Source organism: Rhodococcus sp. IEGM 1307 (assembly GCF_030056915.1).
Classification (GTDB): domain Bacteria; phylum Actinomycetota; class Actinomycetes; order Mycobacteriales; family Mycobacteriaceae; genus Rhodococcus_F; species Rhodococcus_F opacus_D.
Genome location: NZ_JASHKW010000030.1, coordinates 1 through 57,671, shown reverse-complemented (window position 1 = coordinate 57,671; position 57,671 = coordinate 1). Strand labels below are relative to the sequence as shown.

Here is a 57,671-nt window from a genome sequence, read left to right as displayed (position 1 = left end):
GCGAGCGCAGTTCCCACCCGCGATGCCAGAAGTGGCAACCGATTCTGAGGAGCACATCCCGCCGCTGGTGTTTACCTTGCGATTTCCCCGTGACCCCGACTTCAATGTCGACCTCAGTACCGAATCGTGCCCGAGATTGGCACGTCACCTTGCGGCCGCGCTACGTCAGATGGCGCAGGTCGGCGGGCGCGTTGCAACCCGGGCCACGGCGTACACCTACGTCGGCGGAATACGGAAGCTGGCGGCGTTCCTCGGCGCTCACCTCCACGATGCCGGCCAGATGACCCTGGATGCCTTCACGCCACAACTACTCGACACGTTCGAGTCCCAGCTGTACGCAACCATGGCGGTACCACGCACGGCGTATGGGCAACTGGCTGTCGTCGTTGCGATGCTGCGACACCTGCGCAACACCACGCCGCAGCTGCTGCATCCGGACATGCCCGCGCGGCTACGGTTCCTCGGGCGTCATCCCTATCCGCATCCCGTACAGAAGGTCGATGCGTATGCGCCGGAGACCGCCGCCCAGTTGCGTGCCGCATGCCGCGAGCACCTGCGCGGCACCGTGCGGCGGATCACCGTCGACGGCGAGGAGGTTCTCACCGCCGGTGTCGATCCCCGGCACGGCGGCTGGACCTTCCAGGCGAATCTGCTCTGGGAAATCGACCGACGCGGCACCGTGCATGAACCCGACGTACTGATCGGGCTTGGCCTGACCAAGCGCCCGCCCGGGGGGTTTCGTCTCAAGGAATTGCACCAGCTGGTCTATCCGACCGAAGTCGACCTCGCCGCAATCGCGATCCTGCTCATTCTCGACACCGGCCTCGAACCGGAAGCAGTGCGCGGTCTTCGCGTGGACTGCCTGCGCAACCCGTCCGCGGGGCATGTCGAGATCGATTACCTCAAGCGCCGCCGCCACGGTGAGGAACACGGCCGGCTCCGGGTTCGTGACGGCAACTCGGCGACACCCGGCGGGCTGATCCGTCTCGCACTGCGCCTCACCCGTCGAGCGCGGGGACACCTCGGTGACAGCGCATCACTGTGGGTGTGCGTTCAGAACGACGTCATCCGGTTGGCACCGAGCAGACTGGGCACGCACCCAACCTCCGGCGCGGCGGCTCTGGTCGCGCGCTATGGGCTGACCGATATCGACGGTGATCCGTTGAACGTGAACCTGCAGCGGCTACGCAAGACGTACAAGGCCGAGTTCTATCGCGCCACCGGCGGTCAGTTGCCACTGCTGGCCCGTGGACACTCCAGCGAGGTCGCGGCCGACCGCTACGCCGACATTCCGGCGCTGCGTGGTCTCCACGAAACCGCAATCACCGACGGGCTGACCGAGGCGTTGACCGAAGTGGTGCAACTGCGCGTACTGACCGCGACGGACGAACACCAGATTGCGACTCACCCGGAACGCGCCGCAGAGGTGGCCGGGGTGAATCCCGAGCAGGTGCAGCCCCTGCTGTCCGGCGAGATGGACATGTGGCTGTCAGCGTGCCGGGACTTCACTGACTCACCCTTCGGCACAAAGGGCCAACCCTGTCCGGTGCCGTTCTGGAACTGCCTCGACTGCACCAACGCGATTGTCACCAGCCGCAAGCTACCTTCCGTCCTGAGTTTCCTCAATCACCTCGCAGCCCAACGGGAGGAAATGCCTGCACACAGTTGGGCCGCGCTACACGGACCGACCTGGAAACGGATCCTCACGCAGATCCTCCCCGCCTTCCCCACCGATGTCGTCGAAACCGCCAAGGCCATCGCCGAAGCCGAGGCGCCTCTACGGCACCTACCGCCACAGGTCGGTGGGATCGGAGCCCGCGCATGACCCTCTCCCCCACGGGAAACGACAAGTCACCGTTGCGGTCGGCGCACGTCGCGCCCGACACCCTTGTACTGGCTGGGCGGCGCCTCCGATCCGACGCCGGCCACCTACCTGCACCCCGGTTCGCCGACGAGGTGTGGGACCTGCGCGCAGCCCACCACACACCGAACGCATCCATCAGCGAACTTCGGCTCCGGTTCGACGTGATCGAAGATCCAGTTTGGCGGTTGACGGCCAAGGAGTACGCCTACGCCCGACTGACCAACACGAATCTCGCGGAGGGTCGGCTACCCGCGGTGCCGACCGTCAAGCGTGAAATTTCCGGCCTGCGTTACTTCTTCGCTCACCTCACATCGCACCACCCCGAGATGCGGCTGTCCGACATCGACAGCGACGTGATCTTGGAGAACTTCCTCACTGCCCGCACAGCGCGCATCAGCGCCCGGTGGAAACCGCACGAGCGCGCCCGCTACGCCTGGCTGCTCACGCTCGTGCACCGGGCAGCCGGACACCTTACCCACGACCAGTTGACCCACCTTCCGTTCCGGGGCCGGACCGCCAGGCAGGTCGCCGGCACCCGCGGCGACGTCGAGAACCGCACTCCCCGCATCCCACCGCAGGTATTGTCGCCGTACCTGCGCGGAGCGCTGTTCTACGTGCAGGTCGCCGCGCAGGACATCCTCGAAGCGGAGAGGGAGCTGCAGCGCCTCACGGAGTCGGTGAGCACGGTTCCGATCGCGGAAGCGGTACGGCGGCTGGATACCTTCTGCCGGGACCGCGCCGCCGCCGGGCGCGGACTACCAGCACGGCCGGACGGGGCCCACAACCGCAGCACTCTCTGTGTGAACGTGAACCTACTCACCGCGCTGCTGGGGATCCACCGACAATCGGCCCGCACTCGCACCTTTCGCCGCGCCCTCGAGCACGCCGTCACCGAACTCGGCCTCGAACCGGGGGGCATGGACACCCCGATCAACGCCGATCCGGACACCGGCGAGCCGTGGCGGAACCGATTCGACCCCAAGTCCGTCACCAATGAGCGCCGCCTGTTGATGACCGCCTGCTACATCGTCATCGGATACCTGTCCGGGGCCCGGGACTCCGAAGTCCAATCGCTGCGCCGTGGATGCTATCTACGCGGGATCAGCGAAGACGGCATCGTGGCCCGCCACAAAATCCGTGGCACAGTCCACAAAGGACGCGGCAACGGGGGCGACGAGGCCACCTGGATCGTGATCGAACCCGTAGCCGATGCCGTCCGCATTCTCGAACGCCTCGTTCCCGACGACCGACTGTTCACCAGGGTCTCGCACCGCCAGCACCAACACCTCGTGGCATCCGATATCAATCTGCGGCTCAACGAGTTCCGCGATCACCTGAACCGGATTCGCTCGCACGATCCGATCTCCGATGTGGACTATAGGCCGTGGCGTTTCACCACCCGCCAGTTCCGCCGCACCGTGGCCTGGCACATCGCCCGTCAACCGTTCGGCGTCGTGGCAGGCAAGATCCAGTACAAACACGTGCGCGTAGCGATGTTCGAGGGCTACGCCGGCACGTCGGCATCCGGGTTCCGCTCCGAGGTCGACGACGAACGCGCACTCGCCCAGATGGACTCGTTCCTCGAGCAATACGAAGACTTCAAAGCCGGCGTCCGCACCCCGGCGAGGCTGGTCGAGCAGTTCGACCAGATCCGGACCGAACTCGACGACTTTCCCGGTCGGGTCGTGGACCACGCCCGGGTGCGCGCGATGCTCGCCAACACCGCCCGCACCTACTTTCCGGGCGTGCTTAACGATTGCTACTTCGACTCCAAGACCGCACTCTGCCTATCCCAACCCTCGACTGCCGCCACACCGGTGACCAATCACTGCCGCCCGGAGCTGTGCCGCAACTCCTGCGTCACCACCGCCCATGCCCCCGCCATCCGCACCGTCATCGCCGACGCCACCGAACTGATGGCAGTTCAACGACTCTCCGCACCCCAGCGGGACGCCCTGAAGAAGGGAATCTCCACGATGACCAGCCTCCTCGCACCGATCGACGGGGAGAGCCCAGCGTGACGGGCGTCAGCGCGGCGACCGAACACGCGTTGGAGACCGCTCTCGATCGGCTGCTGTCGGGGCAACCGCTACGGACCGACGGGGCCTTGACCGTCGCGGGCCTCGCCCGCGAGGCGGGTGTTTCCCGGGCCACGGCCAACCGCGCCGGCCGTACCATCGAACGCTTGCGCGCCGCAACTACGACAAGCGAGACCCACAGCGGCACGAACCCCGAGGCTCTGCGACAACGGATCCGCACACTGGAAAACGAACTCGCGGCCCGAACGCGCCGCGAAAGCAGAGAAGTCGGCGCACTTCGCCAACGGGCACATATCCTCGCCCAATACGTCCAAGCTCTCACCTTGGACAACGAAGCCCTGCGTAAGACACTGGCCGACCACGACCTCCTGCACCAACTCCCCCACGCGGCCCCCGTGGATTGACCTCCACGGGTCTCGCTCAGGATGCCGCTTTCGGGGGTTGAGGGATGTTGTGCTTGTGAATAAGGCGCATCGCCCCGGTGCGATCACGCGTATCGAGGGCGTCGACGAGATCGACGTCGAGTTGGTGGAGCTCAGCGAGATACTCCGCCAGTGGTTTCCGGCCGACCGGCTGATCGGAAGCGGTAGGCGACTCGACCACCTCCAGCAGACTGAGGTAGATCGACTTCAGGATCGCGTTGGGGCTCACCCGGGCGATCGCGGCGTGCAGTTCCCCGTGCGCTCGGACGAAGGCGGTTGCGTCGCCGTCGTCGGCGGACTGCCGCATGGCGCCGAGGGCAGTGCGCATGCGGGCGATGTCGACGGCGGAACTGTGATCGAGTGCGTACTCGATCAAAAGCGGGTCGAGTGCGTCCCTTACGCGGACGACGTCGGCGAAATTTCCTTCCGCCGCACCGCGGGAGAGGATGGAGTCGCCAAGACGAGCAATGGGGGTCCGTGCGGCTGCGAACAGCCCCCCGCCGGGACCTGACCGGACGGTGATGACCCCACGGGACTGCAGGATGCGGAGGGCCTCGTTGAAAGTACTCTTGGCCACGCCACACTGCTCCTGAAGTTCCTTCTTCGTACCCAGCCGCGCCCCCTGAGGTGCCCGTTCCGCGAGTTGACCGATCGCCAGCGCAGCCTGCTCGGGACGGCTCAGCGCCGCATCCTTCAGCATTCGCTGCGCAAGATCGGTCATCGTGCCTCCGCTTATCGTGTGGTTCCATCTTTCCGCACCAATCATGCTCGACAGCGATCGAAACGACTCGGATCGTGACGGTGAGGTCGGGTTACAGGATCGTGCACATATTGACGATGCTCAATACTCAAAACCGGAGGAACGGCCGACAACATGCAGGAGGCAACTCGCGATGTCGTGACGTCGATGCTCGTTGGAACCGATGCCACCCAGTCGGGCGATAAACTCCCGGCCGTGTCGTAGGCGTCGGGAACATCGACAAATGGGCGGTCACGGCCGAGTCGCGTAAGCGAGTGCCACCGCCACCCACTATGGATGGATGGCTCGTTCGGCTTCCACTTCGGACAGTCCGACCCACCCCGGCACTCTTACCGGCCCACGCGCGACTTCGTACGACGCGCCCACCTGGAGCAAGGTGGCCTCGGCCAGCGGCCGGCCGATGAGTTGCATTCCGATCGGCAGCCCGTCGGACGACATGCGGACCGGCACGGACAACGCCGGCAGGCCGGTGAGGTTCGCCGGGGACGAGAGACGGACGTAGGTGTCACTGATACCTTCACTGCTCCCGTCGGGCCAGTCGATGGTCTCCTGACCCGCCCGCGCGGCTACCGATGTCACGGTCGGTGCGGCAAGCACGTCGATGTCATCGAACAGATCCGCCCAAGCCTGACGGATCAACGCGCGGGATCGTTGCGCCCGGAGGTAGTCGGTCGCGAGGAGGTGTTGCCCGGCTTCGAGGAGGATACGGACGTCGTCCGAATACAGTTCAGGGTGGCGGTTCAGTGAATCCTGATGGTAGGTCGCCGCTTCGGAAACCATCAGACCCCATTGTGTGGCTTGCACGAGGTGGGTGAGCGGCAGTTCCACCTCGACGAGGGTGGCACCGAGCCCGGCGAGTGTGTCGATCGCTTCCAGGACGTGCGCCTGCACATCGGGTTCGACGTTGTCGAAGTAGTAGTTCGTGGGGACACCTATTCGGACGTCCGTCAGGTCCCTCCCCGAATCGGGAACATAGCTACCCTCGGTGTGCCGCAGGCTGGCGGGATCGCGGTCGTCGTATCCGGCGAGGGCGTCGAGGGCCACCGCCGCATCACGCACGGTGCGGGCGATCGGGCCGACGTGATCCAACGACCACGAAAGTGGGGCGACGCCGGTGCGGGAGACCAGCCCGAAGGTGGGCTTGAGTCCGACGACACCGCAGAGCGCGGACGGAATTCGGATCGAGCCTCCGGTGTCGCTGCCGAGGGCGATCCCCGCGATCCCTGCGCTGACCGCAATGGCCGATCCTCCGCTCGAGCCACCGGGCACGCGGTCGACGGCCCACGGGTTCCGGCTCTGCGGGGTGATAGTTCCGAAAGCGAATTCGTGCGTGTGGGTTTTGCCCAGTGAGATCGCGCCCGCCGTCTGCATCTTGCGCACGGTGGTGGCGTCGCGGTCGGGAACGTGGTGTGCCCGTACCGCGGAACTGGACGTGGTGAGCACGCCGGCGGTGTCGAAGAGATCTTTGATCGCGATCGGAATGCCGTGCAGCGGTCCGCGATATCGGCCTGCGGCGATGTCCGATTCGGCGATCGCCGCCTCCTCCCGCGCCGCGTCGGCCGTCACCGTGACGAAGGCGGACAGGTGTGGGTCGACGCGGTCGAGGTGATCGAGCGCGGAGTCGATCAGTTCGATCGGTGACAACTCTCGGCTGGAGATGGCGTCGGCAGCGGCGGTGAGGTCCAGCTCATGCGGTTGCATCGGGTGTTCCGTTCTGCGGGTGGGTGAGCGCGACGAAGGAGAACGCCGGCGGAGTCTCCGCGTATTCGACGTCGTCGAGAGCGCTCAGGACACCGCGGATCCCCATGACGGTGGCCGCCACGGCTTCGGCGTGCTCTCGATTTCGGTGTTCGGAATGTGTGGTCACGGGGAAGTCCTTGGTTGTGGGTGAAATGCCTACGGGATCGCGGCGGCCGAAACGAGCACGAATCCTGTTGCGGTGCTGCGCACGCGTCCGCCGGTGGGGTGAGTGAAATGGCTACCGAGCAAGAGAATTTCGGTGTCGGCGATAGTCGACAGGATCGTCTCTCGTGTGCGTTCCGACAGAGCCGGGTCGACGTCCACTCCGCAGCACAGGCGCGGGTGGGCGAGCTGGATGGGGTGGTGGAGGAAGTCCCCGGTCACCAGTGCGGTCTCGCCGGCGGAGCTGATCCGGACCGACACGTGCCCCGGAGTGTGTCCGGGAGTGGGGATCAGTTCGACTCCGTCGGCGACCTCGACAGGTGTCTCGGCGTCGACGAGTTCGTATTGACCGGCCCGGCGGACCGGGGTGATCGAATCGGCGAACATTCGCTGCTGGTCTTCGCTCAGCGCTGCCGCCGACCAGTAGTCCCATTCGGTGCGAGCGACGAGGTAGCGGGCATTCGGGAAGGTCGGCTCCCACTGCCCGTCGCGCAAGGTGGTGTTCCACCCGACATGATCGCGGTGGATGTGCGTGTTGATCACGAGGTCGACCGAATCCGGATCGAAACCGGCGTCGCCCAGTCGCGGCAGGTAGTCGCCGTCGAGGTTGTTCCACGCCGGGTTGTCCCGGACCTTGCCGTTACCGACACCGGTATCGATGACGATGCGGGTACCGCCGATGTCCACGACGAAACTGTGCACCGACAGGCGGATGTCGCCGCCGTCGTCGGTGGCCGACGGGTCCAGCCACGGCTGGCCGGCAACGAGTTCGGCCGTCGCATCGGGCAGGAGCCAACTGCCCTGCCCCTCGAGTACGACTTCGTCGACGCGACCGATGGTCGCGTCCCCTACCGTCCAGTGCGCTGATGTTCCGGACACGATCAGCTCCCCACGCCCGCGGCGGCGGCCTGCCGGTCAATGGTGGCGTTTCGGTGCCAAGTGTCCGGTGCCGCGAGCAGGTCCGCCAGCCGGTGTGCGCACACAGCCAACAGTTTCTCGCCCTTGTCGGCGGTGGCGAGTCGTGCGTCGCCGGCCACGCCGGATTCGGTGATCTCCTCGAAGGAGCGCCAGAGGTAGACGGGGACGTTGTCGGATTGCAGGCCGCATTCGGGGCCGTGTGCGTCGGAGAGGCGGCCCAGGACCACGAGTTCGGGGTGCGCGGCGAGCATCATCGACGTCTCCCCCTCACACGCGTGCATCACACCGCTCTGCCCCTCCAGGATGTCCGCGACGTCGTCCGCCGCCGCGGTCAGGTACGTCGTCACGGCGATGGTGACGGGCAGTTCCGCGGTCAGTTCGTTGACGATGGCATTGAGCGCCGAGATGTTCCCGCCGTGCCCGTTCACTATCGCGATCCGGGTGAATCCGGCGCGCATGATCGACCGGCAGACGTCCCGGAGCACCGCGTGGTAGGTGGGCAGGCTCAGGGTCAGAGTGCCGCCGAAACGCATGTGGTGTTCCGCTAGTCCCCACCACAGTGTCGGTGCGACGACGACGGAAAGGCTCTCCGCCAGTTGGGCGGCGACTCTGTTCGCCGCCTCGGTGGCGAGCAGCGCGTCCACCCCGGTGGGCAGGTGCGGGCCGTGTTGTTCGATCGATCCGACCGGGAGCAGTACCAGCCCGTCGCGTCCCGCCCGCTCTCGCAGTTGCTCCGCGGTCATCTTCTCCCAGGAGTGCTCCATGTCGCCCTCGTCCTCCGTAACGCTGTCAAGCCTCGACCAAAATTAGATTGGACTGTACAGTACACCGCTATCGGTAGTGGCTGCCAGAGCCTGCCGTGCCCGGCGACGACCATTCGCTGTCGTTTCGCACGAACCTCATCGAGGAGCCCCATGGATACACACGCCACCCGCCCCGGCGTTCCCTTGACCATCGCCGCCCGGCTGAATCGCCTCCCGGTCACCCGGCGGCACAAGAAAATCATCGCCATCATTGCGTTGGGCAACTTCTTCGAGATCTACGAACTGTTCCTCGCCGGTGTACTGGCGGCCACCTTGAAGACCAAGTTCGCGCTCACCGGCTTCGACCTGTCGCTGGTGCTGGCCTCGGCGTTCGTCGGCGCCTTCGTCGGCGCCGTCCTGATCGGCCGGATCGCCGATCGTCTCGGCCGCCGGCGCGCGTACATGATCACCCTGGGCCTGTACTCGGTGTTCACGCTATTGGCCGCCTTCTCCACCGATCTGTGGATGCTGGTGCTGTGTCGCTTCATCGCGGGCGTCGGGCTCGGCGGCGAGCTGCCCGTCACCGACTCCTTCCTCGGCGACATCCTGCCGTCGAAACGCCGCGGCTACTTCGTGGCGTGGGCCTTCACGCTCTCGTACACCGCGGTCCCCGTCGTCGGGTTCGTCGGCATGATCGTGGTCGACGCCAGCCCACTCGGGATCGACGGCTGGCGATGGATGTTCGCCCTGGGTGCGCTCGGCGCCGTGATCACCTTCGTCCTGCGGCGGCACCTACCGGAGTCGCCGCGCTGGCTCGAATCCGTGGGCCGGACAGACGAAGCCGAAGCCGTCACCCGCGAACTCGAGGATGCCGCACGTACGGAGGGCTGGGCCGCCCCGGCCGAGGACGAGGCAATCTCTCCCGTGAGCACCGGACCGGTGAGCGCGTCCGCGATGCTGCGGAAGCCGCTGTTGCGCCGCACCATCACGATGGCGATCGTCTGGATTCTGGCCGTCGTCGGGTACCACGGATTCAGTAGCGTTGCGACGCTCGTATTGACGGGGAAGGGAATCAGTGTCACCAATTCCCTGCTGTATGTCTCGCTTGCCTTCGTCGGATACCCGGTCGGCTCACTGTTGTCGATGCTCGTCATGGACAGGTTCGAACGGAAGTGGCTTCTCGGTGGCTCGCTGGTCGCGATGGCCGCGCTCGGCCTGGCCTACGGAAATGCCGTCACGCCGGTGTGGATCGTGCTGTGGGGTTTCACGTTCACGGTGATCGCGAACCTGATGTCGAATGTCACCCACGTGTATCAGCTCGAGCAATACCCGACCGCCATCCGGACCACCGCCACAGGCCGACTCTATTCACTGGGACGCCTGTCGACCGCCGCCGCGCCGCTATACCTGATCCCCATGCTCGAACACAGCGGCGCCGGAGCGGTATTCACCCTCGTCGCCGCAGCCCTGGCCGTTGCGGCGGTCGTCACCGTCGGGTTCGGTGTTGCCACCACCGGGCGGACCCTCGAGGAGATCTCGCCCGGCGACGCACCGACGGCAGTGGTCAACCCGCGAACGGCGCGTACCGCGCCATGAACGTGGCGACGGACTCCTCGACGATCTCGTCGGCGGGCGGGAGGTTGGTGACGAATTCGCCGACGCCCATAACCTGAGGCCACAACGTCACTTCCTGGAGCAAACCGAAAAACTGGTGGGCGGCCAACTCGGTCGAGCGGCATTCGATGAGGCCGTCGGCGGCCAATCGATCGAGTTGGCCGACCAGCGCTTTCAGCAGAGGCTCCTTACCTGCCCGGTAGAACTCCTCCGCAATCCACGGCAGCCGCCGCGACTCGGCCACCACCAGGCGGATGAATCCCACCTGGTCGGTCTCGCCGACGAACGCGAGGATCGCCTGGGCGAAGCGCCTCAACACAGCTTCCGCCGACCGAGGTACGCCATCCACCAGATCGTCGACGCGCCCGGTCTGCAACTTCGACCAGTGCCGATCCACCATCGACCGGAACACCGATTCCTTGCTGCCGAATCGGTTGTATAACGTCTGCCGCGCCACTCCCGCCGACTTCGCGATCCGATCAAGGTTGACCCCCGCGTATCCGTCACGCAAGAAGAGCGCCTGCGCGGCGTCGAGAATCTTGCCCGTCGTCTCGGCCGAAGTAGCCGCGCCTTCTGCCGGTTTTGCCACGCCAAGCCTCCCTACTGCAATGCGAGCTTCATACTCGTCCCCCGCTTCGCGGGTACTGTACTGGACAGTACAGTACAGGGTCAATGGCGGATAGCGGCAGAAGAAAGCCCGGCATGCGGGTCCGTACGCTCTGCGTGCAACACGGTTAGGGGCGCTGACTCTTCCCCTGCTCGACTACCCAAGCAGCAATCTGGGCGCGGGAGGTGAAGCCTAGCTTGGCAAGAACGTGTTCGACATGCCCCTGCGCTGTGCGTTGTGCGATCACAAGCTCGCCAGCGATCGCCTTGTTGGTGAGACCCTGAGCGATGAGACCGGCAACCTCGCGTTCTCGTTTCGTCAGGCTGATCCGGTTGCGAGGTGAATCAGTGGGCGCATGCACGTGTTCGTCGATGGCATAGGTGACGGCGTCCGCGCATAGTGCACGTGCTCCGCGGCGGAAGGATGCTGCGAAGGCTCGGTCGCCGAGGGCGGAGCGGCTCTGTCGTTCGCACTGCTGGTGAAAAACGACCATTCCTGGAAGGTGGACGGTGGGGCTACCGACCGCATTCCATCGTGAGTGGGCAGCCCCCATCAATACTGCCGCGCGCTGCGTCCGACGTTCGCCGGCGGCGATCCAGGCCAACCCTTCTAGGCACCAAGCGGACGCAAGTGGGTCATCGACGACACGAAGACTTCGCAGGCTCTGTTTGAGGAGATCCGCCGCTCGAGCCGTTTCCCCCGACCGCCACCGGGCCAAACCGAGAGCCCACAGGGCGTAGATCCGGTAGACCTGCTCTTGGCGTGGTTCGGTCACAGCAAGTATTTCTGCGTGGCAGGCAACGGCGCGGGTGAAGTCTCCGAGCAGGCAACGTGCGAGCCCGAGTCCTTGCAACGCACCAATTCTGAAGAGGAGACCATTGTGATCCGCGTGGAATGCCGCGAGAGCGTTCTCGAAGGCCGCGACTGCTTGACGGTGATCACTCTGGTGAAGAGCCAACTGCCCGGCGGTGTACGCGACAAACCCGTAGATGTCGGTATCACCGGTGCCCTCGGCAATACCGCGGAGTGAGTCGAGCAGGGAGGCGGCTTTCGGCAGGTTCCCTTGCCTGTCAGCGAGGACACTGTCCGCGCAGAGGGCTTTCGCCAGATCTACCGTGGGCTTTCCATCGTGCAGGTTCAGCGATTGGTCCAGCCATCGTTGCCCCTCGGTGAGGAGTCCACGGCAGAACCAGAATGGGTACAAGGCGGCACTGATCTCGAGTGCCGCAGTTTCCTCACCCCGGACAGCGAGACAGAAGCTGATCGCGTCGCGTAGGTTGGGCAGTTCCCGAGTCAGCCGTGCAATCCACTCCCCTTGCTGAGGGCCAATCCATTCGGCCTCCGCACGCAGCACCAGCTGCCGGTACCAATCTCGATGTTTGCGCTGAAGGGGCTCGTGGTCGGCGGCCTTCTGCAGCTTCTCCCGCCCGTAGTCCCGAAGTGTGTCGAGCAGCCGATACCGCACACTGTGACCGGGTTCCTCCCGAATCAGTATCGACTTGTCGATCAGCGAAGCAACGACGTCCAACGTGGTCTCTGGAGCCGTTTCGCTGGCGCAAATACTTTCTGCCGCATCCAGTTCGAAACTACCGGCGAATACCGAGAGTCGGCCCCACATGTCACGTTCTGCTACCGAGCACAGGGCGTAACTCCAGTCGATGCACAACCGCAGCGTCTGCTGTCGTGTGGGAGCCCTACGGGTTCCTGCTGTCAGCATCTGGTAGCCGTCGGAGAGTCGCTGGAGGATCTGTTCAGCAGACATCACACGCATTCGTGCCGCCGCCAGTTCGATCGGCAATGGAAGGCCGTCCAACCGCTGACAGATCTGCGTAATTGCAACCCGGTTCTGCTCGGTGAAGCCGAATTCGGGCACTTCGGCGACTGCTCGCTCCGCGAACAGCGTTATGGCGTCGTATCCGGGGAGCCCTTGAAGGGACGGAGCGTGGCCGGTTCCGGGAACTGCCAGCGGTGGAATCCGCAATACGACCTCACCGCCGATCCCGAGTGGTTCACGACTCGTTGCAAGGATTCGAAGTTCGGCGCAATTTCGCAGAAGAGTCTCCGCGAACTCTGCGGCCGCATCGACTAGGTGTTCACAGTTATCGAGAACCAGCAGAAACCGCTGATCCGCGAGATGCTTTATGAGAAGCGGGAGGGCGGCGGTCGGTGATTGCTCATACAGTCCCAGGTCCGCCGCCGCCGCGTCTGCGATCATTGCTGAATTCTGCAGCTCGCCCAGTTCGATCAACCAGAGTCCGTCGAACGCCCGCCGCGCAGCCGCAGCAACTCGCAGAGCCGTCCGTGTCTTACCGACCCCACCGATCCCAGTCAGGGTCACCAACCGCGACTTCGCCAACTGTTGTTTGGCATCGGCAATTTCGCGGCGGCGTCCCACGAAACTCGTGAGTTCGAAGGGCAAATTTCCAGTCTTGCAACGAACGGCGGGGGGCATCACATGCTCACTCTCAAACAATCCCCCGTCGAATTTCGGCACCCCGGGACTGCCGCACTCAGCCGATCATCACCACCTTCCTGTGTCGGCTTCGTTGCCAGCGCAATTACACGCTGAGACCGGACAGCGTCCAGGCTGGTTTATCTTGCTGCCTGGACATTCGGCGCTATAGGTCCGAATGCACCATCCGGTTGTCTTCGTCGGTCGTGTCAGTCAGGTCAGAGTTCGAACTGTGCCGCGGAGCGAGTGACGAGGTACGGGCGCGCGAACTCGGTGATGATCGCTTGATGCTGCGGATGGCTCGTATAGGCCTCGAGCGCGGTCGTCGAGTCGAAGGTGGCGGATATGGCGAAGTCCGCGTTCGACTCGTGCAGCCCGAGATCGATGCCGCAGGTGTACGACACTATCCCGGCGCGGCCATCGACGAACTCGGTGAGGCGTTGTTCGAGTTGCGGCATCACCTCTTCGGGGAGGTCGGCGGTGAAGCTCAGCGTGACGATGTGGCAGATCGGCATCTGCGGTCCTTTCTATTTCACGATCGAGAGGCCGGCGCGTTCGATGAGCATCGGTGCGACGTCCGGTCCTGCGGTGAGGGTGCCGTGCTCGACGGCTTCGGCGATGTCGACCACGGCGCTGTTGACGGGTGCTGTGCCACCGAGTCGGAGTTGTTCACGTACGACGTGACCGTTGATCTCGTGGACCTCGCTGCGGCGGCCCTTGAGCCAGTCCTGGAGGACGGTGGTCTTCTGGCCCGGGATCGAGTACACGTCGTGCACCACATCGAGCAATGCTGCGGCGAACCGGTCGGGTTCGGTGAGGTCGGCTTCGGTCATCCCGATGATCGGCCGCAACGTGTGCCCGAGTTGCAGGGCTGTTCGCACTGCTTCGTTTCCGGCTTCGATCATGAGGTCGTGCATGCCCGGGACCTGAATAGCTTCCATGACGGTCATGTTCAGGACTGCGGAGGTGACCAGTTCGGTGCTGTTGGCGACCAGCTTCATCCATTTGGAGGAGCGGATGTCGTCGGATACTTCGACGCGCCCGGCGTGGGCCAAGATTGCGGCGATGTCGGTGGCGCGTGCGTGGGCGCGTTCTTCGATGCCCCCGACCGCGAACCAGGACTGTTCGCGGGGGGTGTCCCGGTTGACGATGCCGGGCTCGAACATGTTGGAGGCTATTTCGATGACGCTACCGAGGGTGCGGTGGGCGCCGAGGACGTCGGCCATCGGGTCGATGGTCATGCCGTTCTGGATGCCGACGACTATTCCGTCGTCGGCGAGGACGGGTTTGACGAGTTCACTGGCCCAGCGGGTGTCGTAGGCCTTCATCAGGATCAGGACGACGTCGAATTTGTCGCGGAAGGTGGCGACGTCGCAGAGGTTGAACGCTCGGACCGGGGTGCGTTCGGTGCAGTGGGGCATCCGCACTTCGACGCCTCGGGTGCGCATCGCCTCGACGTGTTCGGGCCATTGCTCGATCAGGGTGACGTCGAGTCCGGCTCGGGTGAGGTCGGCGCCGATGGAGGCGCCGTTGGCTCCGCTGCCGAGTACGGCGATTTTGGTGTCGCCCATTGCTATCTGCCTTTTCTGGTCACTGGGTCATCGAGTGGGTGCCGGCCATCAGTCCGGCGAGGTCGTCCGGGTTGATGAACGACGGTGGCGGCGGTGGTCCCCAGTTGAATAGGCCCTTGGCTCCCTCAAGAATTTCGGGTGTCCATAGCTGGTCGTCGACAATGCAGTCCATGTCGGAGAAGTACTCGCTGAAGTTTCCGGCCGGGTCTTTGAGGTACCAGAAGAAGTTGCTGCCGGCGTGGTGGCGGCCGAGTCCCCAGACGTGCCGTTCGGGGTGGTCTTCGAGCATGCGCTGGGCGCCGCGACCGATGTCGTCGATGTCGTCGACCTGCCAGGAAGTGTGGTGCAGATACGTCACCGGCGATTCGAGGACCAGCAGATTGTGGTGATCGTTCGAACAACGCAGGAACGCGCCTTTGCCCTTGATGAAGTCACTCGCGCGGAATCCGAGTCCGTCGACGAAGAATCGGGTCGAGGCGGCCAGATTGGTTGTGCCGACGACGGCGTGGCCGAGCTTGCGTGGATGGACTCGGTCGGTTCGCAAAATGCCTGGGGCCCGGCCGGTGCGATCGATCCGGCCGGGACCGTTGTATGCGGTGGCGGGCACGGTGGGCTGGGTTCGGCGTGGCGCCACCTGCAGCGTTGCCGTCACCCCTGTCGTGAGGTCGACCGAGGTCAATGCGTGGGCAGTCCGTTCGAACTCGATGTCGAGCCGGTGCAGGTTGTGGGCCACACGATCGAGGTCCTCCTCGTCGTCGACATCGACTCCGAGCTCGATCAGCCGGCGGGTCGGTGCGCCGGTCACCTGGAGCTGCCGACCCCCGTCGGTGGTGCGGAACCATCCGTCCGAGTCGGGGGTGAGGCCGAATTCCTCGTAGTAGCTCCGTGTTTCATTCACGTTGGGCACGCCAATGATCACGGATGCAAGTCGATGCAGTGACATCAGTTCTCCTCGTCGATGCCGACGTACCGTGCGGTGGTGGCGTCGGATTGCTGGTGGTGGAGTGTTACTCGGACACTCCGTGCTTGGCGCACAGTTCGGCGGACCATCCCTCGACCGGGCTCACCTGGAAGCGCTCGAGCAGCGCTGCGCGTGCCTGGGCGTCTCCGGAGGCGGTGACTTCGGCCATGCCGGCGAGGTATTGGTCGAAGTTCCCTGGGCTGGTGATCTCGAGCATTTCGACGTCCACCGCACCGGAGTTCCACACCGCGTGGGGTAATCCTTTGGGACGGTAGACCGTCTCACCGGCGGAGGCGGTCCATTCCTCGTCTCCGACGCGCACGCCCAGTTCTCCGCTGAGAACCACGATGACCTGGTCTTCGTTGACGTGGATGTGTGGCCAGAACAGGCTGCCTGCTTTCACGGTCTGCCGGACCACGCAGTACGCACCGCCGACCATGTCGCCGGTGATCTCGAAGGTGGTTTCCAGCGGGCCGGCCAGCACGGTGGTTCCTCGAACGATGTCGCTCACGTCGAACTCCTCGAAGTCTCGTCTCGTCGTGACAGTTCACTGCCATTGACTATGTTCGAAGCCTATTGCTATTTTCGAAACATGGCAAGCATTACGTTCGACGGTTCGAGTGCGCCATCCCGCCCAGACGGCGACCGGGACCCCGGCCTCCGTTCCTCGACATCCAGGAGAAATTCATGAAGATCGCCAGCATCGGCGGACGCCTGTCACTGGTGACCGGACCGAGCACCGCCGTCGACGTCAACAAGGCCAGTGGAGGCGTCTTCGATGCCGACCCACAGTCGATCTACGAGCGGTGGGACGAGTTCACGACATGGGCAGCGACCACGGAGCTGTCCGAGTCGATCGAGTTCGCCCCCACCGACCTGCAGGCCCCGGTGCCGACGCCGCGCCAGATCTTCGCGATCGGTCTCAACTACCGCGACCACGCCGACGAGTCCGGTTTCACCGTCCCGGAAGCGCCCACGGTGTTCACCAAGTTCGTCTCGTCTGTGACGGGGCCGAACACCACCGTGACCCTGCCTGCCGATGGCAACACCGACTGGGAGGTGGAGCTGGTCGCCGTGGTCGGCCGCACCGCCCACAACGTCCCTGAAGCGGAGGCGTGGTCCCATGTCGCAGGGCTGACGGTGGGACAGGACCTGTCCGAGCGCAAGGCACAGTTCGTCGGCCCGGTGCCCCAGTTCAGCCTTGGCAAGTCCTTTCCCGGCTTCAGCCCGACCGGGCCGTGGGTAATCACGCTCGACGAGGTCGACGACCCCGCCGACCTCGAGCTCGGGTGCACGATCAACGGTGAGCAGATGCAGCTCGGTCGCACCCGCGATTTGCTCTTCTCGGTGCCGAGCCTGATCGCGAAGCTCTCGGCGATCGTGACCCTGCTTCCCGGCGACCTGATCTTCACCGGAACCCCGGCCGGCGTGGGCATCGGCCGGGACCCGAAGGTGTTCCTCCAGCCCGGCGACACCTTGGTGAGCTGGGTAGACGGCATCGGCACACTCACACAAACGATGACATCCGCCTGATCCACACGGCGCAGATCGCCCACATCACTACGAGCACAAGGAGTTTGGCCATGCACATTTGGTCCATCGATATGGAGTCTGTTCCCGAACACCGCGGGACCGCGACCACCAAATACATGATCCCGAAAGAAGCGCAGGAGTCGGAGACTACCGGCACGTACATGGCCCTGGCCGGGGTTTTCCAGGTGCAGGCCGGCGAGGAACTCAAGGCGCACCAGCACCCGACTCACGAGTACTGGTTCGTCATCCAAGGTAAGGGCGTGATGCAAATCGCCGACGAAGCCCGCGTCATCACGGTCGGCGACCTGATCTACACCCCGCCAAACACCCCGCATCAGGTAATCGCGGACCCATCCGGCGACTTCCGCGCCTTCGTATACGCGCTCGGCTACCCCGGCCAGGGATCGCAGCACATCGACGTCGACCTCACCCCGGTCGCGCTCACCGAGTGATCCGGCGGGCTCGCATCGGCTGACATCCACCGCGAGCCAGCCCAGGACACTGCCCGATGGCCACCACACCGAAGTGGCCATCGGGCATTCTTATTCGAAAATGCTAGTAATGTTCGATTGTGATAGGGTGTCGCGATGAGCGAGAAACGTACGCGGCAGCAGGTCGCCTACGACGCTCTGCGCGCGGACGTTCTCTCGGGCCGCCTCGAACCCGGCCAGAAACTTCCGTTCGCAGAGATGTGCGAGAGGTATGGCACCAGCGTCGGCGTGATACGAGAGGCACTGACCCGCTTGGTGGGCGAGGGCCTGGTACAGAGCGTCCCGCAGATCGGGTTCACCGTGACGCCGCTCTCGCGCAGCGACCTGCTGTGGCTGACCGACGCGCGGTGTGAGATCGAGATCCTCACACTCCGGCGGGCGATCCGCGACGGCGACGTGACGTGGGAATCGTCGGTTCTCGCCATCCACCATCAGCTCGAGCGGTGTCCTCAGATGGATCCCGACGATCCTGCACGTTTCAACGAGCGGTGGGCACAGTTGCATGCCTCGTTTCACGAGACCCTGCTCGCCGGCTGTGAGAATCCGCGGCTTCGCCGGACCGCGTACGATTTGCGTGCCGCCGCCGAGTTGTACCGGCGCTGGTCGGTGCCGCTCGGGCATTCTTCCGATCGCGACATCGCGAAGGAGCATCGCGACATCGTCGAGGCAGTCCTCGCCCGGGACACGGAGTTGGCAGCGGCATTGCTGCACCGCCATATCTCCTTGACCACGGAATTCCTTCTGTCGACGGACAGCTCGATCGCCGACTGACCGCTTCCTCCGACAACGAACATACGAGAGGGCCCGTCCGGTGCGGACGGGCCCTCTCGTATGTTCGTTGTCGGTCAGGTCCGCATAGCCGCGACCGCCGGGGTCCAGCTCGCCAATTCTCCGAGCATGGCGTCGGCAGACGCAATGAGAGCCTCGGTCGGTTCGAACCCGCCCTCATCGGTGATGAGCTTGCCGACGAAGGCGATGTTCACCGAAGAGAACACCGGCACCATGCTCAGCGTGGTGAGGACTTGTTTGAGCATCTGAACCGCCCGGGTTCCGCCGGCGATCCCACCGTAACTGACGAAACCCGCTGCCTTGTACTGCCATTCGCTGTAGAGGTAATCGATGGCGTTCTTCAGGGCGGCGTTGAATCCGTAGTTGTACTCCGGGGTGACGAAAACGAACGCGTCACCGCGGGCTATCACTTCGCTCCATCGTTTGGTGTGGGCATGCGCGTATTGCCCGAGCCTGGGATGCGCCGGCTCGTTGAACATGGGCAGGTCGATCTCGGCGAGGTCGACGATCTCGACCTCGAAGCCGCCGTGGTCGGTGGCATGGCGAGCGAACCACTGCGCGACCGGAAGTCCGACGCGGCCCGGCCGGGTGCTGGCAACGATGATCTGAAGAACGGGCAAGGACACGGGATCTCTTCCTGGATATGGTCGTTCCGCGGAGGCAGGTGCCCAGGCGGAGTCGGGGTGAAGGCCGGGGCCAGCTAGCTGGCCGGGGTGCCGGCGTGGTCGGAGAGGAAATCCATGAGCGCGGCGGTGGTCTCCGCGGGACTTTCCTCGGGGTTGAAATGGCCGCCGGGTACCTCGACACCGACGATGTGCGGAGCGAAGGTGCGGCGCCAGACATCGACAGTGGATTCCGGTGCCTTACCGAGGAACGCCTCGCCCCAGATCACCAGCGCCGGGCACGTCACGGCCCTGCCCGCAGCGAGGTCTGCGCGGTCGAGTTGCGGGTCGATTCCGGCGCCGGCGCGGTAGTCCTCGCAGTAGGCGTGGATCCGTGCAGGATCACGCCAGTCGCTCCGATACTCGTTCATCACGTCGTCGCCCAGTTCGTCGACCGTTCCGGAGGCGGTGTGGGCGGCGACCAATTTTTCGAGCAGGTCGGGAGCCATCGCGTCCTCAGCGTCGGTCCCCTCGGCGGCGAACACCCGCCAGTGCGGGGTGAAGTTCGGGTCCACCGCCATGTTCTCCCAGATCACCGGGGTCGGATAGTTGTCGCAGATGACGAGCGCGTCCACCGCCTCCGGGGTGTCGAGGGCCAGCCGGTATCCGACGAGGGCGCCGCGGTCGTGGCCGACCACCGAAAATCGGTCGTGCCCGAGCGCTGCCATGAACGCAACGACCTCAGCGGCCATCGTGCGTTTGGAGTACCCCACATGCTCGGGGTCGCCGGGAGCTGCCTGCGACCGCCCATACCCCTTGAGGTCGAGGCAGACGACCCGAAATCGGGTAGCTAGGGTCGGGGCCACCATGTGCCAGCACAGGTGTGATTGCGGGAATCCGTGCAGCAGCACGACAGCGGCGCCGTCTGCGGGGCCGCCGACCCGGGCGAACAGCTCGACGCCGTCCACCGTGGAAGTCACGGAGTCGAATCCGGGAAAGAAGTCGGTCATTGCATGCTTCCTGTCAGCTCTCGAGCAGGTCATGTTGTTGGTGGTCGACGAACGAGGCCAGGTGATCGAACGCCGGCCGGGTGTTGCCCGCGGGACGGAGCGGGTCGACGGTCCATCCGGTGCGGTCCGCGAGGTGGTCGCGTGAGGTGGTCAGGCGCCGCCGGATCGCGTCGATGTCCGCGCCGACGAGATCCCGCCGCCATTTGCGCAGCCGCCCGGCGATGAACACGGTGTCGACGTGACTGGCGTCGACACCCTGCACGATCGTCCCGATCGCATTGTTGAGGGGCATGTTGGTGATGTCCTCGGCCCGCAGCGCGACGATGTCCGCGGCACGTCCCGGTGTCAGTGAGCCGGTCACCGCGCCGAGGCCGTTGTCGCGGGCCCCTTGGACGGTGGCGAACTCGAGGACATCCCGGTTGGTGAGCATCTCCGGGCAGTCGGTGTCCCCGCGGTAGCGGCGCATCGCGGTCCCCATCCGCTGGGTCATCAGGGTCGAGCGCATCTGGGTGAACATGTCTCCAGCGAGGGAGATTTCGACGTCGACGCTCAGGCTGGGGCGGATACCGTGGTCGAGGGCGGTCTGGATCGGAGGCAACCCGGTCGCGATGCCGATCTGCTCGTCCGAGGTCGTCGCCAGCGTGACGTGGGTGCCGCTGGCGGCGAGCATCCTCCACACCTCGTCCGGAAGGTCGGTGCAATGAATCAGGGTGACATCCGGGCCTAGCAGGCCCTCGCGGGCGAGTTCGCCGATCTCGGGCGCGGCACCGGCTCCCAGCACTCCGTCGAAGGTGATGCCCAGGCCCTCGCTCCGGGCGATCGACAGCAACTCCCGCACCGGACGGACCCGGCTGATGTCCAGGCCCATACGGATACTGTGGCGTGAATCCGCTGCGCCGCAGTGCCGCTCACGGATCCTGGTGAGGTCGGCCGGCCACTGCTCCTCCCACGCGCCGGCGTTGGGGGCGGCCGAGGCGTGCACCGCGCGGATGCCCGACTCACGGTAGGCGTCGAACACCGCATCCGAGTGCGCGCCGCTACGCGAATTGTGTGAGAAGTCGACCACGGTGGTCACGCCCTGGTCGATCGCGCCGAGGGTGGTGGCCAGAACACTGATGTGCATGTCCTCGGGCCGGTAGTGCATGGCCATACCGCCGTGCGTGGTGGCGACGTAGGTGTCGAGATCGGCGTCGGCGATCAGCCGACGGAACGCGTTCTGCCAGCAGTGCCGGTGATTGTCGATCAATCCGGGCATCACGATCATCCCGGCCATGTCCACGATGACGGCGTCGGGACCGGCGACGTCGAGCAGGTCGGGGCCGATCCCGGCGATCTGCTCGCCCTTGATCAGCACGTCGCCGGGGTGCAGGTCACCGATCTCCGGGTCCATGGTGATCACGGTGGCGCCGCGCAACAGGACGGGGCGACCGGCTCCGGTATCGCTGCGTTCGCCGGCGAGGATGCGCGTGCGCAGATGCGCGGCCTCGGAGTCGGTGATGTCGTAGTACGCCCGCGGCGCCGGTCGCTCGGTGATCATTCAGACTGTCCCGTCCACATCGAGGTGTAGATGTTCTTGAAGTCGAAACTCGGTTCCCAGTTTCCTTCGGCCGGAAGGTTGTGGTCCTTGTCGAGGAAGACCCAGCCGCCGCCCTCGCTGGGCAGTGACTTGGGATCCTCGCCGGCAAAAACGCGGTTCAGGGTGTTCGCCAACCCCCACGAGGCGAGCTCGTACGGTACGGGGGTCTCTGAAGTCTGCCGCCCTTCTCGCACCAAGTCGAGGTTCAGACCTTCACCACCGGCCGTGATGCCGCGGAAACCGGACTGTTGCAGTGCGCTCTGCAGGCCCAGGCCCATCAGCGAATCGATGCTGAAGGAGACCGCGGCCGCGTCCTTGTTCTGCAGCAGCGCCGAGTTCCAGACCGCGGTCGCTTCCTTCGGCACCTGCGAAAAGGTGAACGGAACGTCGACGATCTCGCAGGCGGGGCAGGAGATCTTCATCTGGTCGATGAAGCCCTCGTGCGAGTAGGCGTGCGGGCGCTGCGAGGTCTCGTGGATCTCGAGCACCTTGCCCTGGCCACCGAGCAGCGCCGCGAGATACTCGGCGCGTGCACCGCCCCAGGCCCGGTAGTAATCGGCGACTTTGGTCGAACCCATGACGTTCAGGCTCGCGGTGAACAACTCCTCACCACCGCCGAAGGCGGGATCGTCACAGTCGATGGAGGTGTATTGCACCACGGGGATCCCCGCGGCCCGCGCCTCTTTCAACCCGGAGTTAATGCCGGGACAGTCGAGCGAGAACAACGCGATCCCATCCACGCGTGCCGCGACCGCCTGCTTGATCAGGGAGGTGGCCACCGACGGGTCAGCCTTGCTGTCGACCAGGTTGGTGTTCCAGCCGAGCTGTTTCGCGGCATCGGTGAAGCTGGAGGCCAGGATGGAACAGGCCTGGTAGGACTGCCCGCAGGAGATCACCCAGACGTTCTTTCCGGGCTGGGCCACCGGCCCGGTGCGGGTCGGTTCCTGCATCGCGGTGCCGTCGTATCCCGCCTGCAGAGCCTTGGCCTGCTCGGGGGTGAGGTCGGCGTTGACTGTCGAAGTGTCCGGTGTATCCGAACCGACGGTGGTGCAGCCGGATACGAGAGCGAGCGCCGCGGCACCCGCGGCGAGGGCGCGCCCCGCGGCGAGGAGCCGGCGGGACCGGCCCGTACGCGGCGCCGTCCCGGCTCGTGAGAAGTACTTCATGGGGGTCTCCATCGACAGCGCTGCGGCAGATCCGCGCGCGGGCAAGACAGGGAGCTTCGCACCCTGTGCTGGATTGAGTCCGACCGCACTGTGGCCGGACTCACTTTCTAGCACGTCATTTTGATAACAACAAGTACTTTCGAAATCTTGACTTACCTTCGATTCTGTTTAAACTCGTTGGTGAGGCGCGTCACTGCTATCGCCAGGCGCGGCCCAGAACACAGACTGCTCCGCTTCGAAAGTTCCTCTACCTACCTGGAGTACGGCACCATGACTGCACCCCCTGCCGCCACGGAGAACAGGCGAGTCGCCGTCTCCGTCGAGAATGTGTCGAAGACCTTCCCCGGCGGACGAGCCCTCGACCAGGCGACGTTCGACATCCGCGCCGGCGCAGTCCACGGACTGGTGGGCGGTAACGGCAGCGGCAAATCGACCCTGGTCAAGTGCCTCGCCGGTGTCCAACCCGCCGATCCGAACGGTGGCACCATCACCGTCGGCACCACCACCGTCGCCGCATCGGAGGTGACCCCGTCCTGGTCGCGTCACGCGGGCCTGCGTTTCGTCCACCAGAATCCCGCGGTGTTCGCCACCCTCGATGTCGCCGAGAACCTCGCCGCAGGTGAACCACTGCCGCTCCGCTACGGCCGAGTCGACCGAGCCGCGCTGCACTCGCGTGCGCGGACGCTGCTCGACTACTTCGACATCGACATCGCGACCACCGCGACGGTCGGCGATCTGCGTCTGGCCGATCAGACGATGATCGCGATAGCCCGGGCACTGCAGGATCACGTCACCGGGCGGGCACCGGTGTCCGCCATCGTGCTCGACGAGCCGACGGCCGCACTGCCCGAGGAGGAAGTCGCCGTGCTGCTCGACGCGGTCCGCAGGGTCGCGGCCGCCGGCGTCGCCGTCGTCTACATCAGCCACCGTCTCGACGAAATCCTGACCCTGTGCACCGACCTGACCGTGCTACGCGATGGTCAGCACATCACCACCACGACCACCGACGGTCTCACCGAAAAGACACTGATCTCCCACATCGTCGGTCGCCCCCTCGACGAGGTCTTCCCCAAGTCCAAGACCCGCAGCGCTCTCGGCCCGGTCGTCGCCTCCCTCCGAAATGTGTGCGCCCCCGGTGTGCGCGGCGTCGACCTCGATGTCCACGGCGGCGAGATCCTCGGGATCGCCGGCCTTCTCGGGTCCGGCCGCTCGGAACTATTGCAAGTTCTGTTCGGCAGCAATCCCGCGTCAGCCGGGACCGTCACCGTCGACGGCGACACCGTTGCCATCCCCTCCCCGCGCCGCGCGATGGACCTCGGGATCGCGTACGTGCCCGAGCACCGCGACCTGGAAGCAGCGTTCCCCGATCAGACCGTGGCGCAGAATATCTCGGCGGCCAGCCTCTCCGCGGTCAGCACCCTCAACCGACTCAGCCGACGACGCGAACGCACCTTGGCTCGACGGTCGATCACCGATTACGCCATCCGCACCCGCAACGACAGCGCGTTGATGTCGTCCCTGTCCGGCGGCAATCAACAGAAGGTGATCCTGGCCCGCTGGATGAGCCGATCCCCGCGCCTACTGCTTCTCGACGAACCCACCCAGGGCGTCGACGTCGGCGCCCGCACCGACGCCTACGCCCTGATCCGCCGCGCGGTCACCGCCGGCGCCGCGGCCATCCTCGTCAGCTCCGATTTCGAGGAACTCGCCGATATGTCCGATCGCGTCCTGGTCCTCGACAACGGACGCATCACCGCCGAGGTCTCCGGACACGACCTCGACCGACACACCCTCACCGAACTCGTTTTCACCACCAAGGAGCAGTCAGCATGACCACCGTCGAGCCGACCCTCGAACACCCCTCCCCCACCGAACCGCGGCCGACGACGACACCGACCACTGCCCGCTCCGCGCTGTCGAGCACACTCGAAACGTTCGGGCTGCCACTGCTGTTCATCCTCGTCGTCATCGTCTTCACGATCCTGCTACCGCAGACATTCGCCTCCAGCGGCAACTGGCGGACCATCGCCACCTCACAGTCGGTCCTCGCCGTCGTCGCCATGGCTCTGCTCTTCCCCCTGGTGACCGGCCGGTTCGACATCTCCGTCGGCGCCAACACCGGACTGTGCTCGATCGTCGCCGCCGCCATCATGGCCGACTTCGACCTCCCCGTGATCGTGGCCATCGCCGCGGCCGTCCTGGTCGGCAGCACCATCGGAGTGATCAACGGCCTGCTGGTCGCCTACCTGGGCATCAACTCGATCATCACCACCCTCGGCGTGTCCACCGTGATCGGCGGCATCGTCCAGGCCTACACCAAAGGCATCCCCATCAGCGCCGGCCTCTCCCCCTCGCTGACCGGGCTGAGCAACCAACTGTTCATCGGCATCCCCGTGCTCTTCGTGCTCATGCTGATCATCGCCGCCGTCGTGTGGTTCGTCCTCGAACAATCCGTCCCCGGGCGCAACCTCGCTTCGGTCGGCTCGAGCGAAAAGGCAGCCGCACTGATCGGACTCCCGGTCCGGCGGACGGTCCTGCTGAGCTTCGTCGCCGCGGGCCTGCTCGCCGGAATCGCCGGCGTCCTCCAGATCGCCAGCCAAGGCAACGGCAACCCACAGGTCGGCGGCATCGGCTTCATGCTGCCCGCGCTGGCGGCGGTCTTCTTGGGCGCAACCACCATCAAACCGGGCACCTACAACCTGATCGGGACCGTGATCGGACTCTTCTTCGTCGGCACCGCCATCAGCGGACTGTCCCTCATGGGCGTCGAACCGTGGATCACGGACGTCTTCAACGGCATGGCAGTCATCATCGCAGTCGGACTGTCCGCGGTCTTCCGCCGCCGACGCACCGGCGCAGCAGCCATCGGCCAGTAAGCACCACCGACAAATTCCGAGAAGAAGGTACGAACATGAACGCGCGCACAGTCTTCCGCGACGCCACCGTGATCTCGATGGACCCGGCAATCGGCACCCTCGAGAACGCCGATGTCCTGGTCGAGAACGACACGATCGTCCACGTCGGTCCCGGCCTCGGAGCGGTCGACGCCCAGGAGATCGACGCGACTGGCGCCATTCTCACCCCCGGATTCGTCGACACCCACCGGCACCTGTGGCAGTCCGCGATCAAAGGTGTCTTCGCCGACTGGACAACGCTGCAGTACATGCACGGGATCCGCCTGCACATCGCCCCCATGGTCACCGCCGACGACACCTACACCGCCACCTACGCCGGCGCCCTCGAATGCCTCAACAACGGCGTGACCACGGTGCTGGGCTACGAACACAACGTCAACACCACCGAGCACGCCTTCGCCGGCGCACAGGCCATGGTCGACGCCGGAGTGCGCGGCGTCTACGCCCTCGGCATGGGGCAGGCCCCACTCGCACCGCGCGTCTTCAGCCGCACCGCCGACTACATTCCGGTCCTCGACAAACTCCGGAACCAGTTCTTCACCTCCGCCACCGCGCGGGTCCAACTCGGCGTCGCCCCCGTCGAGCTGTTCATGGCATCCGAAGACGTTGTCGCCGAGCAGTTCGCACTTGCCCGCTCGTTCGGCGCTACCCTCACCCTGCACATCAACGCGGTCCAGAACAGTGTCGGCGAGATCGCGCGCCTGGCGAAGGCAGGGCTCATCGCGTCCGACGTCGTCTTCGTGCACGGTGAAGCCAGCACCGACGACGAATACCGTCAGGTCGCCGACGGCGGCGCCGCCATCTGCGCCTGCGTCGAAGCCGAGATGGCCATGGCACAGGGCGAGCCGTCTCTGCGGAAACAGCGGGAATTCGGCCTGGCACCCACCGTGGGCGTCGATTCCGTCGGATGCTGCGGCGGCGGCGTAATCGCCCAAGTCCGGATGGGAATGCAGATCGTGCGCCTCGCCGACGCGCATGCGCAACTCGCCGCAGGACACAACCCCGAAGCGGTTTCAGTCACCGCGCACGAGGCGCTCGAGTGGGGCACCATCAACGGCGCCAAGGCACTCGGCATCGACTCCCGCATCGGGAGTATCACCGTCGGCAAACAGGCCGATCTCGTGCTCTTCCGCGCCACATCACCGGACATGGCCGGCTACCTGCGTTCCAATCCCGCAGCCGCCGTCGTCACCCAATCTTCTGCCGCCGACATCGACACCGTCATGGTCGCAGGAGACATCGTCAAACACGACGGCACACTCCGCGACCCCGGCTGGGGCACCCAGCGCTCCCGGCTGACCGACCTGGCCGACCGAATCGCCGAACAGGCAAGACAGACCGACGGCTCCCTCATCCCCAGCCCACCGCCACAACTGCCGACCGAACAGGGCTGGTGACACCAAACCCAGCAGCACAGCCTGTAGGCAGGTCGAGGGGAGCGACCCGCCGGAGAAGCCAGGCGCCCCGGAACGCAACCATCACATTCCACAGCCCGGAACCCCCGACAAGTGAGTGGTCACGCATGCCCGAGCACCCCGCACACCCGATCCCTCCCCACCACCGCCGAACATTCCCAACCGGCGCAACCAAACCACTGCACACAGTCGGTGACGACGTCGCCCGGTACCGGCACCTGCGACAACGCCGCCAACGACTGCGCCGACAAACCCACGACTGGCAAACCGGACACAGCGACACCGACACAGTCATCGAGTTCGCACACGCGTGGGCACCCTACGGCGGAGCACCCGACGAAGAAATCTTCGTCAGATTCGGGATGTCTACCGACCGCTTCATCGAGATGCTCTGGCGCATACTCGAAAACTGCCTTTTCGCACCCCCGTTCATCGATGAACTCGCCGAGGTCTACCAACCCTCACACCACTAACGACCACCGCCCTGCTTCAGACACGGTCTACAACCCACCGACCACAGATGACGCACACCGAATCGGGCCGTACAAACCGGCCGACTGATCCGTGCTGTTACCACCGGCGCGACCTGACCACTTCTGCGCTGCAGGGTGTTACACCTCGAACTCGTTGCAACGCAGAAAGCGTGCTGATCTGCGACTTCGACCTCGACGCTCCGTAGAGTCTGTTCAGCAATTACTAACACCCTACGAGTGCGTTGTGGCATCCATAGTGCATCAAGCCAATCGGGCCGCACGATGCTTGGGTGCGCTCCTTCGAGATGGATGCGCAGGTCGAAGGACAGCGAGACAGTGGTGTGCGCAGATAACGGTATCGACAATTATCGAACGCCCAGGCATCAGCATGTCCCGCGCCCACTGCTGCGGGGTGCGCTCGGGTGCGGTCATGACGTCCTCCTCGGGGCCATCTTGACCGAACCCCCCGACAAGGCAATCATCACGTCCCCTCCGCGCGAAGAGATGCGGTCCAGAATCGGCGACGCACGTGGACTACCGGGCCGGTGGGGGTTCCTCGCCGCGGGTGAGTTTCCACCACCAGGACGGGCGTGTACGGGGAATCGGCGGGGCGATGATCACGTCTGCCCAGTCGGGGTTCGCCAGCATGTAGGGGGCACGACGCGCACGCCACTGGGCGGCGATATCCTCGAGGCCTTCGATGCTCATCGGGGTGTCGAGGGCGGCCGCGGCTCGTTTGAGCCACGGTGCGAGATGGCGTTCGGCCTCTCGGGTGGTGCCGGTGCCGGCGAGCGCGTTCTCGAGGGTCAACCCAGTCAGGTCACGGCGGATCCGCCATCGCAATTCGGCCTGGTCCACGATCGGGGACCTCGTGGTGGATCTGCTCCCGGAGAACCTGGAGGTGCCGAACAAGTCCGACCGTTGTCGCCGGTCGAGGGCGCACGCGTGGCGCAGGCGTCTTCCAGCTCGTGGATCTCGCGCGGGGTGGGCCGCCGGCCTCCGGCGAGATTGGAGATCAAGCGGTTGCCCAGGTCTTCGGCGCGGACAAAGGCGTCCCGGCCGTGCCGGTACCGCAAAGCGGCGGCGTTCTCCCAGTGGGCAGCGAGCTTCCGCTCCCGGCGTGCCAACACGGACGCGGACGAGAGGAAGCGTGTCCGGGCCTGGCGTGCACGCTCGAAAACCTCGCCGTCCATCCGGGCACGCCGCTCGGGATCACACTCGGCCAGCGGCATCAACGCCGCTCGCAGCTGCTGTGCGGCGGCGACGTACGCCTCAAGGGAGACCGGGTCGGTGCGCGTGCGTTTCACTGGGAGTGGGCCGTTCGTCGTAACTACTGCGCCGGGATGCGCCGCGGCCGGTGTGCAGCAAAGACCGCCACCGTTCCGACCACGGTGATATCGACGGTCTCGAATGCCGCCGACAGCGCGGTACGCAGGCCGCCGGGGTCGTCGGCACTGTTGTCGAAAGCCTTGATCGGTCCGTTGTAGAGGGCGCAGAGGGCGCGGCCGAAGAGGTTGTGCGCCACACCGGTCCCGAGGATGGTGGAGCCGAAGAACACCCCGTCATCGGCGACGACCTGGGCGATGTGCCCGAACGCTCTCCCCTTCTCCGGCCAGGTTCCGGGGACGCAGTGGAACACGAAGTTCGCTGCCACGGAATCGAATACACCCACGGTGGGGTCGATAGGGGCGAGGATGCTTCCGGTGTGGACCTCCGGGGTGATGTTCCGGTCGGCGAGCCTGCCGGCGGTCATCGCCATGGTGTTGGTGTTGAGGTCCATCAGCGTGATCTCGGGCGCCGCGGCCGGGTAGGTGGCCTGGTGGAGGTACCAGCCGGTGCCGGGGCCGATATCGAGGTGCCGGCCGCTCAGGTGGGTGTCGTAGTGGGTGAGGAGCCGTTCGCGGGGACAGCGCCAGGCGTAGGTGTTGCTCCACTTCAGGACGAAGGTGTCATACGCCGCCAGGACGGCGCGGCTGTACTTCTCGGCTCCGTCCTTCTCCGCCTGAGTGACCTCACCAGCTGCCATGTGTTTGATTCCTTTGATCGTTGATATGCGAAGCCGATTCCCCCGCAGCGGGGACGATCGTAACGGTCACGTCGCTCACGGTCTGGCCCCAGAGGGGAGGGTCATGCAGTTTCGCCAGTTCATGACACCTCTAGGTGTTCGCGGGAATACGGGGTGATCACTCGGCGCGGCGCCGGCGTGGTTTGGGGATGTCGGTGCGCGCTCCTTGCCCGGGCCTGTTGTTCGCCCACTCGACGATCTCCGAGCGCTTCCACAGTGGCGTGCGGCCGATCTTCTCCACCGGCGCCGGAGCTTGCCCGCGGGAGACGTACCCGCGGAACGTCGAGATGGAAAGCTCGGTACCGGTTTCCTCCTTGATCAGGTCAATGACCTGATCGGTGGTCAGCCGATGTGGGTTAGCCATGGTGAGAGTCCTTCCTTTCAGCACCCGCGATGTTCGGTGCGGTCCGGGAGTCGACCCGCCAAGCGCCGGCTCCGACGCTTCGACGCCAGTCCATGCGGGCCTTTCCGAAGTAGACCCTACAACGGCGTGCTGTAATGCCCGCGAGTGTGTCCCTGGGGTGCGATGGAGGACCATACATGCCGACAATACATCGATACATTGCAAAGTTTGGTCGGTTGGAGAACGCGTTGCGAGGCTCGCCAGCGGCCGGCCACTGCGGGTCGGAGTAATCAGAAGCCGCTGTTGACTCGGCACAGAGGGCCGCTTAGCAGGGAAGACGACACGTCCCCAACCATCACGCGTTCCTTCCGAATCGGAAGGAACCTCTCGCCTACGACAGCCCGCCCAGCCTTTCGGTGCCAGCGATTGATCGATACGGTCCGCACTGCACCGACTTCGGTCTACATCCGGCGAGTTCGGCCTAGATGCCGCCGTGAGGCGCAGCGTTTGCGCGCCGCGGCGACTCTGCAGTCAGCGGCCAAGTTTCGAAGCCAAAGCCGCGAGCACCGACTCGACGTCCAATGCCACAACGAGGGTTGCACCCGTCGCGCCAGCAGTCGGCGCCGCACCCCCGAACTCCGGGTTGCGGACGCCGACGACGCGGTACGCCTGCGGGTCCGTCAATCGCATCGAAAGGGAGTCAGCGTGCCGATCATTCCAGTCGGCCGCGCGAGAGATTGCGCGACGGATACCCCTCCGGGCAGCCTGATCGAAGCCGTCAGCCTCCACACGAACGGTGAAGACCTCATTTTTGAACTCGAATCCAGTGCCGGGCTGGATATCGACATCGAAGCTGGTCATAGGAAACTCCCCCTTTGCCGGGACTGAGCTGAAACCGCCTGGACCCGAGAGTCATCGGTTCAACCGGGATTAGCTACCATACATTGTAACATTGTAATGTTGCAACCTCGTGAGGCGTTCCGGACGCCAGGTTGCAGGCGAGTGGATGTGACCGGCGAGCGTGCACCTTGGGACGTGCCATATCCCCTGTTCAGCGGGTCGGATTAGATCCTGGTCCTCTACGGGGCTACGCCAGCGTCTAACCCATGGCGAAAATGGAGACGGCACCCTGTCGGCTCCAGGGGATGAGCAGCCGACTAGGGCACCGTCTCAGGTAGCTACCGCATCAAGGGGAGGTCCTAGCTACCGGCACAGAAGAACACGTAGCAATCCGTGCTCGCAACCCCTTGTATGAGCTGCACTCTCCTCGGGCACGAAACGTGCTTAGCGTCTTCCTTGAGCACATCCCGTCAGAGCTTGCGCGCAGAAATCTCCACACCAGCCTTTCGCAGCCGGTCGACCAGGACGTCGCCGAGCGCGGTGGCCGGGGTGAGAACGCCAGCCTCGTCGGGGAGCCGGTCCCGATCCAGCACAAGACTCAGCGCAGACTCGCCCAGCATGACCGCGGTCGCGCGATAGCCAGGATCGCCCTGCGCCTTCACACGTGACGTGTACCGAGCTCCGGTCGTGGTGGTTGTGTAGATGTTCATCGCGAAATAGCCATTTCTCTGCGTCTTTTCGCTGGGGCCGTCGCCGGGCGACGGGAGGATGCGATCGAGGACGTACCTGGTGGGCGGAACACTGAGGCCGAGCACGAGCCCGCCGAGCACCGCTGCGACGCCGCCCGCGAAAATGCGGGACAACCGCGAGTCACCCACGCTCATCACCTCGCGATACTTGAACTTCCGGCCATACGCCCAGCCACGGAGCGCGTTGCTGCGCCGGACGACGCGCGTGTTGTACGAAGCCATGACGAAAGGCGCCTTCCACCCGCGCGCCTCCGGGGCGATACCCGCGCCGTCCACGAGGGCCACGTCCGACTGTCGGCCGAGGTCGGGCTCTTTCGTTCGGTCGGGGCTGAGTGAATACGGCGAAGCGGCGAGGCGGCGCAGTGTCGCATCCTTGCGAGACACGTCGATCTGGGTGCGCAGCGAGTCGATCGTCCCGCCGCTGACTCCGCCGCTCAGCGACGCCACCAGTGTCGTGTCCGTGAGTTCCCCGGCGCCGTCTGCCTCGACGGTCTGGTGCAACACGTGCACACCCAGGTCAGAGGGAATCGAGTCGTAGCCGCAGGAGTGCACGATCCGGACACCGTTGGCGCGGGCTTTTTCGTGGTGAGCGTCGATGCTCTCGCGGACGAACAACACTTCCCCGGTCAGGTCTACATAGTCGGTACCGGCCGCGACGCAGGCCGCCACGATTTCGGCGCCGTACTTCGCGTACGGCCCCACGGTGGTCGCGACAACCTTTGTGCGGGAGGCAAGCTCGGCGAGCGCGACGGCGTCGTCGGCATCGGCGATGACGATCTGCCAGTCGGCGACCCGGGCCCCGAGCACCGACCGCGTTGCCTCGAGTTTCGCTTGGGACCGTCCAGCGAGACCGATCCGGATGCCGTCCGGGGAGTTCCGCGCGAGATAGTCGGCGAGAAGCCGCCCGACGAACCCAGTGGCACCGTAGATGACGAGATCTAGTTCACGTCCGCTGTCAGTCATGCGCGCGAGCATACAAGTGGAGCGGATCAGGCAGAAGAGGTAGATGTAACTCGAGAAATCAGATATCAAGTGGGTGCAGTGCGGCATCCCCGGACAGGTCGAAGGGGGACGTGTCATATCCCCAGTTCAGGACTCTTTTGGGCGCATCCCTGCGGGGTCACATTCGCCGATTCGACCCACAGCCAGAGGTCGAGTTGGCTACATCCGTTCGCCGAGCTGGCCGGCACACACACCTGAGCCAACTTGTGTACTGTCGGTCACTGACCGGGGAGAGAATCGCGCACCCAATTGCGGATGCTAGGTGCCGTTGCCTTCGAAACGCACCGACCTCGTCGCCCATAACTAATCGCGAATGCGGTGGTCGGTGCTTAGGTCAGGTCCTCGGTCGGGGCCGTCGCCGCATTGGCTTTGATCGAAGTAATCCCGTTCTGGGCCGCAGCCTTCGAGGTGTAGCCCTGGCTGGCCGCGATGATCTCGCCGTTCGCTGCCTTCAGGTGAAACCGGAACTGGCCGGCGGCGTCCTTGAACAGCTCGAACTTCGCAGTCATCGCCACTCCTCTGGATGAGTCCCCGGCGGTCGCGGACACGCTCACGGTAAGCCGAGCGAACACCCATCGGCGGCCGAATTCACGATTCCCTGCAGCTGCTCGATTCGCGCCCGCACTCGCTGCAGGTCTCCTTTTGACCATCCCGTTCCGGGACGAGCGTCGCCGGCAGCCGGACATGCGCTCGGCGCCGATCTCGTCCCGCTGGTGGTTCCTCATCCGGACCCTTCTATCGTCCAGTTTGCGATTCTTGGGAAGGCAGCTTCGAGTTCGTTGACCAGGTCCTTCCAATGCGGTCCGTACGCAAGCAGCGTGCCACGGATGGCGATGAATGCGGCGACTGCTGGGTCGGGGTCAAAGCCATAGATGAGCGCGTTCATTGCGCCGTATACGGGATCGACAGGCTGTCCATCGAAAACGGACACGATCTGAGTAGCCGGCACGTCGGGATCTCCGCCGGTCTTCGCCTGCACGGCCGCGGCGTAGATGTCCTTCGGTCGTTCCCACAGCCCGGCCTCAAGTACGGTGACACCGTTCGACACCCACTCGATGTGGAGAAGTCCGATTTTTGTCAGGGCGCGTCTCGGAAGCCACTGGGCGACCGACCGGAGTTCGTCGTCACTGAGGGCTAGAAGTTTCTCGGCAAGGAGTCGATCGACGTGTGCCACGTCCTTGAACTCGTTGAAATTCCGCAGTTGGACTCGTGACACACTTTTGCGGTTTACCAGGCGCTTGAGCTTCGGCCGTCCCAGCGGCCGCGGACTCGGTGTCTGCACCGGCTCCCGAGGAGTCGGGGTCAGTGCCGATGGAAGCTCAGGGTCGACCTCGCTCCAAGCGGTGTCGGTCTTCTTCAGTCGCACGAAACCCTGGACGCGAGGGACCGGCCACAGTTGCACCAAGTAGTCTTCGCTCGGCTCGGCTACGTCCATGTCCCAGTTCGCATCACGGCCTCGAGCGTGCACCCGGACCCGGTATCTACCTGGGTCGAGGACTGTCAGCTCGGTGAAATCTTCGACTGGTTCGCCCTGCAGGGTCATCACACACAATGCGGAGGCGCTGATAGTGCACTCAGCAACGTTCTCCCAATCCTCGAACAACGTGCTTTCAGGCTGGTCGCCAAGTACCTCAACGCCGATCGAGACCGGGCCATACGCGATACCGGTATGTACCGTCAGGAAGTCGCTACCTGCGTCGAAGAGACTGCATTCGACAGCGACAGCCAGGGTGTCTGCATGTCGCTCGCCGAGGGTGAATTGATGATGATCCGCCTCGACAGTGCTCCACTGCGTCATCATCCTGATGCTAGTCATCGACTTATGCGACATCTTGGTGATCGACTCGACCAGTGCTCCGGACGAGGATCCTTGTCCGGTGCCGATAGGCGTTGCTCTACCGGTCGTCTGGGTTGCGGAGGTCGGGATAGTTACTTAGAGCTTGCGCTCGATCCTCGGTTCCGGCCGCGTAGAACCGGGATATTAGTTGATCGAAATGCATTCCGGCGTCCGAGAGAACGTGCACGAGTTGGTCGCCGAGGACGATGTGGTCTCCGGCGCCACGGAGGCCAATGAAGATCTCCCACAGTCGAGTTCCCGGCGGAGGTGGTTCCTGTCGATGCTCAGCGTGAAAAGCTGCGGTGCGCTCGGAGGCCAGCGCGGGATCGAGGATCTGCCAGCGCCCGAGGGCTGTGAGGGTGTAGGCAAGGACTGGGTGCAGTGCGACGACGTACTTGTAAGCCCCTGCCTCATCCGCATAGATCTGTAAGACATTCTCGACAAGATCCCCGTCGTGGAACGGCGCCGGCGGGTCCGGCTCAACATCCCAGACGCTGCCGAAAGAGACCACGCGGCCTCCGACTGCGGGATAGTCGGTGACAGTGGATTCAACGAGGCACAGCATCGGGTGCGCGTAGAGCGCGGCCAAGCGCGCTTGGACCGCGAAAATATCGAGAACTACGCCGGCGGTGCGCCGGTCCATTGCGGCAAGAGTGTCATATCCGGCGATCGCGAGGACTGTGCCAGAGCTGGCGGGATCGCTGCCGTAATCGAACCTAGCGACGTCGGAAAGCACGTCATCGAGCGCGTCGAGGTTGCGGCCATAGTATGAGGGAAAGGACATCGTCTCCGCGAATGCGGTGTGCATGTCCCCGACGGACGTCCACGGATGGGCGTCGATGCGGTGTACGAGGTACCCGAGATCCGCCAGGCGGGTGCAACCGCTGTCGAGTTGGAACACCGTGTCATACCGGTACACGTTGCCGTTTTGCAGGAGACTCCAGTCGAAGCGTTGTCGCTGTTCGTTGAACAAATCGCGGTCGGTCGGATCGAACACACCTCTGTGCGCCATACCCTGAGCCTAAGTGGGTGCGCACCCTGACTAGGTCCGATCAGAGACCGCTCAACGATGGGGCAGCGATCATCGCCGCCCGGAAGCGGAACGGTAGCCGGACACCGGTCGCTCCGGCAACGGCGGCGCATGCACTCGCTACCTTGGTTACCGATTGACCGATGATTCTCGCGCTCGCGCGCAGTCTCCATTGGTGTCAGCCGTTCAACCTGGAGGTCGCCGTGCGCAATTCCCTCACTAGCGCCCCCCTGTGGTCTGCGGCCGCAACCGAACGCGCCGCTCTGGCCGATGACCTCGCTGGTCTTGACGAGGCGCAGTGGGCACAGCAGTCGTTGTGCGGACAGTGGGTGGTAGAGGAGGTCGTTGCTCACCTCACGGCGGCGGCGAGTATCGGTGCGCTTCGTTGGTTTGGCAGTGTCCTGGGGGCACGGTTCGACTTTGACCTGCACAACGACCGGCGTCTGGCCGAGTACCGAGGCGCGACCCCCGCCGAGACTCTCGAGTGGTTCCAGCGGGTCGTCACCAGTACGACGTCGGCGCCGGGTCCCACCGCGGCGTGGCTTGGTGAGGTGGTGGTGCATGCCCAGGACATCCGGCGGCCGCTCGGGTTCGCGCGCACGCCCGCCGTCGAGACGGTCACCAAGGTTGCCCGCTTCTACGCCGGGCGGGACTTCACCGTGGCCGGCCGCAGCACCATCGCAGGTCTTCGTCTCCAAGCGACCGACGGGCCCTTCACGACCGGAGCCGGCCCGATGGTCAGCGGCACGACCCTGGCGCTCACGATGGCCATGGCCGGTCGTGGTGCCTACTGTGACGACCTCACCGGGCCGGGCGTGACGACACTGCGGGACCGCTGCACAACCTGACTGCGCTTGAGAAGCGTCCGCTGACGGAACCACCAGCGGGACGAGATCGGCGCCGGGCGCATGTCCGGCTGCCGGCGACGCTCGTCCCGGAACAGGATCGATGACCGGTCGCCCCCATCCAGGATCCGTATCGGTTCGTTTGGTTACGCGCGGAGTGTGACGATCCGCGTGGCGTGGCGATCGGGTTGTGTCCATCGACGCCCGGCCAGGGGCGGCGGAATGTCGGTGGCACTGTGGGGCAGGATCTCGATGTCGTAGTGACCGATGGCGGGGCGTCCCAGGTTCTTCCATGCGGTGAGGTAGCCGGCGAGTTCACGCACCGCAGGACTATCGGGTCCGGTGGTGGCCATCAGGCGCCCCCAGGAGACGAGGGCGATGTTGCCCAGCTTGTCCGCGATGCCACAACCGGCATGCATCTGCGGGGTCTGCCGGGCGGTGTTGACCGCAATCCGCTCGAGGTGCGGCGCGTGGAGTGCGAGGAAGAAGTCGACGGCCCACGCCTGGCTGGGGTGACACCCGAGCCCGGTGTCGAGCAGCTGCTGCTCCTCGGCCAGTTGCAAGCGGTGCTCGGTGCCGCGGGGTCGATGAAGAGTGTCCCCGTCTGCGAGCATGAAGTTCGCGGCGGCGGTGAAAGTTCCGTACCAGTGACCCGGTTCGGTCCCTTTCCGGAGTCGACACAGGGGATGCGCTTCGCCGTGGCGAAGCGGCACAACGGCGACACCGTCCTCGGTGAGGCAGTCCCACCACTGCGACGGCACGGTCGCACACCCCACGGTCGCGATCAACCGGTCGAAGACACCGCGCAGCATCTCCGGATCGGCGCCGCCGTCGCCCGCACGGACCTGCACGTTGGTGATGCCGCCGGTCTCGAGCGCGGCGGCGGCCCGCGCAGCGACCTCAGGTTTCGAGTCGATGGTCACGACACTGCCGGTAGCGGTGACCAGGTGCGCGAGCAGGGCAGCGTTGTATCCCGTCGCCGTGCCGATCTCAAGGACACGGTCGCCGGGTGCAACGGACAGGGCGTGGAGCATCAGCAGCATTAGGGTGGGCGTCGTCGACGAACTCGACGGCATGCCGTTGGCGGCGGTCAGGGTGGCGAGTGCCTGGTCGCTGTAGATGGCGGCGGCCGCTTCGGCTGACAGGGGCTTGGAGGCGTCGATCCAGTCCGGCTTCCCCTGCGCCTGAAAGCGTTCGAGATAGGTCGCTCGGTCCACGGATCTGAATGCTTCGGCAATTCGCGGATCGAGTCCCGGGATGGAATCGAGGACATCGCGCACAAACGATGAGCGAACTTCCGCCGTGCCGTTTTCCGTCAAGTCAGTCCTCCTTCGACCCTCTCTGCCATGATGCCGCTCAGTCGGATTGCAATGTTGTCCCGTTTGCAGTTCCGCCCAGGATCCGCCAATGGGACGGGTCGCCACGTCGAAGGAACCCATCTGCCGCATTTCGCGGCTGTGATGGCGGCGGTGAGGCTAACGTCCTGACCATGCCTATCCGGGTCGGTGTCGCGTCTCTGGGCTGGTGTTCGGGTGTACGCCGCCGTCGATCTGCATCCACATCGGGAGAGTCATGTCGTGGCACATAGGGATGCTTCCACCGGAAACACCCGACCTCGGCGCCATCGCGCACGGACCCACTGTCCTGGCGCGCAGCCCGGGCTTGCAGGTCGGGCTCCGCACGATCATCGCCTACAAGGGTGGGCTCGAAATCGCGGTGATGGTCATCGCGACCGGCGCACATGCCGACGTCGCCGAACGCCAGTACATGGCGCCGGCCGAGATCGACCCCGTCACCGGGCGCCCGAACCCCCACCCGGTCCTGGGGGTGGCCTTCCGGTTCAGCGCCGCCGACGACTCCACCGAGCAACCACTTCCCCGCCGCAGTACCGCCGCAAGGTCGAAGCCTGGCGTGTTCCGACGCGAATTCTTGTACACCACCAGTGAGCTTCCGAGCTCGAACGTTGTCCGGTATCTCGTTGCGTGGCCGCAAGTCGGGCTCTCGCCTACCACAGTCGAACTCACGCTCCCCGACCCGAATGATCTGCGTCGTCACATCATCCCCATGCCGAACTGAGCGGGTCATCTGGGGAGGTCGGGTTCTGTCAGGACGAGCGTGCCCGGAGGGGACTGCAACTGCAGGTCGAGTAGTTCGGCGACGACCCTGTAGCGTCCAGCCGCAAGCTCCTCGATGTCCGATCCCAGGTTGACCTGCAGGGACATGCGGCCGCACGGCGCGAGATCGGGCAGTGGAGGTGCGTGGGCGAGAAGCATCACGCCGGTTCCCAGCCGTTCGCCGTCCGGTCCGAGCACCCACCCGCGGACGGTCATGTGATCGCCGACGTCGTTCGTCCAAACGTGGTCGGCGGTATTGAGTACATCGATCGACAATTCGGGCACTGTGCCAACCGTGGCGGTTTGCTCGGCTGGCCACCGCAGTTCCAGGCCCGCCCGCCGGGCCGCGCAGGGCCGCCGCACCGGGACCGGGCCGGGATCGGTGCTGACGGTCCAGGCCTCTCCGATCCAGTGCAGGAACACCAATACCCACGCACTTCGCTGGTGGGGGTGCGGCGCGGCGAAGACGTCTCGCGGGTTGTCGATGAACTCCCAACTGGGGAAGATCGGTCGCCAACCCTGACGGGGCAGATCGAGCAGGTCATCAGGAGAGCGCAGGGTGAGCTTGCGGCCACCGATCAAGTCCCACAGCGACGAACCGGGCCCCTCGAGCGCCGCCGGGTCGACTTCGAGAGAGCCAAGCCGAACCAGCCCCGGGTCTGACCGGTTCTCCTCGGAATCCGACCTCGTCATCATCGAATTCTCTCGCACTTACGAACCACTTGTCCGCAAGACGCCCACCGGCGACCCCGCGTTACCGATGACGGATCCCTATTCGGGGACGAGTGGGGGACTCGACGTTCGGACGAACCGTCCCTGTCATCGTTCGGCTTACGGTATCGGGAGGACGGTATGAACATGAGAGGTTGTTGGCATGCAGGGACACAGCAAGGAACTCCAGGCCGCTGCTGCCCGCTTTGCGGAGGCACTTCCCATCACTTCGGAACTCGCTGCGATAGCAGACGAGGTGCTCACTGAGATCCAGGCTGAGATCGACGCTACTGACGCTGAGATCGAAAAGTTCGGCCGCGAACAGCCGCTCACAGAGCCTGGAACCGAGATGGCGATCGCGTTCCGACGCGGAGCCCACCGGGCACTTCTTGCGGATCGCAGTCGATGGCGGAAGATCGTCAACACTCTTCGCGAGATTCCAGACCGGCCCATTGATCCAAGCGGTACTGCGTACATCGCGGGGAACCGAGGGAACGGTCCGAATGGGGACCGCACGACCTGATCTCTCGCTCATCGATCGATGACCGGTCACCGATCAGCCAATGACGCACCAGCCACGTGCACAATCCTCAGTATGACGACTGCGAGCTCGCGAGACGGTCAACAGCCAGCGCTGAGCAAGCCGCCCGGATTGCTCGTGTTGTCGATGACTGTGCTGCCGCTAGTAGGCCTACTCGGAATGCGGTACGACAAGCCCCGAGCTCTGTCCGGAATGACCATCGCCGACGAACTTCTTGTCGGCACTCTGCTGACTCTTGCACTCGCTGTCTCCGGACTTGTGTGGATGATCCGGACGCTTCATGTCGTCGGCCAGGATCAGCGATGGTCGTGGTGGATTGTCGTATCGCCCATCGCCGTGGCACTCGCCCTATTGGTGTACGTAGTGGTTCCCGCTTAGCGATCGCTGATCGGTCCCGGATCCTGGTCCGGCAGCTCGAAGAAGCTCGAGGTCTCATGCCCGCTTCGTTTCGTCGGCGAACACTAGCTGGCCGGTAAATCGATCTTTGTACTGGTACAGGATCGCGTCGGCTGACTTGCTCGGCCAGAGTTGCACGAGCAGCTGTACTGCTGGTTGCTTCTCCGGGGGTGCCACCGAGTCCCAGTACTCGGTGCGCCCGATCGCGGCGACCCGGACCCGGTACGAACCGGGGCCGTGAGGGGTAACGCTGTCGAGCCCGCCCATTGGGGGTCCGTCAAGCAGCGATGTCAGAACCAGATCGTCGGTACTCGCAGTGAAGGACATCTCGGCGATGTCCTCCCAGCGTGCGCGGAACTGGTCATCAACCGGTGGCGGTGGCACGGCCCAGGCTTGCGTCGTCACCGAGATCAGGCCCGTTTGACCGGCGTGAATCGCGACGCGATCACTTTCTGTCGCGAGCAGCCATGGTTCGGGCATTGCTGCGCCGAGCGGTCGGACATCGTCAACGTCCTGGATGAACAGCAAGTTGTAGTCGGCACGAATCGTGACCGTCGCTTCCTGCATGCCGCCGGGCGCCGAGGTTGTGGACATGGATAGATCATCCGCGAAGTACATGCGCGCTGCACGATCGATGATCGGACCGATCAGGGATCCGCATACGGAACAGGTCACCGTTGGCCTGGTGGCGTCTGCCACCATGACCAGATGTACGAGTGCCCGGCACGGGACACTCGCCTGCGGGTTCCTATCCTGCTGTGTCCCAGAAGACCCGGGGATTGCCGTCGGCATCCGTGCCTACGAGGTTGGCGGGGTGGATCCCGCCGGACGTGATGAATTCGGTCAGCAGATGCTCCATCCCGGGTGGAGCGTTGACCTCACCATGTGAGTACAGCGCGATCACAATGCCAGCCTTCGAGGCGGGCACGTGCTCGATGCCGTAGACGGCATTAGGCGCGAACTCGATGTGGATCTCCAGAGAGTTCTCGTCGAGCCGACCGATCCCGGTGACCCTGAAGCGATAGAGCTCCGGTTCGCTCGCTGCCTCGATTTCAGAGACACCAAACGCAGTCCACAATCTGTTTTTCCACAGCATGAAGAGCCGATCGAGCTCGGTACGATCGGGAACACTCATCGTCGTGACTCTCCCGGTAGTGACGTCGTCGGGCAAGAGGAAGAGGATCCTTTGCCCGAACCTGCTTCGGACGAAGTGGCGTCTCAGCGCGTGCCGGCGGCAGTCGACCGTCGTTCCGCAAGCGGATCGCTAATCGGACTCCACTTCCGCCGAGTCTCGGCCCGGTGGCGCGGACTACAAGGCGGCCAATGGGAAAAGGCAGGCTGAGCGCGGGAGAGCCTGACACCAGGAAATCGCGAAGATGCTTTCGTCGCCTACAGAACCGTGACATTGCTGCCGCGCCGCAGGATAATACCGAATAGTTGGTCTAGTTCCTTCCTCTCACGACTCGAAACGAATGACGGCGGGATTAAAATGGGAAACGAATTTGATGACCTCGAAAAGATCGCTGGCGAGGTCCCATATGTCGAGTATATCTTCAAGGCATACAAAATATTCTCGGCAGTGTATGACTTCGGAAAGCAGTCCGAAGAACAAAAGGCGATCGAGAAACTTGGCGAGGAAATTGAAACACTCAAGGCGCAAATGGCGAGCATAAACGACCGCGTAAACGAATTAACCCAAAAATTCGCGCAGGAACAGAATAAGAGTCGCTTTAACCGAATCAACTTTATCCATGGAATTGCCGTAACAGATCTCGCCTTCCAGCTGACCCAAGAGCCTGACACGAATGAACTTGCGATTATTGCGAACCGAGCGGCACTGGTGATTTCCGCTATCCTCATCGAGGATGAAGATATATGGCTTTGGAGCGATACGAGGAAGAAGCTATCACCTAATGGGCAAGACGAGTACTCCTTGATTCCGCCGCAATTTATGCTGCTCCCGTTGGGTGTACTTGCATGGGCAGTTGCGGTGTTCGCCACATCAGTCACCCGGCACATCTCAGAAGCGCCTACCTCGCGGCCGTCATACACCGTTAGGCTTAAGAAATTCCGCGACGCACTGAGTATTCGCGATGACTGGTCTGATCCTGTGGATAGCCCGAAAACACTCCCAGAGAAGGTACGCGCAGGGATCACAGTTGTGCCAAAACCTGTGGATGATTGGGCCGTAAATGGACACTGCCGATTCGCATTGGAGTGCATCAATCGAATCGATCGAACAGTCACCGTTGTGGGAAACGGGGTCGATATATACTTGGAGGGTCCCCACCCGTACCAATTGTGCATGGCGCCCGCAAATCTTGGAATTAACGAGGAATACGCGATTGAAGCCGACTACCAGCCTATTCAACTTATCGAAATGCTTCGAGACACAATGGTCCGGTTATTAACCCGAGGCACCTTGGCGGATCCCCCACCTGATCCACCATTCCCTGGTGAAACCGCACTTAGCCCCACGGTCTACGCCGTTAGACCAAATGGCGACATGGTGAGATATGAGTGTCGGCTGACCACTCATTTGCGTGGGACTGACGGAAGTATTCCGACATGGAAAACAACGAACAAAGTGGTCGGCCGACAATGGAATTCATTCTGGCGGATTGCTGCGGCTACACAAGATGTATTCTTTGCGGTCAGGGACGACAACACCATTCTCTGGTATCGCCACAACGACCCGGTTAATGATGGGAGCGACTGGTCGGGACCGGAGGATGTGTCACTGCCCGCAATCGACCAAATTGGAACATTCGTTGAGCACTGCTTTACATCAGGGGATCACGGTCTATACCAAATTGTGAAACAGATATATTCCGGCGGTGGACCAATCCAGGTAAATCAAACATTTCGGTTTCTACCGCACAATAACCTCGCCACAGGAACTGGAGGCTTTGGTAAGAGAATTCTTCTCGACTCCTCCTGGGGTGACTACGAATCCGTGTTTGGTGGCGGACCAAACGGGGCCGGAACCATACTCTATGCATTAAGTGAAAATGGGGAATTATTCTGGCACCAATGGGATTTGGACCCGTTCAAACTCATGGGACCGCGGATGATTGCATCCGGGTTTGAGAAGTACCGTGAAGTTTTCAGTACCGGATACGGCATGATTTTTGGGATACATCCCAATGGGAGTATGGACGCATGGTACCTCGAAAATTGGAGGGATCCGGAGCGGTCGCACATTGAGATTGCGCTTGGTTTTAAGGAGTACGGCAACTGGAAGGGCCCTGTGCGCCTTGGTCCACTGAACTGGAATGGGTTCGGTCATATTATTCCGAATTTCGGAACTAGCACTACCTCAGATCTCTGATGCGTGCAGTAGGAAGCTAGCGGCATGATCGTCGGAGCGCTTGCCCATCGCGTCAAGCGCCGCCCAATGGCCCATGCCGAGAAACGTTATTTTCACCTGCGGGACGTCCTGCTCGACAGATTGATCGACGAACTGCCCGCGCTGCGAGGCACTCACACACTGTCCGAATCGCGAGCCTTCACCTGGCCCGGAAGCGGAACCACCAGCGGGACGAGATCGGCGCCGGGCGCATGTCCGGCTGCCGGCGACGCTCGTCCCGGAACAGGATCCCTAACCGGAGCAGCCACAATCTGTTTTCCAGTACCAGGCGCGGAGATCGTGGGATCCTACTGGTCATGTGGACTGCGGATAGCTTTCAACGCGACGTATCAGCAGGCACATGGGTGGACGAAAGCCTGAAGCGATTCGCCATAGACCATCGTGCCGGCCTCGTCGGTCAGGTGGTGCCGCCGGAATTCGATGCATACGCACGGATATTTCATCCTGCCCATCGGCGCACAGGTCCCTCCGCTGGGCAACGCGAGCCCATCACCTGGCACGCCGTCGCAGCGGCGAACGAGCGTACCGCGCATCCACTGATGGAATGGGAGTTCCTACTCCCTACACCCGCGGCCAGAAAAGGTCAGCCGGGCCTATGGGACGAAGCTCCGATTCCCGGTGAGCTCACTGGCCCGACAGCTGAAGCTCTCATCGGTGTACTTGCGAACTTCACGACCACACCCGACCAGTGCTGGTACGCCATATGGGAAGGAAGCACCCTGCTCGATGACGTCCGCGAGAACGCCGGCCTACTGCAAGCGGGCAATATGGCGATGTTTCTACTCACCGACTCAATCACCGCGGCTGGAACCCAATTCCGCAATCTTTTGTCGCCGAACCTCTGGTGGCCCGACGACCGCGCCTGGTGCGTGGCAACCGACATCGACCTCATGGCCAGCTACGTTGGCGCATCCACAGAGTGTGTCCACGCGATCACCAATTGTTCCGACCTGGAAGCACTCGAAGTGTCCGCCACGATGAGCGTCCAGTGGGACAGCGACACCATCAACCCGCGGCCGGATAACCGTTCCTGACCGCAATCTCACGGACACGAACATCGGCCGGTCCGAACGCTAACACTGCAAGCCGATCCTCAAACGGTGGCGGGCCCGAAACCACGCAGCGCGGGTTGCCAACATCTCGCCGTAGCGCAGCGCCGCGGTGCCGTGACTAGCCCCAGTACGGTGGCTCCTGCTCTGGGTCGTCGAGCACGGCGTCGATTCGTTGGTCGGCCACGATCTGATCTATTGCTTCCACGTCGGCGCCGATGGTTGCGAAGTGCGGATCGACATCGTTGGTCACGCACCAGGCGCGATCTGCTGGCCAAATGAATGCGGGGTCAGGTGAGTAACCGTACGGCCACCGCGCAGGGTCACTGCTGTTCCAGTCTGCATAGTCCGCGAGTGTGCCGCGGAACAGCCAATAGTCGCGGTTAGGGATCACGAAGTTGGGCGCGACGTGGATGGCAGTATCTTCCCATCCGTCCCACATGCAGAAGTAGCACTCATTCGGTGTAGTTGTGTATTGCGACAGGAGGTCCAGTGCGACGCCGACCTGCTCTTTCTCGGTCAGTTCCTTCTGGTCGAACTCGACCTCGTTCGTCTTCTGGCCGGGGAAACTCGGATCGGGTATGAACCTCACCCGCGCATACTTCGGAAATCCGAGCGGACCTCGCCCCGCTAGTCGATACCACGGAAGACCCTGCTTGATTAGCCAATCCGCGGCAGAGGACTCGTTGCACAGTTCAAAGCTCACCTGACCATTGTCTACCGCGACCCCCGATTCGACGTTCCAACAGGGGATCCCCTCGCGGGACGGGTCGGGGCCTTGACGTTCGGACGATCCGTCCCGGTCATCGTTCGGCTCGGCCATGCCGAGCGCGGATGGAACGCGTTGTCCGTTCATAAGGAGATACTCGGAAGATGGGTAAACGGTGGAACGTACTCGAACGGCCGACACTCGAATTGGCGGACCAGCTGCGATCGGCTGATCACTCCGAGCTCGCGGCCGGTCTGCGAAACGCCGTGCCGGCCAACCTCGATCAAGGTCCATCCGATGCCCACTTCCCGGAGCTCAGGGCCCGATTGATTCAAGTCGTCGACTCATCCAGTGTGGACGAGGAGCTACGACGGTCCGCACAGAAGCTGATCGCGGTCATCGACGATCTCCCAACGGCGATGGGCCGATGCGGAACGGTCCACATCACCTGGCAGGAAACGATCAACCCCCGGATCATCGATCCGGACCCGCACCACTACAGCGGTCACTGGAGCGGATCACTCGGCCGTCGCAGTCCGGGGGAATCCGAGGACGTGGTCTATCAGAACGACCCCCAGTTCGACGATCTCAGCGATGCCCTCGAGTGGGCTCGCCGCCGCTCGTCTCGGGTTTTCGTTCGCCCCGCCTGGGATCCGGGAACCACGTACTGGGCTGGTGACGATTCAGCAGGACATACATGGCCGCGGTTGGAGGAACCCTCGTGATCTCAGCACCAATCACCTGGTTACGACCCCATCATCGCCGAAGCAGCCTCCCGTTAGCCGAACGATGACCGGCACGTCCCAAAAGCCGGCCCATGTCCGGAACGAGCTGAGCTGCACCGGTCCCGATAGCCCCGTCCGGTGAAGGAATCCCGAATCGGGGCGGCGAACGGGACACCAGTTAGGTTTGCCCTGGATAGTTATGCGCTGTTTCGGGTTGTCTCTCATTCGACCATTTCTCATACACCGGGTCGTGAGACACACAGCAGCGAGGACAATCATCACGGTTCTGAGCTGCTGGTCCAACGTAGTGCTCGTTGACTTCGCGATCGGCCGCGGATGAAGCTGGATCCATGAAAAGTCTGCGGGGCAAGGTCGCTTTGGTGACTGGAGCATCGGGCGGAATCGGTACCGTTATCGCGAGGGCGCTGGCCGCGGAGGGGGTAAATGTTGCTGTATCCGGCCGACGCGAAGATGTCCTCGACCAGCTTGCGCAGGAGTTGCGAGGGATGGGCGTCGAGGCAGCCGCCGTACCCGCCGACCTCGGTGATCTCAGTCAAATCGCCGTCGTCGTCGAGCGGACCGAGGGCGTGCTCGGTCCCATCGATCTGCTCGTCAACAACGCTGGCATCGAGAACACCGCGTCGTTTGTCCAGCTCGCCCCCGACGAACTAACAGCAATGGTCGATCTCAATCTCACCGCCCCGATGTTGCTGACTCACCGTGTTCTACCAGCGATGCTCAGCCGCGGCGCCGGCCACGTGGTCTTCGTCAGCTCGCTTGCGGGGAAACGGGGTGTCGCTTACAACGAACCGTACAACGCAACGAAGGGTGGGCTCGTTCTGCTCACCCAGTCCCTACGGGCCGAGTACGCGAGCTCGCCTGTCGGCTTTTCGGTCGTGTGCCCAGGTTGGGTGGCAGATGACGGGATGTTCCAACGGGTCACCGATGCTGGTATGTCGGCACCCCGATTGCTCGGCAGAACCACGACCGAGCGGGTAGCGACCAAGGTCGTCAGTGCGATAAAGGGGGACCTACCCGAGGTGATCGTGAACAGCGTTCCGATACGAGGTGTTTTGGCGTTCGGCGAATTGGCTCCACGGCTCATCGAGCGCGTCGTTCCAGTGTTCGGAGCCGATAGGTTCTACCGCCGGGTCAGCGCCAGCCGCGGCAGACTGGCGCCATCGGATCGAGAGTGACCCGTGCGTCTCGGTGGACTCTGGCGAGCTATCTCTCTGTCCGTCGAATCCGGAACTGTCTCGGTATCGACCGATTTCGAGGCACTGATTGCCACCTCGCTCGCTTCTGTCGGCTAACGATCAGTGACTTTTGACTGGCGTTGAGAGCACGATGAAACAGACCGGTCGGAAAGATTCAAGTGCTGCGCGGGAGGTACTGCGATGCCGAAGGCGGATCTTGTACTCGAGGGCGGCGGCGTCAAAGGCATCGCCCTGGTGGGTGCGGTTGAGGTGCTCGAAGAACACGGGTACGAATTTGAGCGGGTGGCGGGGACCTCCGCCGGCGCAATCATCGGCGCTTTGGTCGCCGCTGGATGTCCGTCAGAAGAGATGGTCCAAATCATGCGGACCGTGGACTACCAAAGATTCAAGGATGGCGATCTCATCGACAGATTCGCTCTCGGCCGGGCACTGGGATTACTCGTAGAGCAGGGCATCTACGACGGGGAGTACCTCAAGACATGGCTGACTGACCAGCTGAGGGAACGGGGAAGTCTCACGTTCGGGGACCTTCCCTACAACGATGACGATCATCCGCTCCCACCCGAGAAGCAATTTCGCCTGGTCGTGATGGCCTCTGACATTAGTCAGGGTTGTCTGCGCCGATTGCCCTGGCAATACAACTACTACGGGCGCGATCGCGGGGCCCAGCACGTCCGGAGGCCGTGCGAGCATCGATGTCGATCCCGTTCTTCTACAAGCCGGTCCGGTGGGACACCGCGTCTGGCGAAAAATCGTGGCTCGTTGACGGCGGGCTTTTGTCGAACTTCCCCATCGACGTCTTCGATGCTCCTTCGGGCACTACACCGCGTTGGCCCACGATAGGGATCAAATTGTCGGCAAGGCCGGACGCGGCGCAAGGCACCATCAATACTGTCACTGGCTTGCGGACCATGGGATTGGCGATCCTGAATACTCTGACCGGGTTTTACGATCGAATGCATCTAGGTGACGCTTCTGTGGCAGATCGTACGATCTTCGTCGATACAGGCAGGGTCAAGTCGACAGACTTCGACCTCACGGAGGAGAACCAGGACATGCTCTACGAGAACGGTCGCGCCGCAGCGAAACTATTCTTGGATGGAGATGGGACTGATAAGCACACCGGCTGGAATTTCGAACACTATGTGGCTACCCACCGAAGCTGAGTCGGACAATTAATTCACCCTACTATAGCGCGAAGAATTGCAATGCTACTTTCCCGGTTTAATGCTTGCGATGAGATCTTTGACTGTGTTGGCGTTTTCTCGGTAGTTTGGATCCAGAGCTGAAAGCAGCACGATAACTGCCCACAGTAGGCAGGCGACAGTGATGTATGTGCCGATTTCGGCCGGTATTGAGACACCAAATGCCTTGGTGACGAACAATAGTGCTGCGATCGGTATCACTGCCACGAAAATCTGCCGAATTGCTTTCATTAGATGGTGTTGCCACCGAACTCTGGCCGACGTAATTGGCAACTTTTCGACCGCGTGAAGGTAGTGGTAGCGATGGGTAGCTATGGGTCCGATGATCGACAGTAGCTCGTGGTGGAGGTCGGCCTGAGTGGTCTCTTGTGGAAAAGCTACCCAAATCTTCAGCGTGCGAACGAATTCCGCGACCCGTCGGAAGTGATCCACCGACGCGTCGAGAGGGTCCCTACGATCTAAGCCGAGTGCGATCGGCAATATTGACTCGAAGTTGATTGCAATCTGCTCAAGAAGTTTTATGATTCTGCGACGACTTTGGATGTTTCGCGTAACTGCCGGCGTTAATGTCGTAATTTCCCACGTTTTGAGAAATATGTCGAGATCGGGCGGGATATCAAAATAGGAACCAATGGCCGGAATTTGAACGATTAGAGAGTAAAAAATCATGATACCGAGCCAGCTGATAGTGGCAGCTGAAAAGATAACTAGGAAGCTTCCGAGTAACCCTCGCTCGTAAGCGTCGGGGGAGGCCGCTATTACCCCAATCATAATTGGAAGCATTACTGGTGCTAAAAACAAGAGGCCTATTTGTTGCCTATAGCGACGCCTGAACGCAGCGTTGGAAGAGACGAAAAGGCAATGTCGTATTCGTGAGACTGCTCGTTCTCCGTATTCCGAATTCAATTGATCCTGGTATGGTAATATTTCTAGATACCTTGATGCGACGACCCGCCGGAGTGCGAATAATCTCAATTTTTTAAAAGACTTGAGCCGGAACAGGTTTTTATACAATTCGATCTGCGACAAGAGCTCGTGTGCGAATGGCCTGCTGGCCGAGGATGCGGCCGTCGTGATGTCCTCGGTGGGCCTTGATTCTCCCCTCATATAAGTAAGCATGCGCTCTCCATCTGGTCGGTTGGGGGTGTTTGTGCGTGGATGGGCGAATCGCGACTGGTCGCCGGTGCTCGATGGGTGTGCGCTTGGGGACGGGGAGGCGCGGGCGAGGGTCGTCGCAGAACTACGCTGCGCGGCAGGTGGTGGTTCAGTAACGGCCGTTACTGAGACGACCACGGGTGAGACACCGGTCGGATTCGAGGGTGACGAGCCTCAGCATCGGCCCTGAGTGTGCGACGGCTGCTCGGCAGGCGTCCCGCCGCCGAATCGACTGTCAGTTTCAGAAGGCGACTGCACGCGTTCACTACTCGACTGCACACCTCCAGGAAGCGCTTCGGACCGGGAGCGCTGTGCCGGTACCTGTTGCGGTGGTTCGGTTCTCGGAGCTTCGCCGTAGCCGGCGCCGAACAGGATGAAGATCCCCGACCAGTTCGGACAACTGTTGTTTGTTGTGGGCGAGTGTTGTTTGCATGTTGGCGAGCGTGCGGGTGCCGTCACGTATTTGTTCGACTATTGATGTGATATCTGTTCGACGACCCACGCGGCGATCTGCGCGCGTGAGGTGAAGCCGAGTTTGGCTAGGATGTGTTCCACGTGGCCTTGAGCGGTGCGTTGCGAGATCACCAGCTTGGCGGCAATCTCTCTGTTGGTCATGCCCTGCGCGACCAGGTCGGCGACCTGCTGCTCTCGCCGGGTCAACGCGGGCGCGGCGCTGTCGGAGGCCTTGTCGGGCGGCTGCTCGCCCAAGGCGTACGCAGTGGCGTCCTCGAAGGTGGCTGCTGCACCGTGGCGGATCTCGCTGTCGAACACCCGAGCACCCAGCGATTTGCGCACCTGTCGCTCTGCTTCGTGTTGGTACGAAGCCATGTCGGGGAAACTGACAGTCGGGCTGCCCATCGTTTCGCGCAGGGTCGCCGCCGCTCCCATCAGGACGGCAGCCCGTCGGGGTTGATGCATGTCTGCGGCGATCCACGCGAGGGTCTGCATACACCAGGCCGTGCCGCGGAGGTCACCGGTCAGACGGTTCAGACGTAGTCCCTGGCGAACTGACTCGGCGCCCGTCGATGCAGCACCTTGTTGCCATGTCACCAGCCCGTTGACCCAAAGGGAGTATGACCGGAAGATGCATTCGCCCAACGGCTCGGCGAGCGCGAGGACCTGCTGATGTAACGGCGAGACCCTCGTTGGCTCGTCGTGTAGGGCGCAACTGAGTGCCAGGCCGACGAGACTGGCGAGATGGCGGTGCAGGTCGCCCTGGGTGCGGGATTCTGCAGAGGAGGTCTCGAAGTGCTCGATCGCGCGGGTGAGGTCGCCACTGTAGAGCGCCACGAAGGCGGCGGTGAAACTTCGCAACAGATCGATTTCGGGTACACCGATGCTGGTTGTGATCGCATCCAGGTCGGCGAGGGCGGCCGTGGCCGAGGGGAGGTCGCCTTGTAATGCCGCCAGCATGCTGGCGGTATGCAACGCGAGGGCTTGTTCTTCGGTCGGCTGGGAACCGTGATGGTCCAACAACCGCTCCAGCCAGTGTCGGCCCTCACCGAAGATGCCCCGACAATTCCAGAACGACCCCAGGGCGTTCGCGATTCGCAGACCGATATTCGTGGGGTCGGGGTTGTTCAGACAGAATTCCATGGCCTCTCGGAGATTGGGTTGCTCGCGGTCGAGCCGGGCAATCCAAGCGGGCTGTTGCGGGCTGATCCACTCCCTCCACGCCCTTGCGGACAGCGACATGTACCAATTGACATGTCGACGGCGCAGTTCATCCGACTCTCCAGATTCCCGGAGTCGTTCCCGACCGTACTCGCGGAGCGTCTCGAGCAGTCGGTAGCGCACCGCACGGCCCGACTCCTCCCGTATCAGCACCGACTTGTCTACCAGTCCGGTCAGCACGTCAACGAGGGTTACCGATCCCAGGTCGTCGCCACCACAGATGCCCTCCGCTGCATCGAGTTCGAAGCTGTCGGCGAACACCGACAACCACGCCCATGCCTGTTGCTCCTGCTCCGTGCACAGGTCATAGCTCCAGTCGATGCACCACCGCAGGCTTTGCTGCCGCGTCGGCGCGTCCCGGTGGCCGCGGGTCAACAACGTGTACCGGTCGATCAACCGTTGCAAGATCTGTTCGGGCGACATCGCCCTCAGCCGAGCGGCGGCCAATTCGATCGACAACGGTATCCCGTCGAGGCCGTGACAGATCCGTGCGACAGTTTCCTGGTTATCCTCGGTAAGTTCGAACGTAGGCACGGTCGCAGCGGCGCGTTCGGCGAACAATGTCACCGCGTCGTAACGAGGTAGCCCCTGCAGCGAGGTCCCGCGGTGGAGGTCGGGGACTGACAGTGGAGCAATTCTCAGCACCGCTTCCCCCCCGATGTCGAGCGGCTCGCGGCTCGTCGCCAGGATCCGAATCTCGGGACACGTTCGTAACAGTGTCTCGGCCAGTTTCGCTACGACGTCGACGACTTGTTCGCAGTTGTCGAGTACCAGGAGTGTCTGCCGGGGGGCTAAGTATCGCAGCAGCAGGTCCTTCATGGGCTGAGCGGAATGGTTCCGCAATCCCAACGTCGCGGCTAGGACGTCTGCCAACAACGACTCGTCGTGCAGTTTGTCCAATTCGACTAGCCAGACACCGTCGGCGAATCCCCGTTCGACGCTCGCGGCGGCCCGTAACGCGAGGCGCGTCTTGCCGACACCGCCGACCCCGGTCAATGTCACCAGTCGGGCGGCGGTCAGCAGCTGCTTCGCCTCGGCCAATTGGCTCCGACGACCGATGAAACTTGTCAGTTCCAAGGGGAGATTTCCGGGTGTGTTGCGAGCGCCGAGCGATGCTGGCGCACGCGACGCGGAGAATGACCGCTCCGCTTTGGGACGCTCGTCTCCTAGTGACACGCGCACGGCCATCTCTTCAACAGCGAATCCGTGGCGCAGCTGGGCGTTGCGGAGTTCTTCACCCAGCTCGGCCGCGGTGGGACGGTCCTCGGGTTCACCGGACATCGATCGTTGCACGACCGCGCTCACGTCGTCGGGGATGCCGTGTACACGTAAATCCGGAGCAGGGTCCGTGGTTATCCTCAAGAACTGCGCGAAGACCTGTTCCCCGCTGCGGCGTTCGAATGCTGCGTGCCCGGTGATGACTGCGAACAGGGTTGCGCCGAGTCCATACACATCCGCCGCGGGACTCGGCGGCTGTCCGGCGAGGACTTCGGGGGCAGTGTATGCCGGGGAACCTGTCACAACGCCGGTTGCGGTGACGAAACCACCGGAAATGTGCGCGATGCCGAAATCCGTCAGCGCCGGCTCACCGTAGTCCGTGATCAGGATGTTTGCTGGTTTAACGTCGCGATGCATGATCTGCAGCCGATGTGCTGTCTCCAACGCCCCCGCTAACTTCACCCCCAGTCGCAGCGCCTCCTCCAACGGCAACGGACCGTGGCGCCGAACCCAAGCATCTATCGAGTCCCCCGGGTAGTACTGCATCACGATGAAAGGGCGACCGCTGTCAGTGGCGCCGACCTGCAAAGCAGTCACTATGTTGGGGTGACCAGTGAGCCGACCCATCGCCCGCTGTTCCCGAAGGAACCGCTCCCGATTCTCCTCATCGAGGACCGCGGTCGAGACCTTTACCGCCACGGCTCGATCCAGAGCATGCTGAGTGCACCGGAAGACAATTCCGAACCCGCCCCGTCCGATCTCCTGCGGGTCATCGAAGCCAGCCGCTTCCAGTTCCGCCGGCACCGTGATAGCCATATCGCGCCGGGTGTTGCCCGGATCATCATCGATCATCGACTACCAGCGTTTCTTCTGAAAACTATGACCACCCGCATGCTGCAATCCGACGTCCGCATACAGGCCAGAAACTGTTCCGAGATCCAATACTGCCACTGTCGTCAGCAAAAATGACAGAACCATATTGCCGGACACTGCGTGAGGAGACTGGTGTCTGCAATGGGGCGATCAGGGCAGTCGCTATCTATGGCACCGCCAAACGGACTATGGATAGTCCCACTCCGGAGCGGTCCCAACACCACATCGGCCACAGCAATCCCCGAGGCAACGACACGCCGGCCGCCACGGAAGCAATTTCGATCGTGCACCATCACACATATGCCGACGCCACCGGAATCGACGAAGAGCTCGCTGCGCTAAAAACTGCTGGATCGCGCCCGGACCAGGTGGCCCCAACTGGCCACGATCAACACCCGATTCCGCAGTACGTCGACGGCGTGCTGACCGACGGGACAGTGATCCCGTTGATGCGACTGCGGCAGGCACTCCTATGACCATGGAGTCACCGCCCACGTCTCCCACCGTCGCACAACTACTCGCGAGTGGCGTGCTCAACGAGACAGAAGTCGTGGGTGGCCGGCACGGCCTCGGTCGGCGAGTCAGATCGGTAAGTGCCTGCACAACGCTGTCCCGCTTGTCTTCCCTTGCCCCGGACACTGTGGCGGTTTTCGGGCCAGAGGACTCGAACATCGAGGATCTCGACGCTGAAACCGCGATCCGAATCGCCACCGGTGTGGGTCTTGTTGGCCTCATTTTCATCAGCGAGGCACCCAGGCATGCGCTAGTGACAACCCGACGGCTGGCTGACAAGCTCGGCATCCCGGTTGTCGTTGGCAAATCGCTGTCAGTAGGCGACGTGGTGGAGCGGCTCGACTACATGGCGCGCTTTCCTGAACTCGGAATTGCTCGGGCTCTGCAGGAGTTCATTCGTCGACTCCCACTCGTAGGGCATTCCCCGGAACGGCTCCTAGGCGCACTCTCTGACCAGCTCTCCTGCGCGGTCTCCGTTGTCGATGCTTATGGCAGCCACGTTCGTGGCAGCACAGAAACTGGCGTTACGTCACCTCAGATCTTGGATCATCTGCAAAGCCCCCGGCCCTCGGGCCGCTCTATGGAAGGTCCAGGCGGAGCGACACTTGTCGTAGAACCTGTGGCTATATCCCGTGACGGACCAGCCAATCTTTGGCTTATTGCCACCCTTACTTCGAGCACGGAGGACCGGATCGATCTTGCCCGGCACCTTCTGGCGGTCTCCGCATGGCCACTCGCAACGGAGCTGCTTCAACGTTCCCTGACAGCCGAGCGTGAAGGTCGCCAACGTTCGATGCTTCTGACTGAAGTCGTCGAGCACTCCTCTGCCCCACCTCGGCAAACTGTGGAACGAGCCACAGCGCTAGGTTGGCGTCTGTCCGGATGGCATACCGCGATCTCGATCGCCAGTCGAGACAGTGGCGCCGACGCGAGGGGCAACCTCGCCGCCAGGGTCATTGAGGACGGACTCAAACTTCACGGACTCGTCGCCGATCTCGTTGAACGGCCCGAAGGATGGGTCTTCTGGACAACAACTGAAGTAGAGCCGATGGCCGAAGACAGTGGAAAAATCGTACGCCGCGTGCGAGATGCACTCGAGTGGGTGGCCAGCGAGGTTCCGTCCGCTTCACTGGCCGCTGGAGTTGGCTTGCCGTTCGAAGGTGCAGACGGAATCCGCGCATCAATCCAAGAGGCCGAGTCCGCGTGCCTTCTGGCCCGGACCCGATCAGACACTGTTGCAGTCGAGCACAGCGACGCTACCAGCGTCCGACGCCTACTCATCGGCTACTACTCCAACCGACCGTTACGCGATGTCGCTACCCATTTAATGGCCCCCTTACATAAAGCCGACACAAGTGGCGAACTGGCACGCACACTGACGGCTTTCCTCGACAACAATTCTTCTGCGACAGCAACAGCGAAAGTTCTCGACGTCCATCGAAACACCGTCCTCAACCGCCTCGATAAGATCACGGCCCTACTCGAGCTCGACTTCTCCGATCCTGAGGATCGGTTAGCCGCCCAACTCGCAGTCCACCTCGCCGAACTCGATTGAAGGGAGGGTCCGATGTCCGTGGCCATGAGAAAGTACCCACTGGTGGCCAGGTCGAGGTCCCCACTGGTGGCCAGATAAAAGTCCCCACCCCGTGTTCGTCGTGTCGATCAGGAACTTGTGGCCCGAGCGGTGACGGTGAAGGTGCCAACCACACACCGCACCACCCGGGGAGTTCCATTGAAGTCTGCGAGGGACCGTATGGACATCATTTCCGCCTACCGAGAAGTCGGGTCGTACCGGGGAGCCGCCGAGCTCTGCGGCACCACCCACAAGACCGTCAAACGAATCGTCGAGCAGTTCGAGGCCGGTGACACCCCGCGACCGCGAGCTGAACGCGCCCGCAACTACGACGCGGTGTCCGAACTCGTCACCCAACGAGTGGAGAAATCCCAGGGCCGCATCTCCGCGAAACGGTTGCTCCCGATCGCACGGACCGCCGGATACGAGGGGTCGGACCGCAACTTCCGCCGCCTCGTCTCGGATGCGAAAGCGCAGTGGCGCAACGAACATCATCGCGGACGCCGCCCCGCGGTGTGGACACCCGGCGAATACCTGGTCATTGACTGGGCTACCGTCGGCGGCCTGCACCTGTTCTGCGCTGTGTTGGCGTATTCGCGGTGGCGGTTCGCCGCCTTCGCCACCGACGAGCGTGCCACGACCACGCTGGCGTTGATCGCCGAAGCGCTCGGCGCGATCGGTGGCGTCCCGGAGAAGGTGCTGGCGGACCGGATGGGCTGCATCAAGGGTGGGGTCGTGGCGAACGTGGTGATCCCCACCCCGGACTACATCCGCTTCGCCACCCACTACGGCTTCGCCCCCGACTTCTGCCACGCCAACGACCCGCAGTCGAAGGGCATCGTGGAGAACCTCGTCGGCTACGCCCAGCGTGACCTGGCCGTCCCGCTGTTCACCGAGGCCGCGATCGTCGGCACCACGGTCGATGTCCGTACCGCGAACGTCGCCGCCCGCACCTGGTGCGCCGAGGCCAACGCCCGGATGCACACTGAGATCTGCGCGATTCCTGATGAACGACTGCGCGACGAGCGGGAACTGTTGCACCCATTGCCGTCTCTGCGGTTGCAGATGGGGCCGGCGCCGGTGACCCGCAAAGTGGACCGGCTCTCGTGTGTGCGGTTCGCGTCCGCCCGGTACTCGGTCCCGACCCGGCTGATCGGGTCCTCCGTGCGGCTGGTTCAGTCCGACGATGCCCTGGTGATCGTCGAACCGGCGACCGGGCAGGTGGTCGCCGAACACGACCTCACCGCACCGGGAACCGCGTCGGTGCACGATGAGCACTACGACGGACCCCGCCCGGCCCCGAACCGGGCACCTAGGCCGAGAACGACTGTCGAGCAGCAATTCTGCGCTCTCGGTGCGAGCGCCGAAGCGTTCCTGGTCGGTGCCGCCGCGATCGGCAACACCCGCCTGGGACCCGAACTCGAGGTGCTGCTGGCGTTGGGCGCCGCGCACGGCACCGAGGCGTTGGTGGCGGCGTTGACCCGGGCGGTGGCATTCCGACGCTTCCGAGCGGCCGATGTTCGCTCGATCCTCGCTGCCGGAGCCGGAACTCCGCATCCCAGGCCGGCCGGGGATGCGTTGATTCTGGATCTTCCGACGGCGCCGACCCGATCGCTCGACGACTATGCGATCGGCCCGCGCACGGACGGGAGCGCCGGCTCATGACCGAAACAGCGACCACCGCAGAAGGGCCGGTCACCCCTGCTCCACCGCCCGTGGTTCCGGTGCTGGCGGCGGACCTCGATGCCGGGTTGCGTCGACTCAAACTCGCCGCGATCCGTCGCACCGCACCCGAAGTCCTCCTGACCGCGAAGACCCAGCGCTGGACCCCGGAAGAGGTGCTGCGAACCCTCGTCGAGGCGGAGATCGCCGCCCGGGACGCCTCGAACATCGTGAACCGGCTCAAGGTCGCCGCGTTCCCGGTCACGAAGACGTTGGAGTCGTTCGACGTCGCGGCGTCATCGATTCAGCCCAAGGTGTTCGACTACCTGACTAGCTTGGAATGGGTTCGAGCGCAGTCGAATCTGATGATCATCGGACCAGCCGTTATCGTCGGTTTGAGCTGAGAAGCCTTTCGTTTGCGCTGGTCATGAC

At 63.5% G+C, this 57,671-nt stretch carries 52 protein-coding genes and 2 pseudogenes; 23 read left to right on the top strand and 31 right to left on the bottom strand.

What is annotated here, in order from left to right:
• The first annotated feature begins 136 nt into the window (after positions 1-136).
• Genes QM841_RS38860 through QM841_RS38850 form a run of 3 tightly spaced genes read left to right on the top strand, consistent with a single transcriptional unit; the run spans position 137 to position 4,307 of the window.
• Entirely contained in the window at positions 137-1,825 is a 1,689-nt protein-coding gene (locus QM841_RS38860; RefSeq protein WP_283336128.1) for a hypothetical protein, read from the top strand.
• Complete coding sequence (locus tag QM841_RS38855) at positions 1,822-3,885, top strand: site-specific integrase (protein WP_283336127.1); 2,064 nt, start codon at positions 1,822-1,824, stop codon at positions 3,883-3,885. Before QM841_RS38860 ends, QM841_RS38855 begins: the two co-directional genes overlap by 4 nt.
• On the top strand, positions 3,882-4,307 hold the full coding sequence (locus QM841_RS38850; protein ID WP_283336126.1) for a hypothetical protein: 426 nt from the start codon (positions 3,882-3,884) through the stop codon (positions 4,305-4,307). The genes QM841_RS38855 and QM841_RS38850 overlap by 4 nt, the downstream gene beginning before the upstream one ends.
• Before the next feature lie 16 nt (positions 4,308-4,323).
• Here QM841_RS38850 and QM841_RS38845 read toward each other — a convergent pair whose 3' ends face one another.
• From QM841_RS38845 to QM841_RS38825, 5 genes are all read right to left on the bottom strand, one after another.
• On the bottom strand, positions 4,324-5,046 hold the full coding sequence (locus QM841_RS38845; protein ID WP_283336125.1) for a FadR/GntR family transcriptional regulator: 723 nt from the start codon (positions 5,044-5,046) through the stop codon (positions 4,324-4,326).
• 309 nt (positions 5,047-5,355) lie between these two features.
• Positions 5,356-6,786, bottom strand: coding sequence for an amidase (locus QM841_RS38840; RefSeq protein WP_283336124.1), 1,431 nt, complete (start codon positions 6,784-6,786; stop codon positions 5,356-5,358).
• Complete coding sequence (locus QM841_RS38835) at positions 6,773-6,952, bottom strand: hypothetical protein (protein ID WP_283336123.1); 180 nt, start codon at positions 6,950-6,952, stop codon at positions 6,773-6,775. The genes QM841_RS38840 and QM841_RS38835 overlap by 14 nt, the downstream gene beginning before the upstream one ends.
• Before the next feature lie 29 nt (positions 6,953-6,981).
• Positions 6,982-7,866, bottom strand: coding sequence for an MBL fold metallo-hydrolase (locus QM841_RS38830; RefSeq protein ID WP_283336122.1), 885 nt, complete (start codon positions 7,864-7,866; stop codon positions 6,982-6,984).
• Between the two features lie 2 nt (positions 7,867-7,868).
• Positions 7,869-8,669: a creatininase family protein gene (locus tag QM841_RS38825; protein ID WP_283336120.1), complete on the bottom strand. Its 801-nt coding sequence runs from the start codon at positions 8,667-8,669 to the stop codon at positions 7,869-7,871.
• A gap of 150 nt (positions 8,670-8,819) precedes the next feature.
• Between QM841_RS38825 and QM841_RS38820 the strand changes: the two genes are divergently transcribed.
• Positions 8,820-10,244, top strand: a complete 1,425-nt coding sequence (locus tag QM841_RS38820) for an MFS transporter (protein ID WP_283336119.1) — start codon at positions 8,820-8,822, stop codon at positions 10,242-10,244.
• On the opposite strand, the gene QM841_RS38815 is transcribed toward QM841_RS38820, so the two are convergent.
• The 6 genes from QM841_RS38815 to QM841_RS38790 all read right to left on the bottom strand — a co-directional run bounded on the left by QM841_RS38815 (position 10,213) and on the right by QM841_RS38790 (position 16,364).
• Positions 10,213-10,851, bottom strand: coding sequence for a TetR/AcrR family transcriptional regulator (locus QM841_RS38815; RefSeq protein WP_283336117.1), 639 nt, complete (start codon positions 10,849-10,851; stop codon positions 10,213-10,215). The two genes, QM841_RS38820 and QM841_RS38815, sit on opposite strands and share 32 nt — an antisense overlap.
• Positions 10,852-10,996: 145 nt before the next feature.
• Positions 10,997-13,363, bottom strand: a complete 2,367-nt coding sequence (locus tag QM841_RS38810; RefSeq protein WP_283336116.1) for an ATP-binding protein — start codon at positions 13,361-13,363, stop codon at positions 10,997-10,999.
• Positions 13,364-13,539: 176 nt separating this feature from the next.
• On the bottom strand, positions 13,540-13,836 hold the full coding sequence (locus QM841_RS38805) for a Dabb family protein (RefSeq protein ID WP_283336115.1): 297 nt from the start codon (positions 13,834-13,836) through the stop codon (positions 13,540-13,542).
• Positions 13,837-13,848: 12 nt separating this feature from the next.
• A complete protein-coding gene (locus QM841_RS38800; RefSeq protein WP_283336114.1) occupies positions 13,849-14,892 on the bottom strand; it encodes a ketopantoate reductase family protein in 1,044 nt (347 codons plus the stop codon).
• Positions 14,893-14,911: 19 nt separating this feature from the next.
• Positions 14,912-15,835, bottom strand: coding sequence for a VOC family protein (locus QM841_RS38795; RefSeq protein WP_283336113.1), 924 nt, complete (start codon positions 15,833-15,835; stop codon positions 14,912-14,914).
• Positions 15,836-15,899: 64 nt separating this feature from the next.
• Positions 15,900-16,364, bottom strand: a complete 465-nt coding sequence (locus QM841_RS38790) for a cupin domain-containing protein (protein WP_133988261.1) — start codon at positions 16,362-16,364, stop codon at positions 15,900-15,902.
• Positions 16,365-16,540: 176 nt separating this feature from the next.
• Between QM841_RS38790 and QM841_RS38785 the strand changes: the two genes are divergently transcribed.
• From QM841_RS38785 to QM841_RS38775, 3 genes are all read left to right on the top strand, one after another.
• Complete coding sequence (locus tag QM841_RS38785; protein ID WP_133988262.1) at positions 16,541-17,386, top strand: fumarylacetoacetate hydrolase family protein; 846 nt, start codon at positions 16,541-16,543, stop codon at positions 17,384-17,386.
• Positions 17,387-17,436: 50 nt separating this feature from the next.
• Positions 17,437-17,838, top strand: a complete 402-nt coding sequence (locus QM841_RS38780; RefSeq protein WP_133988263.1) for a cupin domain-containing protein — start codon at positions 17,437-17,439, stop codon at positions 17,836-17,838.
• Between the two features lie 135 nt (positions 17,839-17,973).
• A complete protein-coding gene (locus tag QM841_RS38775) occupies positions 17,974-18,648 on the top strand; it encodes a GntR family transcriptional regulator (RefSeq protein WP_133988264.1) in 675 nt (224 codons plus the stop codon).
• 74 nt (positions 18,649-18,722) lie between these two features.
• Here QM841_RS38775 and QM841_RS38770 read toward each other — a convergent pair whose 3' ends face one another.
• From QM841_RS38770 to QM841_RS38755, 4 genes are all read right to left on the bottom strand, one after another.
• A complete protein-coding gene (locus QM841_RS38770) occupies positions 18,723-19,292 on the bottom strand; it encodes an NADPH-dependent FMN reductase (RefSeq protein WP_283336112.1) in 570 nt (189 codons plus the stop codon).
• A gap of 74 nt (positions 19,293-19,366) precedes the next feature.
• The gene (locus tag QM841_RS38765; RefSeq protein ID WP_283336111.1) at positions 19,367-20,278 is read right to left on the bottom strand and encodes an alpha/beta fold hydrolase; all 912 of its coding nucleotides are present in this window, start codon (positions 20,276-20,278) and stop codon (positions 19,367-19,369) included.
• A 13-nt stretch (positions 20,279-20,291) separates the two neighbouring features.
• Complete coding sequence (locus QM841_RS38760) at positions 20,292-21,815, bottom strand: amidohydrolase family protein (protein ID WP_283336109.1); 1,524 nt, start codon at positions 21,813-21,815, stop codon at positions 20,292-20,294.
• A complete protein-coding gene (locus QM841_RS38755) occupies positions 21,812-23,020 on the bottom strand; it encodes a sugar ABC transporter substrate-binding protein (protein ID WP_283336108.1) in 1,209 nt (402 codons plus the stop codon). Before QM841_RS38755 ends, QM841_RS38760 begins: the two co-directional genes overlap by 4 nt.
• Before the next feature lie 270 nt (positions 23,021-23,290).
• Between QM841_RS38755 and QM841_RS38750 the strand changes: the two genes are divergently transcribed.
• The 3 genes from QM841_RS38750 to QM841_RS38740 are packed head-to-tail and all read left to right on the top strand — an operon-like array spanning position 23,291 to position 27,332.
• On the top strand, positions 23,291-24,853 hold the full coding sequence (locus QM841_RS38750; protein ID WP_283336107.1) for a sugar ABC transporter ATP-binding protein: 1,563 nt from the start codon (positions 23,291-23,293) through the stop codon (positions 24,851-24,853).
• Positions 24,850-25,896, top strand: a complete 1,047-nt coding sequence (locus QM841_RS38745) for an ABC transporter permease (RefSeq protein WP_283336106.1) — start codon at positions 24,850-24,852, stop codon at positions 25,894-25,896. The genes QM841_RS38750 and QM841_RS38745 overlap by 4 nt, the downstream gene beginning before the upstream one ends.
• 35 nt (positions 25,897-25,931) lie before the next feature.
• A complete protein-coding gene (locus QM841_RS38740; protein ID WP_283336105.1) occupies positions 25,932-27,332 on the top strand; it encodes an amidohydrolase family protein in 1,401 nt (466 codons plus the stop codon).
• Between the two features lie 1,025 nt (positions 27,333-28,357).
• Here QM841_RS38740 and QM841_RS38735 read toward each other — a convergent pair.
• The 8 genes from QM841_RS38735 to QM841_RS38700 all read right to left on the bottom strand — a co-directional run bounded on the left by QM841_RS38735 (position 28,358) and on the right by QM841_RS38700 (position 35,671).
• Positions 28,358-28,681 carry a hypothetical protein gene (locus tag QM841_RS38735; RefSeq protein WP_283336104.1) on the bottom strand — a complete coding sequence of 108 codons (324 nt, stop codon included), beginning with the start codon at positions 28,679-28,681 and terminating at the stop codon, positions 28,358-28,360.
• Between the two features lie 472 nt (positions 28,682-29,153).
• Positions 29,154-29,849, bottom strand: coding sequence for a class I SAM-dependent methyltransferase (locus QM841_RS38730; protein ID WP_283336103.1), 696 nt, complete (start codon positions 29,847-29,849; stop codon positions 29,154-29,156).
• A 157-nt stretch (positions 29,850-30,006) separates the two neighbouring features.
• The gene (locus tag QM841_RS38725; protein WP_276144448.1) at positions 30,007-30,252 is read right to left on the bottom strand and encodes a helix-turn-helix transcriptional regulator; all 246 of its coding nucleotides are present in this window, start codon (positions 30,250-30,252) and stop codon (positions 30,007-30,009) included.
• Between the two features lie 510 nt (positions 30,253-30,762).
• Positions 30,763-31,092 carry a hypothetical protein gene (locus tag QM841_RS38720; protein WP_283336101.1) on the bottom strand — a complete coding sequence of 110 codons (330 nt, stop codon included), beginning with the start codon at positions 31,090-31,092 and terminating at the stop codon, positions 30,763-30,765.
• A 449-nt stretch (positions 31,093-31,541) separates the two neighbouring features.
• Positions 31,542-32,783, bottom strand: a complete 1,242-nt coding sequence (locus tag QM841_RS38715) for a saccharopine dehydrogenase family protein (RefSeq protein WP_283336100.1) — start codon at positions 32,781-32,783, stop codon at positions 31,542-31,544.
• A gap of 368 nt (positions 32,784-33,151) precedes the next feature.
• Positions 33,152-33,331: a YegP family protein gene (locus tag QM841_RS38710; protein ID WP_167114785.1), complete on the bottom strand. Its 180-nt coding sequence runs from the start codon at positions 33,329-33,331 to the stop codon at positions 33,152-33,154.
• A gap of 212 nt (positions 33,332-33,543) precedes the next feature.
• The gene (locus QM841_RS38705) at positions 33,544-34,638 is read right to left on the bottom strand and encodes a hypothetical protein (protein WP_283336099.1); all 1,095 of its coding nucleotides are present in this window, start codon (positions 34,636-34,638) and stop codon (positions 33,544-33,546) included.
• A gap of 79 nt (positions 34,639-34,717) precedes the next feature.
• Positions 34,718-35,671, bottom strand: a complete 954-nt coding sequence (locus tag QM841_RS38700) for a barstar family protein (RefSeq protein ID WP_283336098.1) — start codon at positions 35,669-35,671, stop codon at positions 34,718-34,720.
• 161 nt (positions 35,672-35,832) lie between these two features.
• Here QM841_RS38700 and QM841_RS38695 point away from each other — a divergent pair, with 161 nt between their 5' ends.
• Positions 35,833-36,537, top strand: coding sequence for a maleylpyruvate isomerase family mycothiol-dependent enzyme (locus tag QM841_RS38695; RefSeq protein ID WP_502943324.1), 705 nt, complete (start codon positions 35,833-35,835; stop codon positions 36,535-36,537).
• 143 nt (positions 36,538-36,680) lie between these two features.
• On the opposite strand, the gene QM841_RS38690 is transcribed toward QM841_RS38695, so the two are convergent.
• On the bottom strand, positions 36,681-37,751 hold the full coding sequence (locus tag QM841_RS38690) for a protein-L-isoaspartate O-methyltransferase family protein (RefSeq protein ID WP_283336097.1): 1,071 nt from the start codon (positions 37,749-37,751) through the stop codon (positions 36,681-36,683).
• Between the two features lie 355 nt (positions 37,752-38,106).
• Between QM841_RS38690 and QM841_RS38685 the strand changes: the two genes are divergently transcribed.
• Positions 38,107-38,610: a hypothetical protein gene (locus QM841_RS38685; protein WP_037204107.1), complete on the top strand. Its 504-nt coding sequence runs from the start codon at positions 38,107-38,109 to the stop codon at positions 38,608-38,610.
• Between the two features lie 5 nt (positions 38,611-38,615).
• Here QM841_RS38685 and QM841_RS38680 read toward each other — a convergent pair whose 3' ends face one another.
• Positions 38,616-39,341, bottom strand: coding sequence for a hypothetical protein (locus QM841_RS38680; RefSeq protein WP_283336096.1), 726 nt, complete (start codon positions 39,339-39,341; stop codon positions 38,616-38,618).
• 181 nt (positions 39,342-39,522) lie between these two features.
• Here QM841_RS38680 and QM841_RS38675 point away from each other — a divergent pair, with 181 nt between their 5' ends.
• Both QM841_RS38675 and QM841_RS38670 read left to right on the top strand, forming a co-directional pair.
• Positions 39,523-39,882, top strand: a complete 360-nt coding sequence (locus QM841_RS38675; RefSeq protein WP_283336095.1) for a hypothetical protein — start codon at positions 39,523-39,525, stop codon at positions 39,880-39,882.
• 72 nt (positions 39,883-39,954) lie between these two features.
• Positions 39,955-40,278: a hypothetical protein gene (locus QM841_RS38670; protein ID WP_283336094.1), complete on the top strand. Its 324-nt coding sequence runs from the start codon at positions 39,955-39,957 to the stop codon at positions 40,276-40,278.
• A 54-nt stretch (positions 40,279-40,332) separates the two neighbouring features.
• Here QM841_RS38670 and QM841_RS38665 read toward each other — a convergent pair whose 3' ends face one another.
• On the bottom strand, positions 40,333-40,890 hold the full coding sequence (locus QM841_RS38665; protein ID WP_283336093.1) for a hypothetical protein: 558 nt from the start codon (positions 40,888-40,890) through the stop codon (positions 40,333-40,335).
• Between the two features lie 154 nt (positions 40,891-41,044).
• Positions 41,045-41,431 carry a hypothetical protein gene (locus QM841_RS38660; RefSeq protein WP_242323081.1) on the bottom strand — a complete coding sequence of 129 codons (387 nt, stop codon included), beginning with the start codon at positions 41,429-41,431 and terminating at the stop codon, positions 41,045-41,047.
• A 264-nt stretch (positions 41,432-41,695) separates the two neighbouring features.
• On the opposite strand from QM841_RS38660, the gene QM841_RS38655 reads away from it, so the two are divergent.
• Positions 41,696-43,627: a hypothetical protein gene (locus QM841_RS38655; RefSeq protein ID WP_283336092.1), complete on the top strand. Its 1,932-nt coding sequence runs from the start codon at positions 41,696-41,698 to the stop codon at positions 43,625-43,627.
• Here the strand turns inward: QM841_RS38655 and QM841_RS38650 are convergent.
• Positions 43,616-43,783, bottom strand: coding sequence for a hypothetical protein (locus QM841_RS38650; protein ID WP_283336091.1), 168 nt, complete (start codon positions 43,781-43,783; stop codon positions 43,616-43,618). The genes QM841_RS38655 and QM841_RS38650 overlap by 12 nt on opposite strands.
• A 179-nt stretch (positions 43,784-43,962) precedes the next feature.
• On the opposite strand from QM841_RS38650, the gene QM841_RS38645 reads away from it, so the two are divergent.
• Positions 43,963-44,700 (top strand): hypothetical protein, encoded by a 738-nt coding sequence (locus QM841_RS38645; RefSeq protein WP_283336090.1) that lies wholly within the window; start codon positions 43,963-43,965, stop codon positions 44,698-44,700.
• A gap of 136 nt (positions 44,701-44,836) precedes the next feature.
• On the opposite strand, the gene QM841_RS38640 is transcribed toward QM841_RS38645, so the two are convergent.
• On the bottom strand, positions 44,837-45,571 hold the full coding sequence (locus QM841_RS38640; protein ID WP_283336089.1) for a hypothetical protein: 735 nt from the start codon (positions 45,569-45,571) through the stop codon (positions 44,837-44,839).
• 17 nt (positions 45,572-45,588) lie between these two features.
• On the opposite strand from QM841_RS38640, the gene QM841_RS38635 reads away from it, so the two are divergent.
• The 4 genes and pseudogenes from QM841_RS38635 to QM841_RS38625 all read left to right on the top strand — a co-directional run bounded on the left by QM841_RS38635 (position 45,589) and on the right by QM841_RS38625 (position 48,532).
• A complete protein-coding gene (locus QM841_RS38635; RefSeq protein WP_283336088.1) occupies positions 45,589-46,149 on the top strand; it encodes a hypothetical protein in 561 nt (186 codons plus the stop codon).
• Between the two features lie 380 nt (positions 46,150-46,529).
• Positions 46,530-47,345, top strand: coding sequence for an SDR family NAD(P)-dependent oxidoreductase (locus tag QM841_RS38630; protein WP_349307455.1), 816 nt, complete (start codon positions 46,530-46,532; stop codon positions 47,343-47,345).
• A 201-nt stretch (positions 47,346-47,546) separates the two neighbouring features.
• Positions 47,547-47,990, top strand: a pseudogene (locus tag QM841_RS43665) (patatin-like phospholipase family protein); the annotation flags it as partial.
• A 59-nt stretch (positions 47,991-48,049) separates the two neighbouring features.
• Positions 48,050-48,532 carry a patatin-like phospholipase family protein gene (locus QM841_RS38625; RefSeq protein WP_283336086.1) on the top strand — a complete coding sequence of 161 codons (483 nt, stop codon included), beginning with the start codon at positions 48,050-48,052 and terminating at the stop codon, positions 48,530-48,532.
• Between the two features lie 45 nt (positions 48,533-48,577).
• On the opposite strand, the gene QM841_RS38620 is transcribed toward QM841_RS38625, so the two are convergent.
• On the bottom strand, positions 48,578-49,342 hold the full coding sequence (locus QM841_RS38620) for a hypothetical protein (RefSeq protein WP_283336085.1): 765 nt from the start codon (positions 49,340-49,342) through the stop codon (positions 48,578-48,580).
• Positions 49,343-50,197: 855 nt separating this feature from the next.
• Positions 50,198-53,470 (bottom strand): protein kinase domain-containing protein, encoded by a 3,273-nt coding sequence (locus QM841_RS38615; RefSeq protein WP_283336084.1) that lies wholly within the window; start codon positions 53,468-53,470, stop codon positions 50,198-50,200.
• 637 nt (positions 53,471-54,107) lie between these two features.
• Between QM841_RS38615 and QM841_RS38610 the strand changes: the two genes are divergently transcribed.
• The 3 genes and pseudogenes from QM841_RS38610 to QM841_RS38600 all read left to right on the top strand — a co-directional run.
• Positions 54,108-55,559, top strand: a complete 1,452-nt coding sequence (locus QM841_RS38610; RefSeq protein WP_283336083.1) for a PucR family transcriptional regulator — start codon at positions 54,108-54,110, stop codon at positions 55,557-55,559.
• Positions 55,560-55,736: 177 nt separating this feature from the next.
• Complete coding sequence (gene istA, locus QM841_RS38605) at positions 55,737-57,242, top strand: IS21 family transposase (RefSeq protein ID WP_283336082.1); 1,506 nt, start codon at positions 55,737-55,739, stop codon at positions 57,240-57,242.
• A pseudogene (locus QM841_RS38600) lies at positions 57,239-57,622 on the top strand (ATP-binding protein); the annotation flags it as partial. The gene istA and the pseudogene QM841_RS38600, both read left to right, overlap by 4 nt.
• Between the last annotated feature and the right edge of the window lie 49 nt (positions 57,623-57,671).

Coding starts and splice junctions, on each gene's coding strand:
- QM841_RS38855 (WP_283336127.1), top strand. CDS start 1,822: ATGACCCTCTCCCCCACGGGAAACGACAAGTCACCGTTGCGGTCGGCG.
- QM841_RS38845 (WP_283336125.1), bottom strand. CDS start 5,046: ATGACCGATCTTGCGCAGCGAATGCTGAAGGATGCGGCGCTGAGCCGT.
- QM841_RS38840 (WP_283336124.1), bottom strand. CDS start 6,786: ATGCAACCGCATGAGCTGGACCTCACCGCCGCTGCCGACGCCATCTCC.
- QM841_RS38825 (WP_283336120.1), bottom strand. CDS start 8,669: ATGGAGCACTCCTGGGAGAAGATGACCGCGGAGCAACTGCGAGAGCGG.
- QM841_RS38820 (WP_283336119.1), top strand. CDS start 8,820: ATGGATACACACGCCACCCGCCCCGGCGTTCCCTTGACCATCGCCGCC.
- QM841_RS38805 (WP_283336115.1), bottom strand. CDS start 13,836: ATGCCGATCTGCCACATCGTCACGCTGAGCTTCACCGCCGACCTCCCC.
- QM841_RS38800 (WP_283336114.1), bottom strand. CDS start 14,892: ATGGGCGACACCAAAATCGCCGTACTCGGCAGCGGAGCCAACGGCGCC.
- QM841_RS38795 (WP_283336113.1), bottom strand. CDS start 15,835: ATGTCACTGCATCGACTTGCATCCGTGATCATTGGCGTGCCCAACGTG.
- QM841_RS38785 (WP_133988262.1), top strand. CDS start 16,541: ATGAAGATCGCCAGCATCGGCGGACGCCTGTCACTGGTGACCGGACCG.
- QM841_RS38780 (WP_133988263.1), top strand. CDS start 17,437: ATGCACATTTGGTCCATCGATATGGAGTCTGTTCCCGAACACCGCGGG.
- QM841_RS38775 (WP_133988264.1), top strand. CDS start 17,974: ATGAGCGAGAAACGTACGCGGCAGCAGGTCGCCTACGACGCTCTGCGC.
- QM841_RS38765 (WP_283336111.1), bottom strand. CDS start 20,278: ATGACCGACTTCTTTCCCGGATTCGACTCCGTGACTTCCACGGTGGAC.
- QM841_RS38760 (WP_283336109.1), bottom strand. CDS start 21,815: ATGATCACCGAGCGACCGGCGCCGCGGGCGTACTACGACATCACCGAC.
- QM841_RS38755 (WP_283336108.1), bottom strand. CDS start 23,020: ATGAAGTACTTCTCACGAGCCGGGACGGCGCCGCGTACGGGCCGGTCC.
- QM841_RS38750 (WP_283336107.1), top strand. CDS start 23,291: ATGACTGCACCCCCTGCCGCCACGGAGAACAGGCGAGTCGCCGTCTCC.
- QM841_RS38745 (WP_283336106.1), top strand. CDS start 24,850: ATGACCACCGTCGAGCCGACCCTCGAACACCCCTCCCCCACCGAACCG.
- QM841_RS38740 (WP_283336105.1), top strand. CDS start 25,932: ATGAACGCGCGCACAGTCTTCCGCGACGCCACCGTGATCTCGATGGAC.
- QM841_RS38730 (WP_283336103.1), bottom strand. CDS start 29,849: ATGGCAGCTGGTGAGGTCACTCAGGCGGAGAAGGACGGAGCCGAGAAG.
- QM841_RS38725 (WP_276144448.1), bottom strand. CDS start 30,252: ATGGCTAACCCACATCGGCTGACCACCGATCAGGTCATTGACCTGATC.
- QM841_RS38720 (WP_283336101.1), bottom strand. CDS start 31,092: ATGACCAGCTTCGATGTCGATATCCAGCCCGGCACTGGATTCGAGTTC.
- QM841_RS38715 (WP_283336100.1), bottom strand. CDS start 32,783: ATGACTGACAGCGGACGTGAACTAGATCTCGTCATCTACGGTGCCACT.
- QM841_RS38710 (WP_167114785.1), bottom strand. CDS start 33,331: ATGACTGCGAAGTTCGAGCTGTTCAAGGACGCCGCCGGCCAGTTCCGG.
- QM841_RS38705 (WP_283336099.1), bottom strand. CDS start 34,638: ATGACTAGCATCAGGATGATGACGCAGTGGAGCACTGTCGAGGCGGAT.
- QM841_RS38700 (WP_283336098.1), bottom strand. CDS start 35,671: ATGGCGCACAGAGGTGTGTTCGATCCGACCGACCGCGATTTGTTCAAC.
- QM841_RS38695 (WP_502943324.1), top strand. CDS start 35,833: ATGATTCTCGCGCTCGCGCGCAGTCTCCATTGGTGTCAGCCGTTCAAC.
- QM841_RS38685 (WP_037204107.1), top strand. CDS start 38,107: ATGTCGTGGCACATAGGGATGCTTCCACCGGAAACACCCGACCTCGGC.
- QM841_RS38680 (WP_283336096.1), bottom strand. CDS start 39,341: ATGACGAGGTCGGATTCCGAGGAGAACCGGTCAGACCCGGGGCTGGTT.
- QM841_RS38675 (WP_283336095.1), top strand. CDS start 39,523: ATGCAGGGACACAGCAAGGAACTCCAGGCCGCTGCTGCCCGCTTTGCG.
- QM841_RS38670 (WP_283336094.1), top strand. CDS start 39,955: ATGACGACTGCGAGCTCGCGAGACGGTCAACAGCCAGCGCTGAGCAAG.
- QM841_RS38665 (WP_283336093.1), bottom strand. CDS start 40,890: ATGTCCACAACCTCGGCGCCCGGCGGCATGCAGGAAGCGACGGTCACG.
- QM841_RS38660 (WP_242323081.1), bottom strand. CDS start 41,431: ATGAGTGTTCCCGATCGTACCGAGCTCGATCGGCTCTTCATGCTGTGG.
- QM841_RS38645 (WP_283336090.1), top strand. CDS start 43,963: ATGTGGACTGCGGATAGCTTTCAACGCGACGTATCAGCAGGCACATGG.
- QM841_RS38640 (WP_283336089.1), bottom strand. CDS start 45,571: ATGAACGGACAACGCGTTCCATCCGCGCTCGGCATGGCCGAGCCGAAC.
- QM841_RS38635 (WP_283336088.1), top strand. CDS start 45,589: ATGGGTAAACGGTGGAACGTACTCGAACGGCCGACACTCGAATTGGCG.
- QM841_RS38620 (WP_283336085.1), bottom strand. CDS start 49,342: ATGATTGGGGTAATAGCGGCCTCCCCCGACGCTTACGAGCGAGGGTTA.
- QM841_RS38615 (WP_283336084.1), bottom strand. CDS start 53,470: ATGATCGATGATGATCCGGGCAACACCCGGCGCGATATGGCTATCACG.